We start from the raw sequence: 56,819 nt of genomic DNA on the forward strand, positions 1-56,819 counted from the left end.
GTCTTATCGTAGTCTTCGTCGGTGATGGCGTAGGCGGCCGCCATGCCGTCGAACCCCACCGTTGCGGCGAAAGGCTGTGTGACATACAAGGCCACGATTTCGGCGCCGATTTCACGAGCGAAGCAAACGCCCTTGTTTGCCGCCTGCGCCGACAATGCCGAACCATCGGTTGGAATAAGTATTCTCTTGAACATGATTTGCGCCCTTGAGGGTTATCAGATGAGGAAGCTTAACCGGAATCCCCTGGAAAATATAGGAGGGATTTTCACTGATAATTGACGCATATCAAAGCGATTTGGCGGCACGATAAAGGTGAGTGCAGCGCGTGCCGGTTCTGCAATAGGCCAGCACCGGAGCCGGCAGGGTGTCCAGCAATTGCGCAAAGCGCTCGACGTCGTCGGACGTCATGGCACCGCTGACGACCGGCTGATATTCCACCGCCAGTCCGGCCGCACGCGCCGCGATCATGACATCGGCCGCCACGGGCTGATCCGGCCCGCCTTCCAGGTCGGGACGATTGATGATGACGCTTTTGAAGCCTGCATCGGCCACTGCCTGCATGTCTTCCGGCGCGAGCTGGGGCGCCACGGCAAATGTGTCGGTAAGGGAATTGATGGGTAAGGACATGAATGACTCCTGATGTATATACTGATGTCTCTATCGAGGAAAATAGTATGTCCAGCGTCCCCGCCAAGCAAGTCCCTTCTGCCTCTTCGCTTGCAAGCCGTTTCACCGATGCCGCGCACGCCATCGTACGCGACGCCACTCCAAGCGACATGGAAGCCGTCCAGCGCATCTACGCATACCATGTGCTGCACGGCACCGCCACCTTCGAAGAGCAACCTCCCGACGTGCAGGAAATGCAATCCAGGCTGGCTCAGGTGCGCGAGCTGGGCACGCCATGGCTGGTCGCCGACCTGGACGGCCAAATCGTGGGCTATTGCTATGCGGCGCTGTACCGGCCGCGCGCCGCCTATCGCTACACCCTCGAAGACTCCATCTATCTGGCGGAAGGCCAAACCGGCAAAGGCTTGGGCAAAGCGCTGCTCGCCGCCTTGCTGGAACGCTGCGAACAGGGCCCCTGGCGGCAAATGATCGCCGCCATCGGGGGTACGAACAATGTCGGCTCCATCGCCCTGCATCGCAGTCTGGGTTTCTCGCACGCCGGCACGCAGGCGGCCACCGGCTATAAATTCAAGCAATGGATAGACGTCGTTTTCATGCAGCGCGCGCTGGGCGAAGGCGGCAGCACTCCGCCCAGCGCCTGATGCCGGGGCGGGGTCAGACCCCGTACGGGGTCTGACCCCAAGGTTGCGGATGGGGGTCTGACCCCAAGGTCGTGCGTGCATGGGGTCAGACCCTATCGGGTCTGACCCCTCACAATTCGCGTCAAGGGGTCAGACCCCATTTGGGGTCTGACCCCAAGCTAAGCCGGTTCACCGCCAGCCACTCCGCCATCTCGTCGCTCTTCAGCACATCGAATTCGGCCCGGCGCTGCTTGCCCACCTCGTCGCCCGGAATCGTGCGTGTTGCCGGGTGGCACATCATCAAATCGCCGTCTTCCGCTCCCGCAAGCCAGCTTTGCAGCAGGCCTGCGTAGACTGTCCGCCCCCCCTGAAAATCGTAGACACCTAGAAAACGGCGGTTCATGCGAAACCCCATGCCGCGCGCCCTGCCCGCGAAGGCCCGGGCCCCCAGAAGACCGATGATTCCTGCCTTGACCCGCAAGCCCATTGGCACACCATTCATTTGCCCCGTCCGGGTATAGCGCAGCCAGGGCAGCCTGCCGCCATACCTTTGCGCCAGCGTGCGCAACAACGCGTCCCGAATGACTGGAAACTGATGCACATGCTGATGCCCATCCACGAAATCGGGCGGACCGCCCAACGCGGCCTCGAACGCATCCAGCTGCCTGGCAATTTGCGCGTCGACCTGCGCCGCGGGCAGGCGCCGCAACCAGGCCTTGAGGATCAGCGCGGAAACCGGCATGTGCACCACGGTGCTGCCGATGGATTCGGTAAAGTTCAGGTGCAGGCCCAGTTGCAGGCCTGATGCTCGCAAGGCGGATGCGTGGCCGGAAAAGCCGGGGCCTTCCGCCAGGCAACTGGTGGCATTGAGGCGACCCAGCCCGGCAAGCTGCAGAATGGCTTCGTCCGCAGCCGGGTCGATGCCGAAATCGTCGGCGCAGATAACAATATGCTTGCGGTCGGGGAAAACGCCTTCTTGCGCCGGCCTACTCATTGACGACGTTCATCGTGTCGGAACGCCTGGGCCGCAAAGGGCTGACCAGTGCCGAGGACGCCTGCACGGCGGACTGCCGGCCCACGCCAAGGCCTTCGCGGCGCCGCACCAGATACACGGGCCGGTTCTTGACCTCGCCGAAAATGCGGGCAATGTATTCGCCCAGCAGACCAACGGAGATGAGCTGCACCCCCGCAAAAAAAAGCACCACGGTGATGAGCGTGGTCCAGCCCTGGACGGGATCGCCATACATCAAATGCTTGATGACGATGTACAGCCCATAGGAAAAAGAAAGCAGGGACAGGAAACAGCCGCAGATGCTCAACAGCCGCAAAGGCCAGGTCGTGAATGCGGTGAGGCCGTCGACCGCGAAGCGGAACAGCTTGAAGGGCCGGAACGTGGACTTTCCGTACAGGCGCTCGGGTGGCGAATACATCATGGGCTCGGACTGGAAGCCCACCCAGGCAAACAGCCCTTTCATGAAACGGTTGCGTTCGGGCAGCTGCAGCAAGGCATCGACGACCGCGCGGTCCATGAGGCGGAAGTCCCCGGCGTTCTCGGGTACCTGCATGCCGCCCGGGGTGCGCATCAGCTTGTAGAAAATACGCGTGCCCACCCGCTTGAAGACGGATTCATCGGCACGGGAAGCGCGTACCGCATAGACCATTTCCACGCCGTCGCGCCAGCGCTCCAGCATCTTGGGAATCAATGCCGGCGGATGCTGAAGATCGGCATCCATGCACACCACCACCTGCCCGACGGCGGCCTCCAGCCCTGCGGTGAGCGCGGCTTCCTTGCCGAAATTGCGCGACAATTGCACGTAGACGATCTGGGGATGGCGCTGCGCCCACTCCTGCATGGCGGCCGGCGTGGCGTCGGTACTGCCGTCGTCCACGACGATGATCTCGTATTCCGCAACCAGGGGTTGAAGAACCGCCATCAATGCCGGCAACAACACATTGAGATTCGCGCTTTCATTGAGGCACGGAACGACGCAGCTCAAGGTAAGGGGTTTTGAATGGGAAACAGGCATGGGCGGAAAGCAAAAGGCCGGATGGAAAACCAGGCAGCCACGATATTTTTTCAAAACGTGACAATACTTGATCATAACTTAGACCCGCGCCATTGTGTCGTTTTAGCGGTTTCGCAGCGTCTTTCCGTTGACGCGAAGACACATTTTTTATAAGATTACTTTTAAATTCATCTTTATGCGGCAACGCCGCTTCTTCCTTTTCCCGCTTCCAGGATTCCACACTCCATGAGCCGTTCCGACCTCACCACTGAAGAAGAGATCACCACCCTGGTCCACCGATTCTATGAAAGGGTGCGTGCGGATCCCACGCTGGGCCCGGTGTTCGACGCCCATATCCATGACTGGGACACGCATCTGGCGATCATGGTGCGATTCTGGTCGTCCTTGTTCCTGGGTTCGGGCACATACAGCGGCACACCCATGCCCAAGCACATCGCGCTGCCGGACCTGAATGCAGAGATGTTCCGCCACTGGCTTGCCCTCTTTCATGAAACGACGATCGAGCTTCCCAATCGCGTTTTCGCGGAAGAAGCGGAAAAATTCGCGCATCGCATCGCACGCAGCCTCTGGTACGGATACCAGATCAACAACCACCCGAATCGCCTTCCCACGGAACTCCATCATGGCTGAGCTTCTTTCCATTTCCGAACCCCGCAAGCCACGCCCGGACAAGCCTGATCTCACCGCTTTCCTCAGCCTGGGATTCCGGCCGCTGTATATCGCCGGTTGCGCATGGGCCCTGGTATCCATCGGCATCTGGATCTACGCGCCTCAATGGCTGTCGATGCCATTGGGCGGCGTCGCCTGGCATGCCCATGAAATGCTCTGGGCCTTTATCGGCACCATCGCCGTGGCTTTCCTGCTCACCGCCAGCGCGACCTGGACCGGCTTCAACCCCTTGAAAGGATGGCCGCTTGCCGGCCTGACTGCGCTGTGGCTGATCGCCCGCATCGGCTTTCTCGCCGGCGGGGAAACCGCCTTCCATATCGCCTGCGCCAGCGAGCTCGCCTTCTATCTGATCAGCGCCGCCTGCCTGATGCGGGTCATGATCAAGGGTAAAAGCCGGCGCAACTATGGCGTGCCCTTCATGCTGCTGGCACTGGGCATTGCCGATGCCCTGTTCCTGCGCGCCACGCTCCGGGGCGACTACATTGCGCTCATGCAGCATTTCGACCTGGGCCTGCTCTGCATGGCCATGATCGCCCTGCTCATTGCCCGGCGCGTCATTCCCTTTTTCTCCATGCGCATGGTTCCCGGGCTGGAAATTCCGATGCTGGTGCGCAGCGGCCATGTGCAGCTCGTTCTCAGCGCCGCGGCTATCTTGCTGGGCCTGGCCGGACAAGGCAAAGCCATGGGCGCGGCGCTTTTCGTGGTCGGGCTGGTGAGCCTCTGGCAACTGGCGCGCTGGAAACCGCTCGCGGTGCTGCATAAGCCCATGCTGTGGATTCTTTACCTGGGCTATGGCGCCATGGGCATCGGGCTGATGGTCGCAGCCGTGCAACTTGGCGGCCTGAGTACCGGCGTCTTGGCGCGAAACGCCGCGCATGTGCATCTTATCGGCATGGGCGGCTTCGCCGTCCTGATCATCGGCATGCTCACGCGGACCGCATTGGGACACCTGGGCAGACCCCTGGCGCTGGACGGCAGCATGCTTCTCAGCTATTACCTCATGATCGCCGCGGTGGTGCTGCGCCTGGCCGCCCTGTGGCCGTCGAGTGCGACCTTGCATCTCCTGCATGCCGCCGCGCTGAGCTGGATCGCCTGCATGGGGCTGTATCTGTGGCGCTTCGTACCCATGCTGATACGGCCACGCTATACGGCGCCGGTCCCGCAACCGGCGAAGCCGGCCGGCGCTCCGCTCGCGTCCAACATCCGTTGAACAAGGTTCCATCCCATGCGCCTCACCACCATGACCGACTACGCCATGCGCATGCTGATGTATGTGGCGCAGCACCCCGACCGCCTATGCACGATTGCCGAAATCGCCCGGTACTACGATGTGTCCGAGCCGCACCTCATGAAGGTCACGCATCGGCTCGCCCAGCATGGCTGGCTGGAGACGCTGCGCGGAAAGCATGGCGGCATGCGGCTGGCCCGTCCGCCCGAAGAGATCAACCTGGGCGCCATCCTGCGCGACATGGAAAACGATTTTGCGCTGGTGGAATGCCTGGATGACGGCAGCAGCCGCTGCATACTGTCGGATCGCTGCGGTCTGACCGGCGTGGTACAAGGAGCGCTGCAGCAGTTCCTGCGCCACTTCGAGCAATACACGCTGGCGGACATCATGCCGGGTCCTCCGGCCGCCTCGGCGCCTTTGGCGCAATACGTGAAACTGGCAAAAGACGTATACAGCCCCGCGGATCAGGGCTCGAAATAGCGCAGCAATTTGATCAGCTCGGGACGCACGGCCCGTAGTTCGTTCAAATGGGCGGTAGACAGTATCGCCAGCTTGCGCTCGGCCAGGGTGGTCAGCGCGACCCGCACGCGGCGCCGATCAGCCGGGTCCCGGAAACGTTGGACGAGCTCCATGCGGACCAGACGATTGATGAGCTCGACCGCGCTGTGATGCCGGATGAGCAATTGCGCGGCAATATCGCCCACGTTGGGCGACTTATCGTCGACGCTCATCGCCTTGATGATGAGCAGCGCCTGATGCTGTTGGGGCATCAGGCCGGCCTTCATCGCCGCCTCTTCGCTGAAGGCCGAAAACCGGCGCAGCGCAAGCCGAAAAGTCGCAAGAGCTTGGTAATCGGCCGGCGTGGGATTGCCGTCCGGGCTCCTGGAGGGGTTGTTGTACGACGTCATCTCAGGCCAGGTCGCAACGCACCGTGATGGGATGCGCACGCAGGACCGACATGACGGTGTCGTCCACCGTGCCTTCAACATCGGTGATCACATAGCCGATCTGGCCACGCGTCTGGAGCTGCTGGCTGGCAATGTTGAGCCCATGCTCGGCCATCATGTTGCTCAGGGTGCCCATCGCGCCGGGCAGATTGCGGTGTACGTGCAGTATGCGCGCCGCGCCCGCTACCGGCTGGTAGGGAATTTCAGGGAAATTCACCGCCCCTTTGGTGGTGCCGCTGAGTACGAAGCGGGCAAGCTTTTCGGCCACTTCCCGGCCGATGTTCTCTTGTGATTCCTGGGTGCTGCCGCCGATATGGGGCGTCAGGATAACGTTGCGCTTGCCGATGAGCGGGCTGGCGAGGGGTTCGTCGACGCTTTTGGGCTCGACGGGGAACACGTCGAGCGCGGCGCCCGACAGGTGGCCCGAATCGAGCGCGGCGCACAATGCGTCGATGTCGACCACCGTGCCGCGCGAGGCGTTGATGAGGATGGCTCCGCGCTTCATGCAAGCGATTGCGGCGGCGTCGATGATGTTATGGGTGCTCTTGCCGCCCGGCACATGCAACGTGACCACGTCGGCCTGCGTCAGCAGTTTCTTCAGCGAGGTCATGGCGCGCGCATTGCCCAGCGGCAGCTTGGCTTCGATGTCGTGGAAAATCACCCGCATGCCCGCGGCCTCGGCCAGCGTACCGACCTGGGAGCCGATGTTGCCATAGCCGATGATGCCCAGGGTCTTGCCACGGGCCTCGTAGGCGCCTTCCGCTGTCTTGTCCCAATGGCCGTGATGCACCCGGTCATTCTTTTCGGGTATGCGGCGCAGCAACAAAATAGCCTCGCCCAGCACCAGTTCCGCCACCGAGCGCGTATTGGAGAACGGCGCGTTGAACACCGGCACGCCGTGCATCATGGCGGACTCCAGGTCCACCTGGTTGGTGCCTATGCAGAAGCAGCCGACGGCCCTGAGATCCGGCGCTTCCGCCAGCAAGGCCGCATCGAGGTGCGTGCGGGACCGGATGCCGACGAGATGCGCGCCGCGCAAGGCTTCGCGCAGCGCGTCGGGAGGCAGCGAGGAGGCGTGGGTGACGATGTCCTCGAAGCCTGCCGCGTTGAAGACTTCCCTTGCGCTGGGGTGAATGTTTTCGAACAAAACGATGCGCGTCATTGAATATCCCGACTGACAATAAAGGCTTTATTGTGGACCATTTTAGGACGAAATACTCGTGAACCCATCGCGCAAGCAGGGATTAGTGCAACGCAACATCAACGACCATCCAGCGGAGGCGGGCTCAGACCCCATACGCAGTCTGAGCCCTGGTTTGAGCAATGCGGTCAGAATCCCACGGCCTGCCCGTCCCGCCGCCCGTCGCTGGCCGCCACATAGCCGTGCTCGTTGTCGGTTTCAGACATGCGCCAGATGAACTGGCCTGCGCCGAAGTCCATGTAGGGATCATCCACTGAATGCAGCTGATGGCCCAGGGCGCGCAGGCCTTCGGCCACCGGCCTTGGAATGGTCGACTCCAGGTCCACGGAGAAGTCGCGGTTGACTTTCCACCGCGGCGCGCAGCATGCGGCTTGCGGCTGCTGATCGTAATCGATCATGCGGATCACCGTCTGCATATGGCCTTGCGGCTGCATGTCGCCGCCCATGACGCCGAAACTCATGACCGGGCTGCCGTTGCGGGTCAGGAAACCCGGGATGATGGTATGGAAAGGCCTTTTGCCGCCGTCGACGACGTTCGGCGAAGCCGGGTCCATCGAGAACCCATAGCCCCTGTTCTGCAGGCTGATGCCGGTGCCGGGCACCACCACCCCCGACCCGAATCCCATGTAGTTGGACTGGATGAAGGAAACCATCATGCCTTTCTCGTCGGCGGCGGTCAGGTATATGGTGCCGCCTGCATGCGGACGGCCCGCCTGGAAGTGCGTGGCCTGGTCCAGGCGTATGAGTTTGGCACGGCTGTCCAGGTAGTTGTCATCCAGCATTTGCTCCGGGGTGACGTCCATGCTGCGCGGATCCGACACGTAGCGATACAAGTCGGCGAAGGCCAGTTTCATGGCTTCGATCTGGATGTGCTGCGACTCGACCGAGTCGACAGGGATATTGCGCAAGTCGAAGCGTTCCGCGATGCCCAGCGCGATGAGGGCCGCGATGCCCTGTCCGTTGGGAGGAATTTCGTGCAGCGTGTAGCCGTGATAGTCGCGCGAAATGGGCTCGACCCATTCCGGCTTGTAGCCGCGCAAGTCTTCCAGAGTCATGGCGGCGCCGCACTCTTTGCTGAAGGCGGCGATTTTCTCGGCCAGCACACCTTCGTAGAAGTCCCGGCCATGCGATTGAGCGATGCGGCGCAAGGTATCGGCCGCGTCCTTGAAGCGGAAGTACTCGCCGATGCGCGGCGCCCTTCCCTGCGGCATGAAGGCCTGCGCATAGCCGGGCTGGTCCTTGAGCTCGTCTGCCGCCCGGCTCCATTTTCCTGCCACAATGGGCGGAACGGCGTAGCCGCGCTCGGCGATTTCGATGGCCGGCTCGAACAGATCCTCGAAGGGCAATGTGCCGAACTTGCCGTGCAGCGCGGCCCAGCCTGCAACGACGCCGGGTACCGTGACCGTGTCCCAGCCACGCATGGGCCTCTTTGCCAAGCCGTCGGGGCCGACGCCGTACTTGCGCTTGAAATACTCGACGTTCCAGGCTGCGGGAGCGACTCCGGAGGAGTTGAGGCCGTGCAGCTTCTTGCCATCCCAGAGTATGGCGAAGCAGTCGCCGCCTATGCCGCATGACACGGGCTCCACCAGCGTGATCGTTGCCGCGGCGGCAATGATCGCGTCAACGGCGTTTCCGCCACGCAGCAGCATGCGCAACCCGGCCTGCGCGGCCAAGGGATGGGAAGTGGACACCACATTGCGCGCAAAAAGCGGAATACGAGGCGTGGGATAGGGATTGGACCAGTTGAATTCTTTCATGTGCGGAAAAAACGACGAAGGCAAAACGTCTAAGCTACTATCAAATGCGAATTAGGGCAATTCACGAAGGGTCGAAGGGTCAGACCCCGAACGGGGTCTGACCCTGGAACGGGCTGCCGGACAAAAAGATGCGGGGTCAGACCCGTGGGTCTGACCCCTGGTACACACTGCCGGACAAAAAGATATGGGGTCAGACCCAAGGGTCTGACCCCGGCCCCCTCGAAACCATTGCCGGATGAAGGAAAGGGGTCAGACCCCGTTCGGGGTCTGACCCCCCACTGAATCAAGTGCCAGGAAAGCCCGGGATGTCGACCCCCGGCGGCAGGACGCCGATGATGTCTATGGGACTGGTACCGTAGAGCTCCTCCCACACCAGGTTGATGAGGGCGGTAGGATCTTTCAGGCCCGTGCCGTCCGGATTCAGGTTGGACGGATCCAGCAGGCCCGATTCCAGGATCTTGGTCTGCAGGTTCTGGATCATCCCGGTAATGCCCGGCCCCAGCCACGCCGGCAGCACGAAATCCTGGCCGGCGAGGGCATGGATGGGAATCACTTGCCAGCCGGTTGGTGCAATGAAAGTCGGAAGAAAAGGAATGACGTCACCCAGGCGCTCTACCGCCGCTTGCAGGTTTCCATTGGCAATGGCGGTGGAGAATATCGGGTCCTGCGCGAAATCGGACAGATTCACGCCGTTGCCCAGGTCGCGCGCCTCGGCAACGCCGTGCTGCAGAAAATGTTGCGTCGCCGAAATCTGGCCCTGTTGCACGGCCTCGCGCACATCGGGATTCGCGTCCAAGTAGGCTTGCACGTCGAACAAAGGACTGAAGTCGCGGGTTTCATTCGCGCCGAACGACATGAAATGCTGGACGACGGACGCGGCGCCGGTTGAAACGGCCTGAGCCACGTCCGGATTCATCGCCAAATAGTATTCGGCGTTGAACAACGAAAATGGTGAACGGCCTTCGGCCATGCCGTACTGCTGGAAATGTTCAACCGCCGTGATCCAGCCTTGCTGGACGGCTGCGGCGACGTCGGGGTTGTGCTTCAGGTAAAACTGCGAATCGAATAAGCTCAGTGCAACCATGAAATAATCTCCAATGAGCGCAGCGCGCGGCTTGCGTTCATAAAATGATGAGTCAGGTAAATTCGTTGCAATGGCTGCTGTCAGCCACGAGCGGATTGCTGGTTCTTGTTCTTGCCTCCTGTTTTTATTATTGATTCTGGCGCTTCTTCAGCACGCTGCCCTATGGTGGGCAGCGTGGCCGTTTCAGTCGTCCGGCTATAGAATAACCAAACATTTCAGGACAATACAAGATTTTTTATGAGGCAAACTACTCGAAAGTGAATTGCTCGAGCGTGCAAACGTCGTTGTCCTCGCTGACGACCTCTTCTCCGTCCGAAAACTTGCCCAGAAAATCGAACTTGCAAGCGCCCGTGCCATCGTTGATGTTGATGACGATGGACTGGCCGGACTTGAGCTTCTGTCCGGAAATGATGTTTTCCTCCCAGTCGGTGGTAGAGGCGCGTGACGCATGGAAAGCCACCAGCGTGACGCCGGTCTTGTTGACGATTTCGACGCGGCGGTCGGCTGCGGTTGCGACACCGGTGGTCAGCGTCGTGCCGGCAACGGCTGTGAAGAGCAAGAGCGAGCGGAATTTAGACATAAATACTCATGAATGGGTTGTTACGGAGGCTGTACGGCGCTTACGCCCGCATGGGCCGTCGCGCAGCCCGCAATATTACGGACCATCGCGCGTTTGCCATATCCCTGAAACTGGGTATTTCGGCCTAAAATGCTGCGCCATACCTCGGCGGCCGTTGTTCGCCTGTAGAAAATTGAATGAGCCCCAGGCATGAGCACCGCTACACTTCCCTTCCTTGACATCGCCCTGCCGGCTCCGGTGCTGGTCGTGGAGGACGAACCGCTCCTGCAATTGCGCTTGCGCGGCATTTTGCTGCAATTGGGCTATTCACCCGACGCGCTGGTATTTGCAGCCTCGCAGGCAGATGCCCGCGCATGCCTGGCCCATCAGCCGGTAGCATTGGCGCTGATCGACTTGATGCTGCCCGACGGTAGCGGGCTGGCCCTGATCGAGCAAATTCGCGCCGACAATCCCAGCCTGGGAATATTGGTGATTTCAGCCTGGAGCACCGAAGAATCCATTCTGAGCGCGCTGCGCGCCGGCGCCACGGGCTATGTGCTCAAGGAGCGCGATGATATCGAAGTGTCCATGTCGATCCGCAGTGTGTTGCGCGGCGGAGCGCCTATCGACCCTTTCATCGCGCGGCGCATACTGGAATTGCTGCCGATTCCCGCCAGGCCGCCGGCCATGGCACGAGGCGAAGCGCTCAGCGAGCGCGAAGAACAGATTCTGCGACTGGTCGCGGATGGCCTGACCAATCGTGAAATCGCCGAGCAGCTGTTTCTTTCACGCTACACGGTGGAAAGCCACATCAAGCGCATCTATCGCAAGCTGGCCGTATCCTCGCGCACCATGGCGGTACGCACGGCGCGGGAGCGCGGGGTCATTGAGTGAGGACGCAAATGGCCGGCTGGTGGCTGATCCTTTTGTGGGGGCTGCTGGCAGGCCTTCCCGCCTGGGCCGGGCCAGCCACCGCCGCCGATGCCTGCGCGCCACGGATACTGGCAACGAGTGCAGCCAGGGAAGATCCATCGAGCCGCGGCGCACCGACCAAGGATTGGGTATCGGTGACACTGCCCGACCTATGGGCACGCCGCTGGCCCGGCCACGATGGCGCGGTGTGGTACCGCATCGATTGGACGCGCGACTGCGATAGCACCGGCGGCGTCGCTCAGAAAGCAGGCCTGGGGATCGATGGCATCAGCATGGCCGGCGAGGTCTATATCAATGATGAGCATTTGTGGAGCGACATGTCATTGGTGGAACCGCTATCCATGAGCTGGAACATGCCGCGCTGGTGGATCCTGCCGGAGTCCGCCTTGCGAACCGGCGTGAATACAATCTGGATTCGCACAGTTGGCCGCCCCGACCTGTCACCAGGACTGGGCAGGCTGCGGCTGGGACCCGCTGCACAGGTCCAGGACGCTCATGCACACAGCTTCTGGCGCCAGCGCACGGTCCACTATATTACGCTGGGCTTGTCGAGCGCCCTGGGCGGGGTATTCCTGGTGGTGTGGTGCATGCGCCGCCGCGAACGTGCCTTTGGCTGGTACGCGGCGATGTCCCTGTGCTGGGTGCTGTATCTATCGACGATGCTGGCCGTCACTCCCTGGCCTTTGTCCGATACCTTGTCCTACTCTCGCTTGAACAACATGGCCTTTCTGTTGTACGTGCTGTGCTTCTGCCTGTTCACCTGGCGGTTCAGCGGCCAGCATCTGCCTCGATTGGAACGGTCGCTGTGGATGGCGACCATGGTGGGCTTGCTTGTCTCGCTGCTGGCGCCGCGACCCATCATCGAGCTGTCCTGGGGAGCCTTCGTGCTGATCTTCCTGGCCAATTGCGCGCAGTTCCCGTTCCATGCCTGGCGAACGCGCAATCCACAACATGTGTTGCTGGCGCTCTGCTGGCTGGTGTTTCTGGTCGTGGGAGTGCACGACCTCGCGGTGCTGCTCAGTGGATGGCGCGCGCACGATATGTGGGGAGCGGTCACCAGCTTGGTCACGGCGATATTCATGGCCCTGCTTTTGGGTGGACGGCTCGTCGCGGGCATGCAGCGTATCGAATCATTCAATCATGAGCTGGAAGCGCACGTCGCAGGTGCCCGCGCCGAACTGGCCGACGTCCTGCAACGGGAACATAAACAGGCGCTGACTCATGCCATGCTGCAGGAACGCATGCATATCGTCCACGACTTGCACGACGGCCTGGGCGGCAGCTTGGTGCGCAGCATGGCCTTGGTGGAACAAGCACCGCAGCCTTTGTCCAATGAACGCATGCTGTCTCTGCTGAAGCTGCTGCGCGACGACTTGCGGCAAGTGATCGACCACGGATCCAGCGCCGGTGCAACGGTGCCGGCTACCCCTGTGCAGTGGGCCGCCCCCTTGCGCCATCGTTTTACGCGCTTGTTCGACGAGATGGAAGTAAGGTCGAGCTGGGCAGTCGATGAGCGCTGGCGCCATCCGCCCAACGCGCTGCTATGCCTGGGACTGACGCGGCTGGTGGAAGAAGCACTGTCCAATGTCATCAAACACAGCCGGGCCAACCATGTCAGCGTAACGTGCGCCCAGCCGGAAGCCGGCCGCCTGCACTTGGTGATCGCAGACGATGGCGTGGGTTTCGACGTGGCGGCAGTACGGAGCGCTGGATTGAGCGTAGGCATGCGCAGCATGGCTGCGCGCATGGAGAGGCTAGGGGGCACATTCGAAGTGGAGTCGGGAGCCGAAGGAACGGTGGTGAGCGTAACGGTGGCGTTTGACGCCTGACACCCGAGCACTCACCAGCTTGCCTGACGAGCCAGCACGGACTCCGCGGTTTCACCCGTCAAGGCCCGGTATACGGATGCCGCCGTCGCGCCTTCGGTATTGATCATCAGCACGCTGGAATGCTCATCCAGTCCGGCCTGTCCAGACAGCTCCGCACTCTGGCGCAATACCCGCATGGCGGCAAGCCCGACCACTCCGGACTCCCCGGCGACAATGGGGATGTCGCGCCGGCTCCCCCTGGCCAGCATGCGCATCGCCTCGACAGCCTGATCGTCTTCGATCGTCATGAAATGATCAATGGCTTGTGCCAGGAACTTCCAGGCCAGGGGCGAGGCCTCGCCGCAAGCCAGACCCGCCATGACGGAATCGACCGTGCCCGTGGCTTTGGCTGGTTTCCCCTGGATCGCGCTCTGCAGGAGGCAATCGGCCTGCGCCGGCTCGACCACGATGAAGCGCGGCCGGTGCCCGCCTTGGTATTCCCATAGATAACTGGCGATACCGGCCGCGATGCCACCCACGCCGCCCTGCAGAAAGACGTGCGTGTAGGGTCCTTTATTCCCAGCCCGGATTCCGGCCTGCGTCACGAGCTCGGCGGCGATGGTCCCATAGCCCTGCATCACATCGCAGGGGATTTCTTCATAGCCTTCATAGGATGTATCGGAAACGACTTGCCAGCCATTGGCGTCGGCCAGGCGGGCCGCTTCCTCGACGGAGTCGTCGTAGTTTCCCTGGATGCGCACGATACGCGCGCCGTATCCCGATATGGCATCTTCCCGCTCCTTGCTGACTTGCGCATGCAGCACGATCACGCAGCGACAGCCCGCGTCGCGCGCCGCCGCGGCCAACGCACGGCCATGGTTGCCGTCCGTAGCGCTGATCACGGTATGGCTCTTGAGTTGATCCGCGTAACGCCCCGAGAACACGGCGGCGGGATCCAGGCCCGGAAACTGACGCAGGATCCAGCGCAGCAGCGCGATCGGCGCACCCAAAGCCTTGAAGCTGCCCAGGGGCGAGCGCACGGATTCGTCCTTGACGCTGAACCGCGCCACCTTCAGTTGTGCCGCGATATCGGGCAGATCGTACAAAGGCGTTGCCGACGGCGCAATTTCCTTCCACTGATAAAGCCAGCGGCGGCTCTCTTCGGCGCGCTCGACGTTCATGAGGGATTGCAGGTCCGCAGGATAGGACCCGCGAGCGGCGCGTTTATTGGTGATCAACATGGGTTCCTCGAAATATGCCTTGAAGGGAAACGGGTACCGAAATAATATTCGCCATACCTTCATGAATTTTCTTGAAATCAACGCTTGAAGTTGTACTTTTTACTGATATTCGGGCATTACCCGGCACGGATTTCAAATGACGATAAAGCTCGACGCCTTCGACCGCCTGCTGCTCTCGGCCATACAGCACGACGTCCGCACGGCGCAAAGCGAACTTGGCCAGCGTGCGAACCTCTCGACCGCGGCGGTGAACCGCCGCTTGAAAATCCTTGCAGGCGCAGGCGTCATAGAAGGCTACACCGCTCGCCTCAATCCCAAAGCCCTGGGCTATCCCCTGACCATCATCGTCGAGGTCCAGGTCGAAAACGAGCGCCTGGATCTTCTTCAGGAAATGCAGCGCAGCTTCAAAGCCTGCCCCCAGATCCAGCAGTGCTACTACGTAGCCGGAGAATGCGACTTCGTGCTGGTCTTCCTGGTCCGCGACATGGAACAGTACGTGGCGCTGACCCACACGCTGTTTCACGACAACAACAACGTCAAGTCATTCAAGACCCTCGTTGCGATGGACCGCGTCAAATGCGGGATGGACGTGCCCGTGGAGCTCCAGGGTCAGACCCCGTACGGGGTCTGACCCTAGACGTTGATCGGTAGGCAGCGCGTGCATAGGTCCAGCGTTGCGCTGCTCCTCCAGTCGATCCAGCACTACTAGATTGTGGTCCGAAGGCAATTGTGCAGAAGCCTGTTGCACAATTCGACATCCGGCCAGGCCGCGGCAAAGGCCACCAGCGCTGACTCAATTTCCCGCTCGTTGGCTTCCTGGCCGACATCCAGGAAGTCGAACAGGTAGGGATCCTTGAGGGCTTGCCGAGCCAGATCGGTTCCCGACGCGGGGAGACGGTCGGCGAAGTTGGTGATTGCCTGGCCTTCCCGTTCCAGCAGGCGGGATTCGATATGGATTTCCAGTGTGGCGCGTGACCAGCCGTGTTCCACGGCGCGTTGGGCATAGGCTAGGCGTTGTTCTGGCTGCTTCAGCCTAGCCAGCAATACCAGGTTGTGGCCCCAGGGCAATTGTCCAACAGCCTGTTGGACAATTGCCGCATCCGGGCAAGCGTCGGCGAAGGAGCGCATGTACATCAGGTTGGCACGGGAAAAGCCCTTCATCTCGGGAAAGGCAGTCCTGAGGTCGTGCGCCAGCCGTTCGATGACCTTGGCTCCCCAGCCTTGCTCGGCCTGTCGCTGCAGGATGTCACGGCCAATCTGCCAGTAGAGCTGTACCAGCTCGCGGTTAACGGCCAGCGCGGCCCGCTGCTGGGCCCTGTGGATGCGGTTCTTCAGCTCGCCCAACCAGTTGGCGTAATCTTCCGGCGCTGGAACGAGGGAGACGGGCTTGTCGCTCATTCCGCCTCCCCGCTGGTCTGCTTGAATTCGGTCATGGACTGGATGCGCTGATCCAGCACGATGAGCTTGCAGGTCTGGGCATCGACGCCCGTGGTCATCAGCTTAGAAGTTGTAGCGATGACGGGATACTTGCTTTCCGGGAAGATGAAGTTGTCCAACTCCATCTTGCCTTCTTCGTTGTCGCCGGTGATGCGCACGACATAGCGGTGGTTCTGCGCGACCAGGTCGGCGTTTTCGTTGACCAGCGCCTGGCGCATGCGTTCGGCATGGTCGATGTTGTCGCAGAAGACGATGGTCTTGTCGAAGCGGTTGCTGGCCTTCAGGTATTCACTGATCTTGCGCGCCACCACTTGCGTGCGCTGTTCCAGCACCAGCGTCTTGTCAAAATTACGCTGGTTGTAGATACGGTCTTCGATCTCGTTACCGTGCTTGTCGAGCATGCCGTTGTCGGGACGCCAGCCGGTCAGGTCTTTGTCCAGGTCGATGCGCACTACCTTGTAGGGTGCGAGAAAGCCATCGTCGATGCCCTGGCGTAGCGAGTAGGTGTAGATGGGCTCGCCGAAGTAGTCGATGTTGGAAACGTCCCTGGTTTCCCTGGGCGTAGCGGTCAGGCCGATCTGGGTGGCGGAATGGAAATACGTCAGGATCTCGCGCCAGGCCGAATCTTCGGCGGCGCTGCCTCGGTGGCATTCGTCGATTACGATCAGATCGAAGAATTCCGGACTGAACTGCTTGTAGATGTTCCGTTCTTCTTCGTTACCGGTGACGGCCTGGTAAAGCGACAGGTAGATTTCATAGGACTTGTTGGCCTGCCGCTTCTGGATCTTGGTCATCGCCGCGCCGAACGGCTTGAAGTCATTGGTCATGGTCTGATCGACCAGGATGTTGCGGTCCGCCAGGAACAGGATGCGTTTCTTGGCACGCGACTTCCACAACCGCCAGATGATCTGGAAGGCGGTATAGGTCTTGCCTGTGCCCGTGGCCATCACCAGCAGAATGCGCTTCTGCTCTTTGGCTATCGCCTCGATGGTCTTGTTGATGGCGAGCAATTGATAGTAACGGGGCGTCTTGTTGCTGCCATCGCTGTAGTAGTCTTGGGTTACCAAGGCCTGTTGCTGCGTGCTCAGCCCCTGATGCTCTGCCCACCATTGCCACAGCGTATCGGCATTGGGGAACTCGTCCAGGCTCAGTTCGCGCTCGATCACACCGTCCTTGGCGATCTTGTTGTGGAACAGGAAGCCATCTCCATTGCTGCTGAATACGAAAGGCACTTGCAGCATTTCGGCATAGCCGAGGGCCTGTTGCATGCCCGAGCCGATGGCATGCTTGTTGTCCTTGGCTTCGATGACGGCAATGGGCAGGTTGGGCTTGTGGAACAGCACATAGTCGGCGCGCTTGTGCTGACCACGTGTGTGCAGTTTGCCGCGCACGATGATGCGCCCCTTGGTCAGCAGGAACTCTTCGCGCACCTGGGTCAGAACATCCCATCCGGATTTTTCCAGAGCCGGCGTGATGAACTTGGTGCAGATGTCGCGTTCGCTGAGCGCCTGCTTATTCATAGGATCTAGTTCCTTCCATGCGGCCTTTCCCCATTGTTCCTGCCTGTCGTTCGGTGCTCGACGCGCGATCTTGTAGCTGTGTAGCGACGTCATCCTCTTCGTCCATGCCCCTCAATCCAACACAACCAGAAATTCGGTTGCTAACGCAGTCGGCTGAACATCGCGAACATTGCGTTGCAGTGAAACCAGTCCGTAATCGGCCATCGTCTTCAGAGTGCGAGACAGGTTTGGCACCTTGCGGCCGCTGAGTTCAGCCAGCTCCGTCAAAGACTTAGGCTGCTCGTTATGGATCAGGTGCAGCAGACGGCGGTTGTCATCCGATAGCACGGCGGCCAGCGACGCCAAGGATGGGAACCAGATGCTGGGAACCTCGCCGCCCTGCTGGGGCGGGCGATCCAGTTGCCGAACACCGACAATGCAGCGTTTCATGCGCATAAGTCCAAAGACACGTCGACTTACAATGATATCACCCACTGATAATCATTGCCGAACAACCAGGGAAGCCTTGATACGGCGACACAAAATGGGGTAATCCAATAAAAATTACCTCAATACCCCAAAGTGACTACCCCATTCCCTGCGCTGATCCTTCGGCAAAGGCAAAGGGCAAGGGAACGGCACCCAAGGGGCAACGGCCCTATCCAGAAAAGGAAAAGGTCGCCCCTGTCCATTCGTTTTGCAACACCCGGCGAAGTTGCCCCTATACCGTGCCGCTGCCCTCCGCCGCACTCAGATAGTCCGCCCAGTCCTGCAACAGCGTCCTTCTCTGATCCAGCAGCAGCGCCTTGTTGTACGTCGCCCGCACCTTGTTGCTTTCCACGTGGGCAAGCTGCCGCTCGATTGCATCAGGCCGGTATCCGTTCTCATTGGCCCAGGTTGAAAAGGTCGTCCGCCAGCAATGCGGCGTCGTACCTGATAGAACTTCTGAATCTGCTCTCGCGTCATCGCCGCCTTGCTCTCGCTGAACGGCACTCGCAGCAGCCCACGAAGACTGGGAATAGGATTGGCCTCGACCAGACCCCGCACCACCGCGAACTCGAAGATAGCCGCAAGATCGCCTTTGACGTGAATGGCCGCCCACGCACCGTGTGGCTTGCACTCCTCTAGCAGCGGGCGAATCTGCTTCACGCCAATGTCGCTCATCGGCATCCCATCGAACTTGGGCGACAGGTACTTCCTGATGCGGGATTCTTTCGTGCGATAGAAACTGACCGTTAAGACTGGCTTGATCTCGGCCAGGTACGCCTGCGCCACCTTGGCGAACGAGCTTTCCTTTGCGCGCTTGCGTTCCTCCAGCGCATCGAGGTTGCGCTGCTTGACCTGCTGCCGCTCATGGGCAGGATGGCTTCCAGGGTCAGACCCCGTCCGGGGTCTGACCCTAAGGGAGATCAAACGTTAAACAGGAAGTTCAGCACGTCGCCATCCTTGACCACGTATTCCTTGCCTTCGGCGCGCATCTTGCCGGCTTCCTTGGCGCCCTGCTCGCCTTTGCAGGCGATGAAGTCGTCATAGGCGATGGTCTGTGCGCGGATGAAGCCGCGCTCGAAATCGGTGTGGATGACGCCCGCCGCCTTCGGGGCGGTGTCGCCGATATGGATGGTCCAGGCGCGGACTTCCTTGACGCCGGCCGTGAAATACGTCTGCAGGCCGAGCAGGCTGTACGCGGCTCGGATGACGCGGTTCAGGCCGGGCTCGTCCATGCCCATGTCGGCCAGGAATACCGACTTGTCCTCGTCGTCGAGCTCGGCGATTTCGGCTTCGACGGCGGCGCACACGGCCACGACGGGGGCGTTCTCGCCCTTGGCGTATTCGCGCACGGCAGCCAGATGGGGATTGTTCTCGAATCCGTCTTCACGCACATTGGCGACGTACATGCTGCGCTTGGCGGTGATGAAGCAGAACTGCTTGATCAGGGCCAGGTCGTCTTCGTCCAGGCCGATGGAACGTATGGGCCGCGCCTCGTTGAGCACGGGAATGATTTTTTCCAGGACGGCCACCATCTTGATGGCTTCCTTGTCGCCCGAGCGCGCGGTCTTCTGATGGCGCAGCAAGGCCTTTTCCGCGGACGCCAGGTCGGCCAGGGCGAGCTCGGTGTTGATGACCTCGATATCGGAGATGGGATTCACACGGCCCGCCACGTGGATGACGTTCTCGTCTTCGAAGCAGCGCACCACGTGCACGATGGCGTCGGTTTCCCGGATGTTGGCCAGGAACTGGTTGCCCAGGCCTTCGCCCTTCGAGGCGCCCGCCACCAGGCCGGCGATGTCGACGAATTCCACCACCGCGGGCAGCACGCGTTCGGGACTGACGATTTCAGCCAGGGCGCCCAGGCGGGAATCGGGAACTTCGACCACGCCCACATTGGGCTCGATGGTGCAGAAGGGATAGTTTTCGGCCGCAATGCCAGCCTTGGTCAACGCATTAAAAAGAGTGGACTTACCAACGTTGGGTAAGCCGACAATGCCACATTGCAGAGCCATGAGAATCCTGAAAAATAAAGATAAATGCCAAAGACCGCTATTGTAGGCGCAAACCCGCGGCGGTTAAAAAGGCGCTTACATCGCGAGATCGGGCGCCACCTGGATGACGATCCAGACGATCAGCAGGGGGCCGCCGTTGAACAGGGCGTGCAAGAGCATGGAGGCGCCGATGCCGCGCCGGATGCGCAGCCAGCCCAGCACCAGGCCGGTCAGCCATTGCGGCAGCACAAGCAAGGGCAATAGCCACAGAGGGGTCTGATGCAGGTTGAAGTTGTAGAGATGCACCGCGGCGAACAGCACCGAACTAAGATGAAACACCCAGGGAAACAGGCCGCGATATGCCGTTCGGTACTTCCAGGGCAAAGGCCGGCGCGCGCTGGGCGTGCCGGCCAGGTATGGCAGCCAGCACACGACCAGGATGCCCGTCAGCGCAAGCACGCCGGGCCATTTGGGGCCCATGAACATGGTGGCGACGGCCACGGGCACCATCCACCATGCGTGTCCCAGCCGGCGCAGGCCGTAGCGGAACACCAGCTCTTCGATGATGGGCGCCCAAAGCAGGGCCTGCAGCCAGGGAATGTCGTCCAGGCGCAGACGATGCGTCGCGCCGCCGACGCCGGCGGCCGCCACGGCGATCGGCCCCAGGAATACGAGGTTCACCAGCCACAGGAACAGCGCCCACTTCAGCAGGCGCCCCACCGACAAAACGGGAAACCAATCTTGCCACCAGCCATCGCCTGCGCGGCGGCCAGGCAGGCGCGGCGTGAAACCGGGCCGGCGCAAAAAACGGAAGAAATCTCGCAGCTCGTCGCGAAAGCGCATCGGCTTTCCGTTGCGCCCGCTTTGTCGCTTAGTCACGATTGCCCTCGTGCAACTGGTTGGTTGCCTGGCGGAAATCGCCGCGCAGCAGCGCCGGCATGACGGCCCGGCAGCGGTCTATGACACCCTCGATCTTTTCGAGCTCTTCGCGGCGCGGCGGATTCAGCACGAAGGCAGCCACCTGTTGCGCGAGCCCCAGCGTGCGCGGATGCCCGATGCCCAGGCGCAGGCGCCAGAATGCGGGACTGGAAAATGCCGCCTGGATGTCGCGCAGGCCGTTATGGCCCGCGTGGCCGCCTCCTTGCTTGATCTTGACCTGCCCCGGCAGGAGATCCAGTTCGTCGTGCAGGACCAGGACCTGTTCGGGTACGAGCTTGTAGAAGCGCATGATCGCACCCGCCGCCTGTCCGGACCTGTTCATGAAGGTCATGGGCTTGGCCAGAATCACCGCCTCGCCCTCGAAGCGCGCCTTCGCCACCATCGCTGAAAACCCCTTTTCAAGGGAGAAGCCGGCTTTCAGGTCGTCCGCAAGATGGTCGACCAGCCAGAAACCGGCATTGTGGCGGGTAGTTTCGTACTCGGGTCCGGGATTGCCCAGTCCGATGATCAGGCGTATGGGTAGGGTCATAGCGAAAGTCTACACAAGAAAAACCCCTGCCGGCCTCGCGGCCCGACAGGGGTCTGGAACGGGAGCGGCGCCGGATCGGTGCTCGCCCCGCCGTGCCCGAGCAGTTTACTCGGTGCCTTCCTCGGCACCCTCGGCGGCGTCGTCGGCGCCGGCACCGGGCTTGGCCAGAGCGGCGGCCAGAACCAGGTCGCCTTCAGCGCCATGGACGGTGTGCGTCACACCCTTGGGCAGTTCGATGCTGGACAGGTAGACGTTGCCGCCGGCAGCCAATTGGCTCAGGTCGACTTCGATGGCCTGGGGCAGATCGGCAGGCAGGCAGGTCACTTCGAGCTCGGTCAGCACGTGGCTGATCATCTGGCCATGCGTCTTGACGGCGGGAGAAGCGTCGCCGTTCAGGAAGTGCAGGGGCACCTTGGTGGTGATGGCCTGCTTGGCGTCCACGCGCTGGAAGTCGACGTGCAGGACTTGCGGCTTGTAGGGGTGCCATTGCACGGCGCGCAGCAATACTTGCTGGCCCTTGCCGTCCAGTTGCATGTCCAGGATGGACGCGTGGAACTCTTCCTTGCGCAGGGCATGGAAGATCTCGTTGTGATCCAGCTCGATGCTGAGCGCATCTGCGGTGCCGCCGTAGACGATGGCGGGAACACGGCCGGCACGGCGAAGGCGGCGGCTCGCACTCGTACCTTTATCGCTGCGCGAAGTGGCGTTGAATTTCATGGAAAACTCCAAAAGCTAAAAGGCGGATGGCCTTGTTGTTATACGCGGCCCGGATGGGCCGCGCGTTGCGCCGGCTGCCGCGACCAGCGGCCGGCAATATGCTCAATCGGCAAACAGGGAACTGACCGATTCAGCGTTGGAAATTCGCAGTATGGTTTCGCCCAACAGCGATGCGCAGGAAAGCTGGCGTATCTTTTCACAGGCGCGCGCGCTTTCGGACAACGGTATCGTGTCGGTGACGACGAGCTCGTCGAGCTCGGAATCGGCGATGCGTTCGACCGCGCCGCCGGACAGGACGGGGTGGGTACAGTAGGCGTACACCGAGCCTGCCCCACGCTCCTTGAGCGCCTGGGCAGCCTTGCACAGCGTGCCGGCCGTATCGACCATGTCGTCCATGATGATGCAATTGCGCCCGTCGACCTCGCCAATGATGTTCATGACTTCGGACACATTGGCGCGCGGGCGGCGTTTGTCGATGATGGCCAGGTCGGCTTCGAGCTGCTTGGCCAGCGCCCGGGCGCGGACCACGCCGCCGATATCCGGCGATACGACGACCAGATTGCTGTAGTTGCGCCGCCAGATGTCGCCCAGCAAGATGGGGCCGGCATAGATGTTGTCGACCGGGATGTCGAAAAAGCCCTGGATCTGGTCGGCGTGCAAGTCCATGGTCATGACGCGGTCCACGCCAACGACCTGCAGCATGTTGGCCACGACCTTGGCCGAGATGGACACGCGGGCCGAACGCGGGCGGCGGTCTTGGCGCGCATAGCCGAAGTAAGGTATGGCGGCGGTGATCTTGCCCGCGGACGCCCTGCGCAGGGCATCGACCATGACCATGATTTCCATCAGATTGTCGTTGGTCGGCGCGCAGGTGGGCTGAAGGACGAAGACGTCTTTGCCGCGCACATTTTCATTGATTTCCACCATGACTTCGCCGTCTGAAAAACGGCCTACCGTCATTTTCCCCAACGACATGTCAAGGTGATTTGCAACATCGACCGCTAAGCGAGTGTTAGCCGTGCCGGTAAAAATCATGAATCTGTCGTTTGCCATGGCGAATGGTAGGTTTTCTGTGCGTTAAACAAAAAAACTGTTGACCAGCACCACCGCGGGGCCGACTCAACAGCTTCATTTAACGACAAGCCCGAAGGCTTGAAAGTGGCTGGGGAAGAAGGATTCGAACCTTCGCATGCTGGAATCAAAATCCAGTGCCTTAACCAGCTTGGCGATTCCCCAATTCAACTGCTTATCCAGTACCGTAGCGGATGATCCGGCAATCCGTGGCATACCCACGCATCTTTGGCTACCGCTGCGTCATCGTTTTCACGACTTGCTATTTTACCGATAATTTTGCGATGTTGCATGGCGGCTTGCTCAAACGTTACAAACTCAACGAATAGACAAGCGCCCGAACCGCTCATTCTTGCATTCAACCCCAACCCGGCGAGCCACTCATGCGCGGCCGCTACGCGTGGGTAGCTTGCAAAAACAACTGGCTCAAGATCATTGCGACCAAAATACCCCGTGCAACCGCTGGCTGTACAAGTTGGCGCGTTTTCTTTTTGCCAATCAGTAAAGACCGTAATTCTGACTGATTCAGAATCCCTTGTCAAATTGGGCGATGAAAACACCTCTCCCGTCGGCACCGACTGCGGCGGCTGCACGACAAGATAGGCGCGTTCGGGCAAAGACAAAGGCTGGAAGGTTTCGCCGATGCCCGTGGCAAATGCCGCCTGTCCGTATATGAATACCGGCACGTCGGCGCCCAGCAGCAAGGCCAGCTGCATCAGCTGCCGCCTGTCCAGGCCGGTGTTCCACAAGCGATTGAGCGCAATGAGCGTCGTGGCGGCGTCGCTCGAGCCTCCGCCCAAGCCGCCACCGGAGGGAATGATTTTTTCGTAGCGGATCTGCGCGCCCAGCGAGGTGCCGGTGGCTCGCTGCAGCGCACGCGCCGCACGCACGACCAGGTCGTCTTCCGCCGCCAGGCCCGGCAGGTGTTCGCCTTCCCTCTCTATGGCTCCGTCGCGCCGCAGATCGAAACTGAGCATGTCGCAAAGATCGATGAAACGGAACGCGGTTTCCAGCAAGTGGTAGCCATCGGGACGGCGTCCCGTCACGTGCAGAAAGAGATTGATCTTGGCCGGGGCGGGCACATCGTGCAAAGCCACGCTACTCGGCCCGCCCGTCGTCGACAACCAGGCGCACGCTGATGCGGCGCTGGGCGTCATTGCGCCGCAATTGCAGCAGCTGCGGGCCCAGCGCGTCGTAGCGCGACAGCTGTACCTGCCAGCCATCCTGTGCGAACGACGCCAGCCTGCCTTCGCCGTCCTTCTGCGCGGAACCCATGCCGCCCTGGCCGCCGCGCCCCTGCAGCCATTGGCGCAGCCCGCTGACGGGCATCGGGCTGCCCAGCACTTTCTCCACCAACTCGTCCGGATTCGTGGCCTGTTCGCGTTCGCCGTTGCTGCGCACCAAGGTGGCCAGACCGGGCTCCACGGTGACGCGCGCCAGCGTGCTGCCCAAAGGATTGGCAAGGTCGAGCGTCAAGACGCGGCCGGTATCATGCCAGGCAAAACCGCCCTGCACCGCCTCTTGTCCGCCGCCGGCATGGTTGACGGTCAAGGCGAAACGGCCTGCCCGCTGGAAGGTATCGCCGTCGGCGGCGCCTCCGATTCTCTGGGGTGTGGCACAGGCGCCAAGCAGCGCAAGCAAGCCGGCCCCCAATAGTGTGCGGAACAGGGCAAGAAAGAATCGCTTGCTCATTGAAACTCGACTCCAAAACGCTGCAAGGTCTTGAGCAGGGTCTCGTTGTGCGGGTCCTTGTCGTAGGCCTGCTTCCAGATGCGGCGCGCTTCGTCCTTGCGATCGATGGCCCAGAAGACTTCGCCCAAGTGTGCGGCGACGTCGGCGGCGGGAAGCTGGCGATAAGAGCGTTCCAGGTACTCGATGGCGGCCTGGAAGTCGCCCGTGCGATACAGGTACCAGCCCACACTGTCCAGAATGAAGGGGTTGTCGGGCTCGAGCTCCAGTGCGCGTTCCAGCAGTTCCTCGGCCTCTTCCAGGTTGCGATTCTGGTCCGCATAGGTATAGCCGAGCGAGTTGTAGGCGTTGGCGTTGTCGGGATCGAGCTCGATCACCTGGCGCATCAGGCGCTCGAATGCCTCGATCTTGCCCTGGCGCTCGTACAGCATGGCCAGGTCGTACTTGACCTCGGCGGAATCGGGGATGTCCTGGTCCGCCTTGACGAGAATGTCGACCGCGTCGTCGGTGCGCCCCGATTCGCGAAGAATCGAAGCCAGGGTGAGCGCCGCCACGGAACGCTCGTGGTTGTCCTGGGGCTTGAGGGCCTTGATGGTCGCCGTAGCCTGCGCAAGCCGGCCCTGCCGGCCCTGCAGCACCGCCTTGTGCACTTGTGCCTGGAATCTCAGCGTGCTGTCTTCGATCAGGTCCAGCTGGGCGATGGCCTCATCGTAGTGCTCCTGCTTTTCGGCGATGCGCACCAGCATCAGGCGCGCATCCGAAGCGTCCGAGGCGGCGTTGCTGGCCTTGTCGCTGATGGACTTGCGGCGCTGGGTCTGCACGTTGATGTATTCCTGCAGCAAGGCCTTGGCTTGCTCGTAGCGCTCGGCGTGGACGTTGACTTCGGCCTCGGTGTAGAGCAGGTCGAAATCCTCGGGCGAGCGCTCGCGCATGGACTTCAACTGTGCCAGCGCCTGATCGTATTGCCCCCGATCGGACAATCGCTTGACGAGCAATAGCTGAAGCTTGCGGTCGCCCGGGTTTTTCTTCAGGTATTCCCGGGTCTGGCCGATTGCGTCGTCCGGATCCACCTTGAGTCCGTATTCGAGGACTCTTTGGGCCGCCACTTCGGAATCGGGCTGCAGGGCCAATGCTTTTTCGGCCTCTTGCACGGCGCGCGCGGGGTCGGAAGCCGCCCAGGCCGCATCCGCCAGCGCCAGATGGGCGATCGGAAGGTTGCGCAAAGGCTCGGGGATCGCATTTTCGAGGACTTCAAGCGCCAGCCGCTTGTCGGCCATCTTGTCGATGATGATGGAGGCCTGCGCAATGGCCTGCTCTTTGTTCTGCGCTTTTTCTATGCGTGCGGACAAGGCCGAGGCAAGCCCGGCGGTTTGCCCGTTGGAGGCGGCCAGGGCAAGCGACGAAGCGACGGCCTCGGGGTCGCGCGGCGCGAGCAGCGCCCATTCGCGTGCCGCGCGCAGCGCGCGCGCCATGTCGCGGCCGCTCATGGAAAATTGAAACGCCCTCTTGGCCAAGCGCGGATCGGAAGTCTCGCGGGCGAGGTCGAGCATGGTCTGGCCGGCGATATCGTATTCGCCCTGGGTTGCGGCAATTTCCGATGCCAGTATCCTGTAGAGGATATCGCCCGTCAGCGCGACCGTGGGCAAGTCGCCGGCGCGCAGACGTATGTATTCGGCCCGTTCCATCGCGTCGTCCGCCTCGTTGACCGTGGCGGAAAAAGCGGAGGCGGACCAAGACATCAATATTGGCGCGAGCGCTGAAGACAACAGAAGTATCGAAAATTTCATTCAATCGGGCCAATACCGTTACGCCTCGAACAGGCGCCGGGTGGCAAAATTACAGAGTCGGTTTGAAAGATGTTATCACCCACTTATGCCTGAACTGCCAGAAGTCGAAACCACGCGTCGCGGAATTGCGACGATTATGCCCGGACGGACGCTCCGGCGTTTCCTTGTCCACGAAGCCCGGATGCGCTGGCCGGTTCCCGAGCACCTTGCGCAAACCTTGAACGGACATGTCGTGCAAAGCTGCGAACGCCGGGGCAAGTACCTGCTGATCAACTTCGAGCACGGCACCCAGATCATCCACTTGGGCATGTCGGGATCCTTGCGCAGCGCGCCGCTGGACGCCGACCTGCGCAAGCATGATCATGCCGAATGGTTGTTCGATGATGCGCGCTTCCTTTTGCATGATCCACGGCGCTTCGGCGCCATATTGTGGCATGCCGCCGCCGACGGCCCGGTCAGCGCCCACCCGCTGCTTGCCAAGCTCGGTGTCGAGCCTTTCGATCCCGGCTTCACGGGCGATTACCTGCACAGCCGCCTGAAGGGAAAGACCCTGGCCGTCAAACAAGCGCTGCTGGCCGGGAACATCGTCGTCGGGGCAGGCAACATCTACGCATCGGAAGCCTTATTCCGCGCGGGGATCGATCCCAGAACCAAGGCCGGAACGCTTTCGCGCCCGCGTTGCGAGCGGCTGGCGCGAGCCGTCCGCGATACGCTCAACGACGCGCTGGAATCCGGCGGCAGCACGCTGCGCGACTACGTGAACGCGACGGGCCAGCCGGGCGCCTATTTCGAACTGCATGCCGCTGTCTACGAAAAACACGGCAAGCCTTGCCCAGCATGCTCCACACCCATACGGCGCATAGTCCAGGGGCAGCGCGCGACTTATTTTTGCCCGAGCTGTCAACGCCGTTGAATCGAAATTCGTTTATAACAAATACATTGAACATAAACGAATGCTGCGGTATATTTCATCCACCAACCGGAGGCTATATTTTCATGAGCAAGCAATTTGCATCCCATGCCGACCTCGAAGACAAGGTCGTCTCGTTCGAAAAACTGTCGGACAACGCCTATGCCTACACGGCGGAAGGCGATCCCAACACCGGCATCATCGTCGGCGACGACGCCGTGATGGTGATCGACACCCAGGCCACGCCCATCATGGCCCAGGACGTCATCAAGCGGGTGCGCGAAGTTACCGACAAGCCCATCAAATACATCCTGCTGTCGCACTATCACGCCGTGCGCGTCCTGGGTGCATCCGCCTATAACGCCCAGGAAATCATTGCCAGCCGCGACACCTACGACCTCATCGTCGAGCGCGGCGAACAGGACAAGGCCAGCGAAATCGGTCGCTTTCCACGGCTGTTCCGCAACGTCGAGTCCGTGCCTCCGGGCCTGACCTGGCCCACCATCACCTTCGACGGCGAAATGACGGTCGACCTGGGCAATCTCGAAGTCCATATCATGCAGGTGGGCCGCGGCCACACCAAGGGCGACACCATTGCGTGGCTGCCCGAGCAGCGCATCCTGTTCGCGGGCGACCTGGTCGAATATCAATCCACGCCCTATGCCGGCGACTGCTATTTCCGCGAATGGCCCCTCACCCTGGACACCCTGGCAGAGTTCAAGGCCGAAAAGATGGTGCCGGGCCGCGGGCCGGCGCTGAAGTCCGCCGATGAAGTCCGCAAGGGCCTGGCCGGCACGCGCGCCTTCCTGACCGACCTGTATTCCAGCGTGAACTCGGGCGTGGCCGAAGGCAAGGACCTGAAGACCATCTACCGCGAGACCTACGACTTCATGAAGCCTCGCTATTCGGACTGGGTCATCTTCGATCACTGCATGCCCTTCGACGTCTCGCGCGCCTACGATGAAGCCACCGGCTACGACGATCCCCGCATCTGGACGGCCGAGCGCGACATCGAAATGTGGAAGCAGCTCGAAGGCTGACGCGTCGATGTGGTCGGACCAATGGGGTCGGATGGGGTCGGACCCCGTACGGGGTCCGACCCCTCAAGATACAGAGGAGTAAAAGGTGGAAGAGACGAACTACCAGACTCTGGAGCTCGCCTATGCGCCGCCTCCGGCTCAGCCGGAGGCGCACCGGCCGGTTGTCATCGTCGGCGCCGGTCCCGTCGGCATGACGATGGCGCTCGACCTGGCTCGGCGCGGCATGCCTGTGCTGGTCCTGGATGACGACAACAAATTGTCCGCGGGCTCGCGCGCGATCTGCTTCGCCAAGCGCACGCTGGACATCTGGGACCGCCTGGACGTGGGCGAACGCATGCTGCAGAAAGGCGTCTCCTGGAATGTCGGCCGCGTGTTCTTCAAGGACGAGGAAGTCTGGCGTTTCGATCTTCTTCCCGAACAAGGCCATCGCCGTCCCGCCTTCATCAACCTGCAGCAATATTATTGCGAAGGCTATCTGTATGAAGCGGCGGCCGCCCATCCCCATATCGAGCTGCGCTGGAAGCACAAGGTGGCAAGCGTCGAACAGCGCGTAGCGGGTGTGGCGATCACGGTGGAGACACCCGACGGTGCCTATTCGCTGACGGCGGATTGGCTGATTGCTTGCGATGGCGCGCGTTCGCCCGTACGCAAGATGATGGGGCAGGAAAGCCATGGCCGGATCTTCCGCGATCGCTTCCTGATCGCCGACATCAAGATGGAGGCCGATTACCCGACGGAGCGCTGGTTCTGGTTCGATCCGCCCTTCCATCCCAATCAGTCCGTGCTGCTGCACAGCCAGCCCGACAATGTCTGGCGCATCGATTTCCAGCTTGGCTGGGATGCGGATCCGGCCGAAGAGGTCAAACCCGAAAACGTTGAGCCGCGCATACGCGCGCTGCTTGGGGACGACGTCAAGTTCCAGCTCGAATGGGTAAGCGTCTATACCTTCGCCTGCGAGCGCATGGACGAATTCCGTCACGGACGCGTGGTCTTCGCCGGCGATTCCGCCCACCGCGTATCGCCGTTCGGCGCGCGCGGCGCGAACAGCGGCGTGCAGGACGCCGACAACCTGGGCTGGAAGCTGGCGCTCGTGCATCGCGGCCTGGCGCCGGAAAGCCTCATCGATACTTACCGCGACGAGCGCGAACTGGCGGCCGATGAAAACATCCTGAACTCCTCGCGTTCGACCGACTTCATCACCCCCAAGAGCGAGATCAGCCTGCTGTTCCGGAACATGACGCTCGAATTGGCCAAAGAGCATCCCTTCGCCCGCACACTCGTGAACAGCGGACGGCTGTCCACGCCCACTTTCTATACCCGATCGCGCCTCAACACACCCGACGTCTACGCTTTCGACAAGCATCTGCCGCTGGGCGCCGTGGCGCCCGACGGCCCCGTCACGGCCGACGGCGAGCGCGGCTGGTGGCTGGCCCAACTGGACGGCCGCTTCGTCGTGGCGGTCATGTGCAATACACATCTGCCCACGGCCGCTGCGCTCGAAGAACTGCGCTCGCTGCAGGATCATCCTGTTGGCGTGAAGGTCGTGCTGGTCCTGTCGCCCGCGCTGGCGCAAAGCGCGCCCAAAGGCTTCGCCTGGGTCGAGGACCACGAAATGGTCGTCACCCGCCGCTACGATGCGCTGGACAGCGCCTGCTATCTGATACGCCCCGATCAGCACATCGCCGCGCGCTGGCGTTCGATTTCCCTGCCGGCCATCCTAGACTCACTGAACCGCGCCATAGACGCTGCATCCGGGAGCGCATCATGACCCGCAACCGCCTGAACTCCCAACCGAACTTTCCCGTGCCGGACGATTTCTACGAACGCCTCATCGAAGCGCATCGCGATCTCAGCACGGCGCAAAGCCATGCCATGAATGCGGCACTGGTGCTGCTGCTTTCCAACCACATTGGCGATCTCGACGTCGTCTCCGACGCCCTGGACAAGGCGCGTGCTTCCGTCCAGTCCCTGGCTGACGCCATTCTTCCACAGGAACCACCATGAGCGAACTCAAGTACCAATCCGGTTTCGGCAATCACTGCGCCACGGAAGCGCTGCCCGGCGCCTTGCCCGAGGGCCGGAATTCCCCACAGGTCTGCCCTTACGGTCTCTACGCCGAGCAACTGTCCGGCACGGCGTTCACGGTTGCCCGCGCGGAAAGTCGCCGGTCCTGGCTGTACCGTATCCGGCCGACCGCCCTGCAGGGCGCGTTCGAGCGCTTCGACGGCATCAAGGGCTGGACCAACACCTTCGGCAACGGTCCGGTCACACCCAACCGCCTGCGCTGGAATCCGCTCGACATCCCCACGGCGCCCACGGACTTCCTCGAAGGCATGCACACCTGGGCGGGCAACGGGCATTGCGACGACCAGATCGGCGTCAGCATCAACCTGTACGCTGCCAACCGTTCCATGAAGAATCGCATCTTCTACAACGCCGACGCAGAGATGATGTTCGTGCCGCAGCAAGGGCGCTTGCGCCTGGCCACCGAGCTCGGGCTCATGGACGTCATCCCCATGGAAATCGCCGTCATCCCGCGCGGCGTACGCTTTCGCGTCGAACTCCTGGACGCCGACGCCCGTGGCTATGTGCTGGAAAATTTCGGCGCGCCCATGCGCCTGCCGGAACTCGGCCCGATCGGCTCGAACGGCATGGCCAATGCCCGCGACTTTGAAACTCCGGTCGCCTGGTATGAAGACATCGAAGGCGAGCACGAACTCATCGCCAAGTTCACAGGCGGCTTTTGGCGCACCGTGCTCCAGCATTCGCCGCTGGACGTCGTCGCCTGGCACGGCACCCATGCGCCCTACAAATATGATCTGCGCAAATACAACGCCATCGGATCCATCAGCTTCGATCACCCCGATCCTTGCATCTTCACCGTCCTGACCTCGCCTTCCGACACTCCGGGCGCAGCCAACATGGACTTCGCCATTTTTCCGCCGCGCATCCTGGCCATGGAGAACACGTTCCGGCCACCCTGGTTCCACCGCAATATCGCGGGCGAGTTCATGGGCCTGATCCATGGCGAGTACGACGCGAAGGCCGAAGGCTTCACGCCGGGCGGCGCCAGCCTGCACAACTGCATGACGCCTCACGGCCCGGACGCAGGCACCTTCGAGAAGGCGTCATCCGCGGACCTCAGCCAACCTGCCTACATTCGCGACACCATGGCGTTCATGTTCGAGACGCGGCGCATCATCCGGCCGACCGATGCGGCCATGTCGGCCAGCACGCTGCAAAGCAACTATGATGCGGTATGGTCGGATCTGAAGAAGCACTTCAATCCTAACAAGCCCTAACGTCAGGGGTTCATGGGGTCAGACCCCGTACGGGGTCTGACCCCGCCTCCGGCATCAACAGGACCAGTACATGTCTTATCTGAATGAAACCCATGACCCGGCGCTCCAAAGCTGGGTCGCTTCCGCCAATGTCGCCGACAACGGCTTCCCCATTCAAAACCTGCCGTTCGGCGTATTCCGGCCGACCGGCGCCGCCGAAGGCTTCCGCCCCGGCGTCGCCATCGGTGATTCGGTGCTGGACCTGGATGGGCTGGCAAGGCAGGAGCCATGGTCGGGCAAGGCGGCCGCAGCGTTGGCCGCTTGCAAATCGGACAAGCTGAACAGCCTCATGGCGCTCGATCCCGCGCACTGGTCCGCACTGCGCCTCGAACTATCGCGGGCGCTGCGCGCCGGCTCCGCCCTGCAGGCTCGGATCGAGCCCTTGCTCCACAAGCTGGCCAACGTCGAACTGACGCTGCCCGCGCACATCGGCGACTACACGGACTTCTACATTTCCGTGCATCACGCCACGGCGGTCGGCAAACAGTTCCGTCCCGACAATCCCCTGCTTCCCAACTACAAATGGGTGCCCATCGGCTATCACGGCCGCGCGTCCAGTATCGGCGTTTCGGGCCAGGCATTCCCTCGCCCTGTGGGCCAGACCCGTCCTTCGACGGAAGGCGGCCAGCCCAATTTCGGCCCCTGCCAGCGCCTGGACTACGAGCTCGAACTGGGCATCTTTGTGGGACAAGGCAATACGCAGGGCGACCGCGTGGCCATCGGGCAGGCCGAATCCAATGTCTTCGGGCTCTGCATTCTGAACGACTGGTCGGCGCGCGATCTGCAGGCCTGGGAATATCAGCCCCTGGGGCCCTTCCTGGCCAAGAATTTCGCCAGCACGATCTCGCCCTGGATCGTCACGCTGGAGGCCCTGGCTCCTTTCCGCGTGGCGTTCGAACGCGATGCGGCCGATCCCCAGCCTTTGCCTTATCTCACTTCGCCGGAAAACCAGGCCTCGGGCGCATTCGACGTCCAGCTCCAGGTCCTGCTCAGCACCGAAAAATCCCGCGCGCAAGGGGCGGCTCCCGCTCTCCTGTCCAGCAGCAATTTCAAGGACGCCTACTGGAGCGTCGCGCAGCTGATCACCCATCACACGGTCAACGGCTGCAACCTGCAGCCCGGCGACCTCCTGGGCACCGGTACGCTGTCGGGACCGGAAAAGGGCCAGGAAGGTTCGCTGCTGGAAATCAATGGCGGCGGAAAGCATCCGGTTCAATTGCCGTGGGGCGAAGAACGCAATTTCCTGGAAGACAACGACGAGGTCGTCCTCCGCGCGGCATGCCGCAAGGAAGGCTATCCGACCATCAGCTTCGGGGAAAGCGCGGGCAGGGTGCTGCCCGCGAAGAGTTGAGGGGTCAGACCCGCAGGGGGTCTGACCCCCTGCTGAAGCGACGATGCCCTTCGGGAAAGGGGTCAGACCCCGTACGGGGTCTGACCCCAATGCTTAGTCGACGATGACCTTTGACGGGGGTCAGACCCCGTGCGGGGTCTGACCCCAATGCTTAATCGACGACGGCCTTTGATGGGGGTCAGACCCCATGCGGGGTCTGACCCCTTGCCAGCACCTTGCCCGGATTCATCAGCCCTTGCGGATCCAGCGCGTCCTTGATGCGCCGCATCAGCGCCATTTCGACCGGATCCTTGTAGCGAGGCAGGACATCGCGCTTCAGTTGCCCCACCCCATGCTCCGCGCTGATCGAACCATGGAAGCGATGCACGCTGTCGTGCACGACGTCGTAGACATCGGACTGCCGGGACAGCAGCTCTTCCTCGGTGTAGGCCTCGCCCCGCGCCACGTTGTAGTGCAGGTTGCCGTCGCCCAGATGACCGAAGATCACATTCCGGATGCCGGGGAATTTTTCCTGCAAGGCGGCATTGGTGGATTCGACGAATTCCGCCATGCGCGACACGGGAATCGACACATCGTGCTTGATGCTTTTGCCGAACTCCTTTTCGGACAGCGGGATGCTTTCGCGCAAATGCCATAACGCCCGGCTCTGGGTGATGTTCTCGGCGATCACCGCATCCTTGGCGAGGCCCGCCTCGAGCATCTCGCCCACCACCGCCTCGAAGCGCTCGCGGGCATGATCGGCGCTTTCGCTGTCGGACAGCTCCAGCAGCGCATACCAGGGCAAGACGGCGGCAGCGCCCTCGAAGGGGATGCGCTGCTGCGGATAGCACTTGACGACGCCTTGCAGGCAATCGCCCGCGATGAGCTCGAAGCCGGTCAGCGCCGCCCCGAAGCCATTACGTGCCAGCGACAGCGCCGCCACGGCGTCCTTGACGGATTCCAGCGCGATCAAGGCCGTGCATGACGCGACCGGCAAGGGATACAGCTTGACGGTGGCGGCGGTGATGATGCCCAACGTGCCTTCGCTGCCCACATACAGATTGCGCAAGTCGTAGCCGGTGTTGTCCTTGCGCAGCCCTTTCAGCCCGCGCATCACGTCGCCTTCGGCGGTGACGACTTCCAAGCCAAGCACCAGGTCCCTGGCGTTGCCGTAGCGCAGCACCTGCGTGCCGCCGGCATTGGTGGCCAGGTTGCCGCCTATGGTGCAGCTGCCCTCTGCCGCCAGGCTGAGCGGGAAAAGCCGCCCCGCCTCTCGGGCGGCCTGCTGCACGGCTTGAAGGATACAGCCGGCTTCGACCACCATCGTGTCATTGTCGGTATCGATGCCGCGCACCCGATTCATTCGAACAAGCGAAATGACCACGGCCTTGCCGTCCGCGTCGGGCGTGGCGCCGCCGCACAAGCCCGTGTTCCCGCCTTGCGGCACCATGGATATCTTGTTGGCGACGCACCAGCGCACCACCTGCGCGACCTCATCCGTCGTGCCGGGCCTGACGACCGCCAGCGCGGCGCCGCTGTAGCGGCCGCGCCAGTCGACCGTGTACGGCTCTGCATCCGCCCCCGTCAACACATGCTGCTTGCCCAGGATCCGAACCAGTTCATCTGTTTGACTCATTGCGCGCCTTCCGAAAACCAATGTGGCGGCCATTTTAAAGCACAAGGCCGGCGCCCCATCGGCAGCCTTGCGGGCACTTCAACGCAGAATCCGGGATAATCCTGTTTACAGGATGAATTCTTCAAGGACAGCCCGTGACGACAAGCAACTCCCTGCCTCCCGCCGTGTTCAAGGCCTACGACATTCGCGGCATCGTGCCGGATCAATTGAACCCCGACTTCGCCTATGTGCTGGGGCTTGCCTTGGCCCAGCGGGCCCGAGCCGAAGGCGTCGAAGCCATGGTCGTGGGCTACGATGGCCGCCACAGCAGTCCCGGCCTGTCGGAAGGGCTGCAGAAGGGCTTGCTGGCCGGCGGCATCGACACCATCGATCTGGGCATGGTCCCCACGCCCCTCGTATACTTTGCCGCGCACACGCAGCACACCGGGTCGGGTGTCGCCATCACCGGCAGCCACAACCCCCCCGCCTACAACGGTTTCAAGATGATGCTGGGCGGCAGGACATTGTTCGGCGACGGCATACAGCAGCTGCGCGCCATCATGGAAAACCTCGATCCCATCGACGGGATCGAACCAGGCCAGCGCCGCGAGCTGAATCTGCTGGACACCTACGTACGGCACATCAGCGACACCATCAAGCTGGCGCGCCCCATGAAGATCGCCATCGACTGCGGCAATGGCGTGGGCGGCGTCGTCGCTCAGCGCCTGTACGAATCGATGGGCTGCACGGTCGATCCGCTGTTCTGCGAGGTCGACGGGAACTTCCCCAACCACCATCCCGATCCGGCCGATCCCCACAACCTGCAGGATCTGATCAAGCACGTGCAGGAAAGCGACTGCGAAATCGGCCTGGCCTTCGACGGCGACGCCGACCGCCTGGGCGTGGTCACCAAGTCGGGCGAAATCATCTGGCCGGATCGCCAACTGATCCTGTACGCGCGAGATGTCCTCAAACGCGAGCCCGGGGCCACCATCATCTTCGACGTCAAGTGCAGCCGCCACGTGGCGCGCGCCATCAAGCATGCGTCAGGCAGGCCCGTGATGTGGCAGACGGGGCACTCGATGATCAAAGCCAAGCTCGCCGAAACCGGCGCGCCGCTGGCCGGCGAAATGAGCGGCCACATCTTCTTCAAGGAGCGCTGGTTCGGCTTCGATGACGGTCTTTACACCGGCGCCCGCCTGCTCGAAATCCTGTCCGAGCACGAAAACCCGTCCGAAATCCTGGAAGACCTTCCGCAGGACATCTCCACCCCTGAAATCAAGCTGGAAATGTCAGAAGGCCAGCCGCACGCACTGATCGAGCGCCTGCAAAAGGAAGGCAGTTTCCCGTCGGCCACCAGCATCAGCACCATCGACGGCGTACGCGCCGAATACGCCGACGGTTTCGGCCTGGCGCGGGCATCCAACACCACGCCCGTCGTCGTCCTGCGCTTCGAAGGCGACAGCGCCGAAGACCTGGAGCGCATCAAGGCCGAGTTCCGCTCCGCCCTGACCGCCGTCGCGCCGGACATCACCCTGCCTTTCTAGGTTCAAGGGGTCAGACCCCGGTGCTGTCGAAAGGGGTCAGGCCCCGGATGGGGTCTGACCACATTGCAACGAGACCTGGGGTCTGACCCTGTTGGGTCTGACCCCGCAGCAAGCATCCTAGACAGAGGGGTCAGACCCCGCATGGGGTCTGACCCCAGGCAGCAAACCTGCATAAACGGCCAGATGCGCCTCGACCACCTTGCGGATATCGAATTCGGTTTCCGCAAGCGCGCGGCCCGCCGCGCCCATTTGCTTACGCAACGGCGCGTCGCCGGCCAAGCGCAATACCGCATCGGCCAGTGCGCGGGCATCCCGCGCGGGGACCAGCACGCCGGACACGCCGGGCTCGATCGCATCCCGGCACCCCGGCACGTCCGTGGTCACCACCGCACGCCCGCAGGCGGCCGCCTCGACCAGGGATTTCGGCAGGCCTTCGCGGTACGAGGGCAGGACGGCAATATGCGCGCCGGCGTACAGCTCGGCGATATCCTTGCGTTCGCCCAGGCATTCCACGATGCCTTCCTGCTTCCAGCGTGCGAATTCTTCGTCGCTGATGCTGGCCGGATTGCCGGGGTCCGGAGAACCGACCAGCACCCAGCGCAGTGCCGTGGCATCGCCCGCGGCAAGCTTGGCCGCCTGCACGAACTCCATCACGCCTTTGTCCTTCAACAGGCGCGAGACCATGAGGGCGCGCACCGGGCCTTCCGGCTCGGGTTGCACGGGAAAGACATCCAGGTCCACCCCGGATCCGCGTATCAGCACGGCCTGCCGCGGCTTGACCACGCCGGCCCGCATCAGGACATCGCGGTCGCTCTGGTTCTGAAAGATGACGCGGCTGTTGCGATGCCCCAGCGCCAGCTTGTATAGCAAGGTGGCCGCGGTTCTCAGGAAATCGAATCCACCGGGCTTGCGCATGAAGATGAACCCGAGTCCCGATACCGCCGCCACATAGGCACGCACGCCAGCCAGCCTCGCGGCGATCCCGCCATAGAGCACCGGCTTGATGGTCACCGCATGCACGAGATCGGGCTGCAAGCCGCGAAACAGGCGCCAGAGCGCGAGCAGCGTCTGGAGTTCCTCAATGGGATTTCGCCCGCTGCGCGACATGGGAATCGCGTAGTGCGGAAAGCCTTGTGCGGTGATGGCGGTGACGGCGGCCCCCTCCATCGTGGCCACATGAACGTCATAGCCCGCTTCCCGCGCGCCCAGCGCCACCGGCAAGCGGTGCGACAAAAAGAAGGCGGGGTTGTTCACCACGAACAGCAGCCGCGGCCGTCCGGGCGTCCTGGGCGTGCCGGACGGCCGCCTCCGGCGCGGAAAATCCGCTGCCAATCGTTTCCAGACCATGTGATACGCCCCCACCATGGATTGCAAGCTGTAGCGCGCCGCCACGCTGTCCCGCCCCCGCTGGAGCCGGCCGACATGCCCTGGCGCGGAGAGATCGCGCACCGCCTCGTCGATGGCATGCGCAAGGGCCCGTGGATCACGCGGCGGCGCCATCCAGCCAGCATCGCCGATGATTTCGGCGGCATCGCCGACATCGGTCGCCACGCATGCCACGCCACTGGCCATGGCTTCGGCCACCACGTTCGGAAACCCTTCGGCGCGGCTCGACAATACATGGACGTCCAGGCCGTTCATCAGCGCCGGCACGTCGTCGCGCCGGCCCATCAGTATCGTCTGGCCTCGCACGCCATGGCGCTCCAGCAGTCCGACCAGTTCGGCATTGCTTTCGTCGATGCCGTCCCCGATCAGTATGCAGCGCATCCCCGGATGCGTCTTCAGGCTGAAGGAAAAGGCCTGGATCAGGTTGGCGTGATCCTTCAGGGGATTCCAGCGTGCCACCGACCCGATCACCGGGATGCCGTCCGCCACGCCCCATTGCTCGCGAACCCGTGCCCGAGCTGCAGCGTCCGGCTGCCAGCGCGACAAATCATAGCCGTTGGGAATGACCAGCATGCGATCGGACCGGTAACCCCAGCCGCGATGGCGCTCCGCCGCGTCCCGCGCGCAGCTTACGATGACTTGCGGCACCAGCCCGGACAGCATCGCGCAAATCCTGGACAGCGTCCGGGCGGACCGGCTGCCCTTGTGCAGATCCGCCCCCGAGTTGCGTATGCCCCAGGACACCGCCTTGATCCCAGCCAGCCTGGCGATGACGCCGCCCAGAAGATCGGCGTGATACATCCATGTCTGGACCACATCGGGCCGCAGGTCGCGCAGCAGTCGGAACAGCTTCCAGGCGCCCTTGAAGGCGCCGCCGCCTTTCATGTGCAGGGCATGCACCGGAATGCCCGCGTCGCGCAGGCGCGGACCGAAGACATCGTCATCACCCAGCGATATCACGATATGCTCGTCCACCTGACCAGGCGCCGTGACAAGCCGATGCAGCACTGTCTCGGCGCCGCCCTGACCCAGGCCCGAAATGATGTGGACGACGCGCAGGGCCGCGCGCTGAAGCTGCGCGGCACTCATGCGGACCGTTCCAGGGCGGGCTGGGGCAAGGCGCGAGCGAACACCGCGTCCCATTGATCCAGTATGCCGGGCAGGCCGTAGCGTTCGCGCACGGATGCTGCCGCACGCCGCCCCATGACGTCGCGCAGCGTGGGGTCGCTCATCAATTGCTCCAGGGCCTTGCACAGCGCAGCCTGGTCGCCCAGCGGCGTCAGCAAGGCATACTTGCCGTCCTCGCTGATTTCACGCGGTCCGCTGGGGCAATCCACGCTGACGCATGCCCGTCCTAAAGCCATGGCTTCGAGAAGCACGTTCGGAAAGCCCTCCACTTCGGAAGTCATGGCGAACGCGTCCGCCTTGATGACTTCTTCCCAGGGCTGCTCGGTGCGACCCGGCAAGGAAATGCGGGACGCAAGGCCGGTGGCCTGGATGAGCTGCTCTAGCGCCGTTCTTTCGGGACCTTCCCCCCATATGACGAGATCCCATTCGGGATAGGCCTCTGCCAAGGCTGCAAACGCCTGGATAAGATCCCCAAAACGCTTGCTGGGCACCAGCCGGCCCATGCCCAGCAGCCGATAGCGGCGCGGCCAGGCCACCATCTCGGGCTGCCGTACCTCATCGATATTGGGCGGCAGCGGATTCGGCACGACCGCAACGTCCTTGAGTCCCGGGACCATGCCGCGAAAGACGTCGACACTGTCCCGCGACTGCAGCACGACCGTGGTCGCGCGGGGATACAGTGCGCGGCGCAGCCGCTTCAGCGCATCGCCGGCGCTGCTGCTGAATGCCGGATTCGTGCGCTCGCAGACGATCACCGGGACTTTCATCGCGCGCGTGGCCGACAGTACGACGACATTCACGTTCGTCAGAAACGAAACAATGACATCCGGCTGGACCTCCCGGATCAGTCGCCGGATCGTGAACCATTTGCTCAGGCTGGGCAGCGTCTTGCGCCCCAGCCAGCTCATGCGGTCCGCCAGCCAGACCAGGCGCACAGCGGGGTTCAGATGATAGAAGCAAGTGCCTTTCTTGGTATAAGTGGGCACCAGCGTCACGCTGTCGCCGCGCCGCGCCCATGCGCTGGACAGGGTAGCGGCAACCCTTTCCGCGCCGCCGGCATGCATGGAGCTGACGAAGAACAGTATTTTCATGAGGGCCTCACGTCGGCGGCACGGACGGAATCCAGCCATGCCTGCGTCATCAGGATGCTCCACAAATGGGTGCTCCAGTCTTGCTTGTTCTGTTGGTGTTCGCGCCATTTTCTCAGGATGGGCTCGGCATGGAACAGGCCCTCCTGGTTCAGCCGCGCAGGGTCCAGCAAGGCATTGGCCCACTCGTTCAGCGGTCCGCGCAGCCAGCTCGCCAAAGGGACGGAAAAGCCCTTCTTGGGCCGATCGACGAGAGCCTGCGGCACATGGCGGTACAAGACCTGGCGCAGCAGCCACTTGCCCTGCCCAGATCGTATCCTGTAGGACAGCGGCAGGCGGCGGGAGAACTCCACCACCTGGTGATCCAGCATCGGGACGCGGGTTTCAAGGCCGACAGCCATCGCCGCCCGGTCCACCTTGACCAGGATGTCGTCCGGCAGATAGCTCAGGATATCCAGCAGGGACATGGTCTCGTGCAGGCCGTCGCCGATGCGATCGTCGAAGCAGGTCTCGGGCAGCTCCGCGCCTATCACCGCTTGAGCCGGATCTTTCCAATACGATACGAACTGCCGGTAGAACACGCCTTGGCTGTCTGCCGCCAAGACCTCCGACAGCTTCTCGAAACGATCGCGACGGCGCCCCGCCGGCATCAGGGCCGCAGCCGATCCGGCGGCGGCAGCCAGCACGCCGTGGGTGAATTGCGGCAAGCGCTGCCGCTTATGCCACCAGCCAGCGGCGCGGAAATAGCGCGAATAGCCCGAAAACAGCTCATCGCCGCCGTCGCCCGACAAGGCCACCGTGACATGCCGCCGCGCCATGCGCATGACCAGCGCCGTGGGCACTTGCGATGAGTCGGCAAAAGGTTCGTCGTACATCGTTGGAAGCTGCGGCACGATCGACAGGGCATCCGCCGCGCTGACGTACATTTCGGTGTGCGTCGTCCCGAGATGGCGCGCGACCTCCTTGGCATGCTGGGCTTCGTTGTAGGCCGGGTCGTCGAAGCCGATGGCGAAGGTGCGCACGGGCTGCGATGAACGCTTCTGCATCAGCGCGACGATCGTGGACGAATCGATGCCGCCGGATAGAAACGCCCCCAGCTCGACATCCGAGATCATCTGCCGGCCCACGGCTGTCGACAGGACCTCCTCCAGCGCATCAGCCGCCGCACTGTCGGAGTCGAAGGACAGCATATTGCCGCGCGCCGCCGCGCTGACATCGGCGGCGGACCAATACACGGTTCCCGAAGGCAGCGACCGCGACCGCAAGTCGGCTTCGGTCAACGTCAGCCACTGCCCCGGCGGCAGCTTGCCGATGCTGCGGTAGATGCTGTAGGGGGCGGGAATATAGTTATGGCGCAGCAACAAGGACAAGGCGCGGCGATCGATCCGTCCGTCGAAGCCCGGAATCGCGGTCATGGCCTTGAGCTCGGAACCGAAGACGAAATTCCCGTCCGCATAGCCCATGTACAGGGGCTTTTCTCCCATGCGGTCCCGCATGAGGCTCAGGCAGCGCTCCTGCCGGTCCCACAGCGCGATGGCAAACATGCCGGTCATGCCCGCCAGGGAAGCGGCGATGCCCCAGGCCGCAAAGGCCGCCAGCACGGTTTCCGTGTCTGAATGACCGCGCCACGCGGGCGCCCTGCCCTGCGCTTCCAGCTGGGCCCGGAGCTCCTGATGATTGTAGATTTCACCGTTGAGTATCAGCACGTAGCGCCCGCAGGCGGATATCATGGGCTGATGCCCTGCGGGGCTCAGGTCCAGGATGGCCAGCCGAACGTGCCCAAGCGCGACGCCCGCCTGGGCGTCCTCCCAGTAGCCCTGGCTGTCGGGGCCGCGATGCCGCATGCGCCCGCAGCCTTGCTCGACGATGGGCCGCTTTTCGGGCAGGTTTCCCCAGATTCCTACGATTCCACACATAATAGATTTCCCCACAGCGCCATCACCCGCGCCACCGAAAACCGGTCGCGCACGTCGACGGCGCGCCGTGCATAGGCTTCGCGCTTTTCTGGATGCGCCATCATATCGGACAAGTGCGCCGCCAGCGCCTCCGCATCGCCCGCCGGCTGGACCAGCACGCCGTCGATGCCGTCGCGGATGATTTCGCGCGGCCCCGTCTCGCAGTCGAAGGCCACCGGAGCCAGTCCGCTGGCCATGGATTCAATGAGCGTATTGGACAGCCCCTCGACCCGTGAACTCAGCACATACAGATCGGACTGCAAATACCAGTCGGCCACATTGCCGGCCCGGCCAGGCATGCTCACGCGGGCCGACAGTCCCGCGGCGTCGATCTGCTGCTGCAGCGCCTCCCGGCTTTCGCCCTCTCCCAGGATCACGAGATCCCACAAGGGAAAATGGTCGGCGATCTCCTGAAACGCGGTGACCAGGAGATCGAAGCCCTTGTGCGGATGCAGCCTGCCTACCGCAAGCAGGCGAAAGCGCCCATTGCGCCGTGGCGGCTCCAGGCGCGGCTCCGCACTTTCTATGGGCCAGCGCACCGCATTGGGGATCACGGCAAGCCGGCTGCCCGGCACGTGCTCTTGCAGCCATTGCGCAGTGCCAGCGGTAAGCGCCACCACTGCAGCCGCCTGCGGATAGGCCCAGCGGCGCAAGCGCAGCCAGATTTCAGGCAGCTCCTGAGAAGGCGGGTGCGTATGCTCGGTGGCGATGACACGGCATTTCAACCCGCGCGCGGCGGCGACCGCCAGCACCGAGGCCGTCGTCATCATGCCAAGAACCACCGAAGGACGCAGCCGCTTGATCAGGCGCCGCAGCCGCCAGACGCGACGCAGATTCGCGAGCATCCCGCTCAATCCGCCGCTCGACGCTCCGGCGGTTCCCAGCACGTGACGCTTGACCTGCGGATGCAAGGCGTAGGCGTCCGTGTCGGCGCTCGCCTGCGTCACCACCGTCACTTTCCAGCCCAGGTCGGCCCAGTACGCGCTGATGTCGGCAGTCACGCGTTCGGCCCCTCCGCCGCTCAGGGAATGGATGAAAATCATCAGATGGGCGGGAACGGATGGCTTACTCAAAACAATACCTATATCCATGAAAAGAGAATGCTGGACGCATGCGTCCATGAACCTTATGGCCTGCGCAGCGCGACCAGCACGTAGCAGGCGTACGACAAGGCATACATGATGCTGGTGGCCAGCATGATGCCGGCGGCGCCCATCGACGGCGCCAGGATTGGGTTCAGGGCCGCCTTGAGCGCGAAATTGGCCACGGCGATCGCGGCCATGATGCGGTAGCGATTCTGGCTGGCAAGCAGCTGGACCAGTATCAGCACCCCAAAGTAGAACGGCATTTGCAGCAGCCCCCAGCGCAATACATGCGCCACGGCCTGCGTATCCTGCGCAGAGAACGCCCCGCGCTCGAACAGTAGCGCCACGCCCCAGGGGGCAAGCACCCAGCCCACGAGCGTCACTGCGCCGCCGGCCAGCAGCATCAGCGCCGACCACTTGAGCGCCGTCGTGCGCGCCCTTTCGGCATCGCCGCGCTGCTGGATATCCGCCAGAACCGGCAATGCCGCGCGTCCCACCGACGCCGCTCCGACACCAAGAAGCAGGGAAAGCAGCCGGGCCGCATAGCCCAGCGTCGAGTTGGCGTTCGCGCCGAGGTTGGCCGCCGTGTATTGGTCGATGGGTCCCACGAAACTCATGGCCACCTGACCGATGAGCATGACGCCCGCTGCCTTGACCAGCTCGGGCCAATGATGGGACTTGAATGTCAGGGCGGGCCGGCCTCGCATGCCGTCGGCGCGGGACGCCAGCCAGAACAGCCAGACCGATTGGATCAGGTAGCCCACCAGCGTGCCCCACAACAGGGGACCGACCTCGGTCACGACGCCGGCCAGCATGACCCATACCAGGATCACGACCGCCGGCACGCTGTCCAGCAGGGTGTTGATATGGCGCTCGCGCGCGCGCAAGCGCGCGGCGCTGATCCCCGTCATCAGGGTCAGCAGCGCCGCGGGCGCAAAAGCCAGCATCAGTTCGGCGCTCATGCGCGATGCCGCCGGTGTAAGCCCGGCACCCACCCATTGCAGGATCCAGGGCCACGCCACATACAAGGCCACCGCCAGCACTGTGCCGAAGGCAATCGTCCACCCCTGCAGCTCGCCCATGAAGCGCGCCCTTTCCGGGCGCGTCTCGCTGCGCGCACGCACCAGCACCGGGATCAGCACAACCGACAGCGCGCCCACCACCGTGATGGGCAGCCAGTTGGCCATCGTCATCGTGAACTGATAGGCGTCCACCGCATCGCTGATGCCGTAGCGATACGCCACCGCCATTTCCTTGAATGCGCCGGCAGCCTTGCCCAGCAGCAGGAAAAAAGCCACGCGCATCGCCCCCTGGGCAATGCGCCTGTGGTCGGAATGCAGCGTCGACAACCGCTGTTTTAGGGCTTTCAAATCAACGCAAGAATTGCGTGTACCAGGGCATGGCGACTTCGATCCCCTGCACGATGGTATGCATGGGCTCGTAGCCCAGCAGCTCTTTGGCCTTGCTGATGTCGGCCTGCGAGTGGCGCACGTCGCCCGCCCGGAAATCCCGGTACACGGGTTGCCTGTCGTACACGATACCGTTGTTGCCCAGCGCCTTGGCCAGGTAGTCGAAGAGTTCGTTCAGGCTCGTCCGGGCGTTGACCGCCACGTTGTAGACCTGATTGACGCCTTCGGGCTGAGCCAGCGCCGCCAGGATGTTGGCCTGCACGACATTGTCGATGAAGCAGAAATCGCGGCTGGTTTCGCCATCGCCGTTCACCACGACATCTTCGCCGCGTATCATCGCGGCAATCCAGGTGGGGATGACGGCGGCATAAGCGCCATTGGGATCCTGCCGCTTGCCGAATACATTGAAGTAGCGCAAGCCCACACTGCCGAAGCCGTACGAGCGGGTGAAGACATCGGCGTACAGTTCGTTCACGTACTTGGTGACCGCATAAGGCGACAAAGGCCTGCCGATGCGCTCTTCGACCTTGGGCAGTTCTTCGAGATCGCCGTAGGTGGAACTGGATGCGGCATAGACGAAAGCCTGAACCTTGGCGTCGCGCGCCGCAACCAGCATGTTGAGAAAGCCCCCTACGTTGACCTCGTTGGTCGTGATGGGGTCCTTCAGCGAGCGCGGCACCGAACCCAGCGCGGCCTGATGGAGGACAAAATCCATGCCCTCGGCTGCTTTCCGGCAGGTTTCGAAATCGCGGATATCGCCTTCAATGAATGAAAAATTCGCCCACTGCTCGGGAGTCACGGTTTTCTGGACCTCATCCAGGTTGTGCCGATAGCCCGTTGCGAAATTGTCCAGGCCGCGGACCTTCTGCCCCATCACGAGAAGCGCTTCGAGCAGATTGGAGCCTATGAAGCCGGCGCATCCGGTGATCAGCCACGCTTTGGGCTCTGCCTGCAACTGTGTAGTGACTTCCTGATATCGATTATTCATGACAAGACCTTTCTGACGTTTTATGATGCTGCGCCCTCAAAGGCGAATGTCGGCCTCGTCGGCCGAAAGCACGTACTTCAAGTCGTACAGCACGTGGTCGGGCTTGCCCAGCGCCTTGACGGCGGTGGCGCCCATGCCGACGAACTGATGATGGGCGACGGCGAGAATGATTCCATCGTAGGCGCCCGCGTGGGGATCCGCAACCGGCGTGATGCCGTACTCGCGCACGGCTTCGTCAGCGTCGACCCACGGATCGTAGACATCGACCTCGATGTTGTATTCGCCCAGCTCGCGAACGATGTCGACGACACGCGTATTGCGAAGGTCGGGGCAGTTCTCCTTGAAAGTCAGCCCCATTACCAGCACGCGCGATCCCTGCACCTGGATGGAACGCTTCGTCATCGCCTTGACCAGTTGCGACACCACATAGCTTCCCATGGAGTCGTTCAGGCGCCGCCCGGCAAGAATGATCTCGGGGTGGTAGCCGATGGACTGCGCCTTGTGCGTGAGATAGTACGGATCCACGCCAATGCAGTGCCCGCCCACCAGGCCCGGCCGGAAGGGAAGGAAATTCCATTTCGTGCCCGCCGCCTCCAGAACCGCCTGGGTATCTATGCCCAGCCTGTTGAAGATCAAGGCAAGTTCGTTGATCAATGCGATGTTGACGTCGCGCTGGGTGTTTTCAATGACTTTGGCGGCCTCGGCCACCCGGATGGACGGCGCTTTGTGGGTGCCCGCGACAATGATTTCGCCATAAAGCTCATTGATGAGGTCGGCGACGTCGGGGGTGGATCCGGCGGTCACTTTCTTGATCGTCGATACGCGGTGCGCCTTGTCGCCCGGATTGATGCGCTCGGGACTATAGCCGGCATAAAAGTCTTCGTTGAACCGCAACCCGGATATGCTTTCGAGCACGGGCACGCAGACCTCTTCGGTGGCGCCCGGATAAACGGTGGATTCATAGACGACGATGTCGCCGCGCTTGAGCACCTTTCCGATGGTTTCGCTGGCGCGGATCAGCGGAGTGAGATCGGGCTGCTTGTATTCATCGATGGGCGTGGGCACGGTGACAATGAACACGTTGGCGCGGGCCAGGTGCTCCGCCTCGTGCGTGAATTCCAGATGCTTCGCCTGCGCCAGTTCTTCGGGTTCGACTTCAAGGGTGTGATCCCTGCCTTCCTTGAGTTCGGCCACCCGGCGCAGGTTGATGTCGAAGCCCAATACCGGGCGCTTCTTGCCAAACTCCACCGCCAGAGGCAACCCCACATAACCGAGGCCGACGACCGCAAGTTTCACGTCTTGAATCTGCACTTTGCATCTCCCGCGCTGCGCGCTTTAAAGAAGAAATAAGAAGGTTGCGACGCTATTTGCGCCTGACGTTGCGCCCGATGGACGGCAACAGCAACCAGGAAGGCCGGCGCCAGGACACCAGACGCGCATACAGCCACAGATAGGCCAGGGAGAACGCCGCGATGCTCGCGCACAGCACCCAGGCGTTGTCCCACCAGATGGTGGCAGGCACAAGGCCGATGAGCGCCAGGAACCAAAGGTACGGAGACGTCATGGCATTGCAAAGCGCAGGCACGGCGTGCCGGCGGTCGCGGCTGAACGTGACCCGGACCAGGCGCCGGAAAACGAGCTGGTGCAGATGGAGCGCGTCGGGCTGGTCCACCGGCGTGCCGCGCTTGAAGCGACGGCGCCAGATCGAGAACATGGTTTCAAAAACCGGATAGAAAAGAACGGCCAGCGCATAGAAAGGCGACACGCTGGGATTGCGCACCACCAGTTGCACGGCGAGTTCGGCCAGCATGAATCCCAGGAAATAGGCGCCGCCATCGCCCAGGAACACCCTGCCGAAGGGAAAATTCCAGACCAGGAAGCCCAGGGTGGCGGATGCAAGCGCCGCGGCAATCAGGAAAATGGGGATGTCCTGCACTTGCAGGGCGACCAGCGCCAGCGATGCCGCCATGAGCGTTGCGATCATGCCCGCCAGGCCGTTCATGCCGTCGATGATATTCAGCGCATGCGTACAGCCGCCCACCGCCACCATGGTGAACATCAGCGACACCGGCCAGAATGACAAAAGCCAATCGGCCCAGCTCCAGCCCACCCGCGAAACGCCCCCGAGCAGCCACCATGCGATCGCCGCCGAGGCGAATGCAGCCAGCAGCCGCTTGCCGGACCCTACGTCCTTCGTGATGTCTTCGAGCAGCCCCGCAACGAACACCGGCATGGCCGCCACGAACAAGACGGGCCACAGCCAGGTGAGCGTCATGTTGCTGGGGCCGAGCACCAGCAGCCCGGCCAGGCTGCCGGCGACCACGGCCAGCCCCCCGACGCGCGGCGCGGCGCGCGAGTGCATCGCCTGCGGCTTGTGCATGTCGGAATCGCCTGTAAAGACGCCGTGCCAGCGTTCGGACGCCACGATCAGGCCCCCGACCATGAACGCGACAATACAGATATAAAACCAGGTGAACGATTCCCAGAGCTTGAGAGAAATCACGTAATCCCTATAGACGTTAAGGCATTGACATTATCGACCCTATTTGTAACAGAGCGCGTTCTGGTTGCGTAAAAAATGCAACAAGAAATGTAAGCATAAAAGCGCGTCTGGCGCCATGGGCTTTCGGCCCTAAGCGACTGAAAAAGATAAAAAAAAGCCCGAGATCGTGAGATCTCGGGCTAAATCCACCAAAGGAGGAGGGTGGAGGAGACAACCTTGGCATGCCGGGCTACTAGAGCATTTGCTCGAGACCGCGTGACTGGGGTTTTCCCTTTGCAATCACGTTGCGACATCCGATAACTAAAGTATATAGCGGTTATTTGTGCATTGCAAGAAAAAACCGCTGTAAAGATGTAACTTTTTTAGTTTGTGGCCTTTTTGCAAAAAGTCGCTCACAAAAAAGTTTCACCGTAACTCAGAGTTTACCCTAGTTTCGATACGCTTACAAGTCCGCATGCGCGGCCTAAAGACGATACGCAGTGACCGTCATGACCTTGGACATGAAACGCATGGCCAGCTTGACGGGCGCGGGCAAGACGTCGGCGCCGTGCGTTTCGGCCGTGTTGCGATGTTCGATTTCATCGTCGCGCATCTGGACCACGATGCTGCGCGAACGCTCGTCTGTCTTTGGCAGATCGGTCAGGTGGCCGTCCAGGTGCTGCTCCACCTGCCTTTCGGTTTCCGCCATGAAGCCCAGGTTCTTGCCGGTCCCCGCCCGGCTTGCAGCCATTCCCAATGCGAACGAGCCCGCATACCAGAGAGGATTGAGCAGGCTCGGTCCGCTGCGGAGTTCGTCAAGGCGTTGCCTGCACCATGCCAGATGGTCGACCTCCTCGGCGGCGGCGTCGTAGAGCACATCACGAATTGCTGCATCGCGACAAAACAGTGCCTGGCCTCGATACAAGGCTTGGGCGCATATCTCGCCCACATGGTTTACCCGCATCAGTCCGGCGGCATGGCGCTGCTCTTCGGGGGTCAAGGCGGTTGCGTCGTCGTCCGGCCTGTACTTGCCTGCGGGATTGGGTCGGCTTGCATGCACGGAGCCGTCCAGCACCTGCACCGCCCGCCCGATTTCCGAGAGCAGTTTGTCGATGGGGGTCAGACCCCGTACGGGGTCAGACCCCATGCTGGCGGGGTCAGACCCGTTGACGGTGGGGTCAGACCCCGTACGGGGTCTGACCCCTACACTACTTCCGACCATCTGCATGGGTATTTCCTTTTCCTGTATGGCCATCCGTCCCGGCAAAAAACGAACCCGGACGGCGGCGCTCAATCAAAAACCAGGCCACGGGCAGCAGGACCGCCCAGGCGACCAGCCCCCGGCCCGCCATTTCCTGGTCGCTCAGCAAATAGGCATTGCACAAGCGGACGGGATATTCCTGGTACAGCAGCCCCACGATCGCCGTCATCCATGAAAAGTTGCCCAGAAAAAACACGGCAATGACGGCGTTCGCCCGTCGCAGGGAATCGGTCAACAGCATCCCGGCGGCAATGAGCACGGCATACTTGAACCCTATGGATCCCGCGGACAGCAACGCGTCGTCCAGAGACCGAGGGATCATCCAGTAGGCACCTATGAAGCTGAAGAGCAGCAAGCCCGGCAGGCCATGTTCATTATATTTGCCATACGCGGCAAATGCAGGCCCCGATCTCTTGTCTTTGCTCAAACCCATCGCGAATAAGCCCAGGGCCACCCATGCGCCCACGGCGATCAGCATGGGGATGTGCACAAGCATATGCAAGGTCATGGTTCGGGTCAGGACGCCGTCCAGCGCCCATGCCGTTGCAAGCAGCAGTGCGGCGGCAATGAGGTAAAACCGGCCAACGCGGTTCGGGCCGCTCATGCCGGCCCCCGTCCCGACCGCTGCAGGTAGTCCAGAAGCAGTTCCGTCTCTTCCAGGTCGACAATGCGCTCTAGACGGCCGTCCGCCGAAGCAAGGTGATACGCGGCGTTATGTTCATACTGGCCGTAGGGTGCCGGAATCACCACGATACCGAAGGCACTCAGCAAGGCCCTCAATTGAGCGGCGTCCGGTGCCATCGCAAAGGTCCAGATGTCTGCGTCCGCATGCATGCCGCGCGCGTAGCGATCCAGGCGATCCGGCGTGTCCGCCGGATCAAAGCTGATGCTCAGCAGCCGTACCCGGTCTGCAAGGCCCAGCCGCCGGATGTCTGACTGCAGGCGCTGGTACTCCGTGCCCATGGCCAGGCACAGCGATACACAACGCGTATAAATGAAGTTCACGACGGCAATGCGCCCGTCCTGGCGTAAACGTTCCAATAGCCCCCCGCTTACGCCTCGCTCGTCCAAGAGCACTGCATCCGGCAATGCCCGGGCCGCGTGCGCGATGTCCGCCCGCCGGGCCGCCTCACTGGTCAGCACGGTAAACCCGTCGGTCTTTGCCGAGATTGCTCCCAACCCCAGGCAGCAGGCCAGCAATGCCGCGAGCAAGGTCCTCATGACGGCTCACCGCAAGCCGGCAAGCTCTGCATCGCCATTCCAGGGGGCGCTCCTGTCCAGGCTTGCCTGTCTCGCGGTGGCCACGTCCCTTGCCGCCACTTCGCCGGCGGCATTGCCGAAGCTGCTCCGGATATGCGTCAGCAGCGCGGCGATTTCCTCGTCATTCAGCTTGTCCTTGAATGTCGGCATCTGTCCGTTGTACTGCGTCCCGCCGACCGTCAGGGGGCCCGTCACGCCATGCAGCACGATCTGTATGCCCACGTCCGGCTGCCCCGCCAGCCATTCCGAGCCGGAAAGCGGAGGGAATACACCCGGCAATCCTTTGCCCGTAGCCTGGTGGCATGCCAGGCAATGCGTCGCATACAGCTGTGCGCCATCCGCCAGCGCTGCGCCGCGTTGGCTCTGAAAATCGGCTGCGCTGCGCCAGTCGCCGTACGAGGCGGGGTGCGCCTGATATGTATAGCCGATATAGCCCACGGCCCATAGAAAAACCGCGGCCACGATCAGGACCACGATCAACGGTATCGGCCTGCTGCCCTCATAGGGCTCGGGCATCTCGCGCGACTGGGCCTGAATTTTCCTTTTCAAACGATCCATTATCCTGTTCTCCGACGACCTCGTTCCATCCGGCCGCTCCGCCAACCCGCTATTTGCCCGGCTCGGGCAGCGGCTTGACCGGATAGCTGCGGTCAAGAGCCAGCAGATAGGCGACGAGGTCCAGCGCTTCCGGGCGTGCCACCACCACTTGGCCCAAAGGCGCATACGCGGGCGGCAGATTCACCACCCGGTCACCCGCCTCGGCCCTGTCCTTGGTTTCGAAGAGATAGGGATAAGACGGCATGATGCTGCTCGGGGTGTAGGCGCGGGGCTGATACAGGTGTCCCAGGTTCCAGTCCACGCTCGGCTGGCGCGCGCCAATATTCAGAAGATCGGGACCGGTGCGCATGGTGCCCAGCAGATGCGGCCGGTCGTAGAAATAGTCGCCGGCGACCGGCGCCCTGCCCCAGCCTCTCTGGAAGTCGGGCGCCTGTGCCTTGGCACGGGGCTGCTGCGTATGGCAGTACACGCAGCCATTCTCGATATATTGCCGGCGGCCGCGCAATTCCGCCGAGGTGTAGGGCTTCAGCCCGGGCGACGGCTGGACTTCCGACAGTTGCACATAGGGCACGATCACCAGGGTCGCCGTTGCCAGCGCCAGGGTGACCATCGCGCCCCCCAGCAATTTGTATTCGTTTTCCATGCTCAGCCCCCCACCGCAGCGTCCGCCGCCACGGAAACGCCGGCGGCCGGAAAGGGGTCGGCCTGTTTGCGAAAGAGCGCCGGACCCACGCGCTTGTGCCCATATCGCAGCGCCATGGCGCCGAAATGAAAAGCAAACACCAAGTGACCCAGCGTCATGAGGCCGCCTCCGATGCTGCGCGCCTTCAGGTACGGAATCGTGACGCCGACGGACTCCATGAAGCTTCGGCTCGCATCGAGCATGGCCACGCCCTGCAGCCATCCGCCGATGGACAGGCCGACGAAGTAGACGCCGAAGCCCAGCACCACCAGCCAGAAATGCAAGGCGATGAGACGCGGGTAAGGCCATTCCCATGCCATGACGCGCGGCATGACGAAGTAGATGGCGCCGAACATCACCAAAGAAAAGAATCCATACAGGCCCAGGTGGGCGTGCGCCACCGTGAAATGCGTGAAGTGCGTGATGGTGTTGATGCTGCGCAGCGCCTCGAAGGAGCCCTGTACCGAACTGAGCGTGTACATCATGCCGCCTAGCACGATGAACCGCAGCGTAGGCGAATACAGCAATGTCTTGAAGTGGCCGCGCATCGTCAGGTGCTGGTTGACCGAGAAAGCCAGGACCGGCACGATCATCATCATGCTCTGGACGATGGACAGCGTAATCAGCCAGCCCGGCACCGGCCCGCCCACCAGATGATGGCCCCCGACCTGGCCGTAGAAGAACGCCAGTGCCCAGAAGCCAAGCAACGACAGGTTGTACGACTGTATGGGCCGGCCGATGATCTTGGGCAGGAAGTAATACACCGAGGCCAGCGCGATGGGAGTATAGAAAAGCCCCAGTACGTTGTGGCCGAACCACCAGTTCATGGTGGCCTGCTCCACCCCGAAATGCACGCCCGGCAGGTTGCCCACCAGGAACAGGATGGGGAACCAGAACAGGGCCGCACCCATGTACCAGATGGACACGTACAGATGCTCGGTCTTCCTGTTTTGCAGGGTGAAGACCAGGGGCAGGCCAATGAGCGCCCCGCCGATCACGAACAGGATGTCGATCTGCCAGGGTATCTCCAGCCATTCCAGCCCGTCGCTGAAGCCTGCCGCCACGCTGCCCAGGCCGGCGATCAGGGCGGCGTTCCACAGCATGGCTCCCAGCAGCGCGAATCGGCCGCCGATAAGCTCCGTCTTCAGCAGGCGGGGCAGCGTCCAGTGTGCGATGCCGAACGCCGCCATGGGTGCCCAGCCATAGGCCACCATGTTCAGGTGCAGGGTCCGGATGCGTCCGAAAGTCAGCCAGGCATGCGCGGTGAGGAAGTCGGGCTGATGCAGCTTGATCGAACTGATCAATCCGGCCGCGGACGCCAGGATCAGCCATGCGACGGCGCAGGAAAGAAAGACGAAGGCCACGTAGGCGGTGGAGCGATCCGCCCGGATGCGCTCCGCCAGCTCGCGTGCCTGTGTCGCGGCGTCCACCGGCGCAGGCGCATCATGCGCTTGGACGACGGCGTTCTGCAAGGCCTGGTGCTGGGCCGGCGTTGCAGCGGGCTCTTCGACCTTGCCGATCTCTCCTTCGGAAAATATGACCTTGGCGGCCGCCGGATCGGCATCGAACAAATGCCGGCGCAGGGACCAGATGAAAACAAACAGGCCGGTGACGGACAGAACGAAAGTCAACAGCAATATGGAGATGGTGCTCATGCGGGTGTATCTCTTGGATGCGGATACCGCCTCCCGCTGGAACGTTTCATTCCAGCGCATTTATATCGTAAGGCGATATTCAAGCGGAATGATACCGGAGCGATCGGACGCGAGGCCCCATGACCCTACGCCGGATGCAGGTATGCGGCGAATTGCGCAAAGGCCGCGGATGCGTCAACATTCAGTCTGTACTTTTGTCGATACACATCAGGAACAAGCATGGAATGCACGATAGACTGGGGCGGCCCCGACGGCATGCTTTTCGTTGCCCGTACGGGCAGCGGCCACGTAACCGCCATGGACGGCGCACCCGACGGCGGCGGCCACAATCTTGCGCCGCGCCCCATGGAAATGCTGCTGGCCGGAACGGGCGGCTGTGCCGCCTACGACGTCGTATTGATCCTCAAGCGCGGCCGCCAGGCGGTGACGGACTGCCGGGTAACGCTGACCGCCGAACGGGCCGACACCGATCCCAAGGTGTTCACCAAGATCCACTTCGCCTTCATTGTCAGCGGCAAGGGCTTGTCACCGGCCGCCGTTGAACGAGCCGTAAAGATGTCGCACGATAAATACTGCTCCGCCTCGGCCATGCTGGCCAAAACCGCCGAAATCACGCATTCGATCGAGATCCTGGAAGCCTGATCCAGCGCTTGGGGTTCAGGGGTCAGACCCCGTACGGGGTCTGACCCCATTATCCGCCGAGTCGCGGGGTCAGACCTTGGATAGGGTCTGACCCCATTCCAAGCAAGCCGCGGGGTCAGACTCCATTCGGGGCCTGCCCCCCTTCCTGGCTATACTGAAACCTTGAGTCAAGGCAAAAAGCACAGCATATGAAGCAATATCTCGACTTGGTCCAGAACATTTTCGACAACGGCTCCTGGCAGGACAACCGTACCGGCGTGCGCACGCGCAGCATTCCCGGGGCGATGATGCGGTTCGACCTGCAGGAAGGCTTTCCTGCCGTCACGACCAAGAAGCTCGCCTTCAAGTCCGCCATCGGCGAACTTGTGGGATTTCTACGGGCCTATCGGAATGCAGCCGAGTTCACTGCGCTAGGCTGCAAGGTCTGGAATCAGAACGCCAACGAAAACCGTCAATGGCTGGCCAATCCCTACCGGCTCGAAGAAGGCGACCTGGGCCCCGTATACGGCATCCAATGGCGCGAATGGCCTGCCTACAAGCTCATCGATACCAGGCTTCCCCATAGCGCCGCCCAGATCGATGACGCACTGTCTCGCGGCTATACCCAAATAGGCCTCGTCGACGATGGCGGCGCCACCAGCGCGCTGCTGTACAAAGCCGTCGACCAGTTGCGTGCCTGCCTGGACACCATCATGAAGGACCCTGGCAGCCGGCGCATACTTTTCCATGGCTGGAACTGGGCCCAGCTCGAGGAAATGGCCCTGCCTCCATGCCATCTGCTTTATCAGTTCCTGGTCAACATCGAAAAAAGGGAAATTTCCCTCTGCTTGTACATACGCAGCAACGACGTCGGCCTGGGCACGCCCTTCAACCTGACTGAGGGCGCCGCGCTACTGCACCTCGTCGGGCGCCTCACCGGCTACCGGCCGCGCTGGTTCACGTATTTCATCGGCGATGCGCACATCTACGAAAACCACGTGGACATGCTGCGCGAGCAACTGACACGCGAACCGTTCCCCGCGCCGCGACTGGTGCTGTCCGACCGGATTCCGGACTATGCCGAAACGGGCAAGTACGAGCCCGAATGGCTGGAAAAAATCGAACCCGGCGACTTCTCGCTCGAAGGCTATCAACATCACGCGCCCTTGACCGCCCCCATGGCGGTTTGACCGCCCTGAATCGCCACACGGAACACAACCCCATGCCCGACGCCCGCATCCAACTCGTCGTCGCCTACTCCGCCAACCGCGTGATCGGCCGCGACAATGCACTGCCCTGGCGCCTGCCCTCCGACCTCGCGCACTTCAAGCGCGTCACCATGGGCAAGCCCATCGTCATGGGCCGCAATACCTGGCATTCGCTTGGCCGCCCGCTGCCCGGCCGCCCCAACCTGGTGCTCAGCCGCGACCCCGGCTTCACCGCCGAAGGCGCTACCGTGCACCCCGATTTGGCATCCGCCATCAGGGCCTGCGGCGACGTGGAAGCCATATGCATCATCGGCGGCGAACAGGTTTTCAAGGCGGCGCTCGGCATCGCCGACGAAATCATCGCCACCGAAGTGCACGCCCAAGTGGAAGGAGACACCTTCTTCCCCGATCTGCCGTCAGGGTGGGCGGAAGCGGAACGCTCCGTACAGCCGGAAGAAAACGGACTGACGTTCGACTTCGTGACTTATCGCAGGAACGCGTGAAGGGGTCAGACCCCATGCGGGGTCTGACCCCGATCCCAAACCGATACGCCCATGAAAAGGGGTCAGACCCCGTACGGGGTCTGACCCCAGCCAAACCGATACGCCCGCGAAAAAGGGTCAGACCCCCCCATGGGGTCTGACCCCAGCAAGCACGGCAAGCGTCAGGCCGTTGCGCCGGCCTTGCGCATGAAGGCCCACAGCGCACGGTGCAGGGAATAAGCCACGTTGAAACGGATCCATCCGGTATCGGCTTGCCCAGGGTCGAAGTAGGATCCCGGCGCAAGCCATATACCGTCCTTCAGTGCCAGCTCCGCCAGCTTCGCCGAACCCTGTTCCCGCCACTGCCCCGCGGGGCGGGCCCACAGAAACAGGCCGGCTTGCGGGCGGCTGTAGACTTCGAAGCCATGGCTGTCCATCAACGCGGCCAGCTCTTCGTGCGCCTCGCGCAGCCGCTCCTGCACACGCCTGAGATGAGCCTGATGCCTTCCCTGCCTGAGTACCTCGTAGACGGTGCGCTCCATCATTTCGGGCGTCGTCAGCCCCAGCGTCATCTTCGTCTTGGCGAACTCCTTCAATAGCTCCGCGTTCGCCACGATATAGCCCACCCGCATCGACGGCATGATGCTCTTCGAGAAGCCCGATACATAAATGACTCTTGCCGTGCCGCCCATGGCAACCAGCATGGGGCCGATGCCCGGCAACAGATCGCGGGACACGTCGTCCTCGACCACGGTGTAGCCGTACTGTTCCGCCAATTGCAGGATGCGGAAGGCGTTGTTCATGCTCAGGCTTGCGCCGGTGGGATTCTGCAGCACGGTGTTGACGAACACCGCTTTCACCTTGTGCTTGGCGACCAGTTCCTCCAGCGTGCGGATGCACAGGCCATCCTGACTGCGGGGCACGCTGAGCACCCGCAGG

53 protein-coding genes, 1 tRNA gene and 4 pseudogenes (2 of these 58 cut by a window edge) are annotated in these 56,819 nt (G+C 62.3%); 17 read left to right on the forward strand and 41 right to left on the reverse strand.

What is annotated here, in order from left to right; all coding sequences use genetic code 11:
- Positions 1-194, reverse strand: the start of a protein-coding gene (locus ACSBPU_RS17775) for a universal stress protein (RefSeq protein ID WP_180066665.1). The gene continues 268 nt to the left of window position 1, outside the view; 194 of the gene's 462 nt are visible here — the first part of the coding sequence; its start codon is at positions 192-194; its stop codon lies beyond the left edge, outside the window.
- A gap of 91 nt (positions 195-285) precedes the next feature.
- On the reverse strand, positions 286-627 hold the full coding sequence (locus tag ACSBPU_RS17780) for a TIGR01244 family sulfur transferase (RefSeq protein ID WP_180066667.1): 342 nt from the start codon (positions 625-627) through the stop codon (positions 286-288).
- 47 nt (positions 628-674) lie between these two features.
- Between ACSBPU_RS17780 and ACSBPU_RS17785 the strand changes: the two genes are divergently transcribed.
- A complete protein-coding gene (locus ACSBPU_RS17785) occupies positions 675-1,268 on the forward strand; it encodes a GNAT family N-acetyltransferase (protein WP_180066669.1) in 594 nt (197 codons plus the stop codon).
- Positions 1,269-1,389: 121 nt separating this feature from the next.
- Here the strand turns inward: ACSBPU_RS17785 and ACSBPU_RS17790 are convergent, their stop codons facing one another.
- Genes ACSBPU_RS17790 through ACSBPU_RS17800 form a run of 3 tightly spaced genes read right to left on the reverse strand, consistent with a single transcriptional unit; the run spans position 1,390 to position 3,494 of the window.
- Positions 1,390-2,241 carry a ChbG/HpnK family deacetylase gene (locus ACSBPU_RS17790; protein WP_442593157.1) on the reverse strand — a complete coding sequence of 284 codons (852 nt, stop codon included), beginning with the start codon at positions 2,239-2,241 and terminating at the stop codon, positions 1,390-1,392.
- Positions 2,234-3,274: a glycosyltransferase family 2 protein gene (locus ACSBPU_RS17795; RefSeq protein WP_442598405.1), complete on the reverse strand. Its 1,041-nt coding sequence runs from the start codon at positions 3,272-3,274 to the stop codon at positions 2,234-2,236. Before ACSBPU_RS17795 ends, ACSBPU_RS17790 begins: the two co-directional genes overlap by 8 nt.
- The gene (locus ACSBPU_RS17800) at positions 3,216-3,494 is read right to left on the reverse strand and encodes a hypothetical protein (RefSeq protein WP_442598558.1); all 279 of its coding nucleotides are present in this window, start codon (positions 3,492-3,494) and stop codon (positions 3,216-3,218) included. The genes ACSBPU_RS17795 and ACSBPU_RS17800 overlap by 59 nt, the downstream gene beginning before the upstream one ends.
- A 5-nt stretch (positions 3,495-3,499) precedes the next feature.
- Here ACSBPU_RS17800 and ACSBPU_RS17805 point away from each other — a divergent pair, with 5 nt between their 5' ends.
- The 3 genes from ACSBPU_RS17805 to ACSBPU_RS17815 are packed head-to-tail and all read left to right on the forward strand — an operon-like array spanning position 3,500 to position 5,651.
- Positions 3,500-3,904 (forward strand): group III truncated hemoglobin, encoded by a 405-nt coding sequence (locus ACSBPU_RS17805; protein WP_442593159.1) that lies wholly within the window; start codon positions 3,500-3,502, stop codon positions 3,902-3,904.
- Complete coding sequence (locus ACSBPU_RS17810) at positions 3,897-5,153, forward strand: NnrS family protein (RefSeq protein WP_442593160.1); 1,257 nt, start codon at positions 3,897-3,899, stop codon at positions 5,151-5,153. The genes ACSBPU_RS17805 and ACSBPU_RS17810 overlap by 8 nt, the downstream gene beginning before the upstream one ends.
- Positions 5,154-5,168: 15 nt before the next feature.
- Positions 5,169-5,651: an RrF2 family transcriptional regulator gene (locus ACSBPU_RS17815; RefSeq protein WP_442593161.1), complete on the forward strand. Its 483-nt coding sequence runs from the start codon at positions 5,169-5,171 to the stop codon at positions 5,649-5,651.
- On the opposite strand, the gene ACSBPU_RS17820 is transcribed toward ACSBPU_RS17815, so the two are convergent.
- The 5 genes from ACSBPU_RS17820 to ACSBPU_RS17840 form a co-directional block, all read right to left on the reverse strand.
- Positions 5,636-6,079 (reverse strand): MarR family transcriptional regulator, encoded by a 444-nt coding sequence (locus tag ACSBPU_RS17820; RefSeq protein WP_180066683.1) that lies wholly within the window; start codon positions 6,077-6,079, stop codon positions 5,636-5,638. The two genes, ACSBPU_RS17815 and ACSBPU_RS17820, sit on opposite strands and share 16 nt — an antisense overlap.
- Position 6,080: 1 nt before the next feature.
- Positions 6,081-7,280 (reverse strand): phosphoglycerate dehydrogenase, encoded by a 1,200-nt coding sequence (serA, locus tag ACSBPU_RS17825; protein WP_180066684.1) that lies wholly within the window; start codon positions 7,278-7,280, stop codon positions 6,081-6,083.
- Positions 7,281-7,447: 167 nt separating this feature from the next.
- Positions 7,448-9,076: a gamma-glutamyltransferase family protein gene (locus ACSBPU_RS17830; RefSeq protein WP_442593162.1), complete on the reverse strand. Its 1,629-nt coding sequence runs from the start codon at positions 9,074-9,076 to the stop codon at positions 7,448-7,450.
- A 283-nt stretch (positions 9,077-9,359) separates the two neighbouring features.
- Complete coding sequence (locus ACSBPU_RS17835; protein WP_442593163.1) at positions 9,360-10,160, reverse strand: hypothetical protein; 801 nt, start codon at positions 10,158-10,160, stop codon at positions 9,360-9,362.
- Positions 10,161-10,407: 247 nt separating this feature from the next.
- Entirely contained in the window at positions 10,408-10,740 is a 333-nt protein-coding gene (locus tag ACSBPU_RS17840) for a hypothetical protein (RefSeq protein ID WP_442593164.1), read from the reverse strand.
- 189 nt (positions 10,741-10,929) lie between these two features.
- On the opposite strand from ACSBPU_RS17840, the gene ACSBPU_RS17845 reads away from it, so the two are divergent.
- Positions 10,930-11,613: a LuxR C-terminal-related transcriptional regulator gene (locus ACSBPU_RS17845; protein ID WP_442593165.1), complete on the forward strand. Its 684-nt coding sequence runs from the start codon at positions 10,930-10,932 to the stop codon at positions 11,611-11,613.
- An 8-nt stretch (positions 11,614-11,621) separates the two neighbouring features.
- Positions 11,622-13,481 (forward strand): sensor histidine kinase, encoded by a 1,860-nt coding sequence (locus ACSBPU_RS17850; protein ID WP_442593166.1) that lies wholly within the window; start codon positions 11,622-11,624, stop codon positions 13,479-13,481.
- 11 nt (positions 13,482-13,492) lie between these two features.
- Here the strand turns inward: ACSBPU_RS17850 and ACSBPU_RS17855 are convergent, their stop codons facing one another.
- On the reverse strand, positions 13,493-14,701 hold the full coding sequence (locus tag ACSBPU_RS17855; protein WP_442593167.1) for a diaminopropionate ammonia-lyase: 1,209 nt from the start codon (positions 14,699-14,701) through the stop codon (positions 13,493-13,495).
- Positions 14,702-14,837: 136 nt separating this feature from the next.
- Here ACSBPU_RS17855 and ACSBPU_RS17860 point away from each other — a divergent pair, with 136 nt between their 5' ends.
- Positions 14,838-15,332: an Lrp/AsnC family transcriptional regulator gene (locus tag ACSBPU_RS17860; protein WP_442593168.1), complete on the forward strand. Its 495-nt coding sequence runs from the start codon at positions 14,838-14,840 to the stop codon at positions 15,330-15,332.
- A 149-nt stretch (positions 15,333-15,481) separates the two neighbouring features.
- On the opposite strand, the pseudogene ACSBPU_RS17865 reads toward ACSBPU_RS17860, so the two are convergent.
- The 13 genes and pseudogenes from ACSBPU_RS17865 to ACSBPU_RS17925 all read right to left on the reverse strand — a co-directional run.
- Positions 15,482-16,099, reverse strand: a pseudogene (locus ACSBPU_RS17865) (DUF1016 N-terminal domain-containing protein); the annotation flags it as partial.
- An 8-nt stretch (positions 16,100-16,107) separates the two neighbouring features.
- A pseudogene (gene hsdR / locus ACSBPU_RS17870) lies at positions 16,108-17,658 on the reverse strand (EcoAI/FtnUII family type I restriction enzme subunit R); the annotation flags it as partial.
- A 111-nt stretch (positions 17,659-17,769) separates the two neighbouring features.
- Entirely contained in the window at positions 17,770-18,087 is a 318-nt protein-coding gene (locus tag ACSBPU_RS17875) for an HVO_A0114 family putative DNA-binding protein (RefSeq protein ID WP_442593169.1), read from the reverse strand.
- 612 nt (positions 18,088-18,699) lie between these two features.
- Positions 18,700-18,912, reverse strand: a pseudogene (locus tag ACSBPU_RS17880) (tyrosine-type recombinase/integrase); the annotation flags it as partial.
- Between the two features lie 134 nt (positions 18,913-19,046).
- On the reverse strand, positions 19,047-20,138 hold the full coding sequence (gene ychF, locus ACSBPU_RS17885) for a redox-regulated ATPase YchF (RefSeq protein ID WP_442593170.1): 1,092 nt from the start codon (positions 20,136-20,138) through the stop codon (positions 19,047-19,049).
- A gap of 75 nt (positions 20,139-20,213) precedes the next feature.
- A complete protein-coding gene (locus ACSBPU_RS17890) occupies positions 20,214-20,960 on the reverse strand; it encodes a CPBP family glutamic-type intramembrane protease (protein WP_442598407.1) in 747 nt (248 codons plus the stop codon).
- A gap of 28 nt (positions 20,961-20,988) precedes the next feature.
- Positions 20,989-21,585 (reverse strand): aminoacyl-tRNA hydrolase, encoded by a 597-nt coding sequence (gene pth, locus ACSBPU_RS17895; protein ID WP_442593171.1) that lies wholly within the window; start codon positions 21,583-21,585, stop codon positions 20,989-20,991.
- Between the two features lie 105 nt (positions 21,586-21,690).
- Positions 21,691-22,302, reverse strand: coding sequence for a 50S ribosomal protein L25/general stress protein Ctc (locus tag ACSBPU_RS17900; protein ID WP_442593172.1), 612 nt, complete (start codon positions 22,300-22,302; stop codon positions 21,691-21,693).
- Between the two features lie 102 nt (positions 22,303-22,404).
- Positions 22,405-23,355: a ribose-phosphate diphosphokinase gene (locus ACSBPU_RS17905; protein WP_180066716.1), complete on the reverse strand. Its 951-nt coding sequence runs from the start codon at positions 23,353-23,355 to the stop codon at positions 22,405-22,407.
- Positions 23,356-23,461: 106 nt separating this feature from the next.
- Positions 23,462-23,538, reverse strand: a tRNA-Gln gene (locus tag ACSBPU_RS17910).
- 2 nt (positions 23,539-23,540) lie between these two features.
- Positions 23,541-24,470, reverse strand: coding sequence for a 4-(cytidine 5'-diphospho)-2-C-methyl-D-erythritol kinase (gene ispE / locus ACSBPU_RS17915; protein WP_442593173.1), 930 nt, complete (start codon positions 24,468-24,470; stop codon positions 23,541-23,543).
- Between the two features lies 1 nt (position 24,471).
- Entirely contained in the window at positions 24,472-25,065 is a 594-nt protein-coding gene (gene lolB, locus ACSBPU_RS17920; protein WP_442593174.1) for a lipoprotein insertase outer membrane protein LolB, read from the reverse strand.
- Positions 25,062-26,849, reverse strand: coding sequence for a tetratricopeptide repeat protein (locus ACSBPU_RS17925; RefSeq protein ID WP_442593175.1), 1,788 nt, complete (start codon positions 26,847-26,849; stop codon positions 25,062-25,064). Before ACSBPU_RS17925 ends, lolB begins: the two co-directional genes overlap by 4 nt.
- An 85-nt stretch (positions 26,850-26,934) precedes the next feature.
- On the opposite strand from ACSBPU_RS17925, the gene mutM reads away from it, so the two are divergent.
- The 6 genes from mutM to fahA all read left to right on the forward strand — a co-directional run bounded on the left by mutM (position 26,935) and on the right by fahA (position 33,491).
- Complete coding sequence (mutM, locus tag ACSBPU_RS17930; RefSeq protein ID WP_442593176.1) at positions 26,935-27,762, forward strand: bifunctional DNA-formamidopyrimidine glycosylase/DNA-(apurinic or apyrimidinic site) lyase; 828 nt, start codon at positions 26,935-26,937, stop codon at positions 27,760-27,762.
- Positions 27,763-27,845: 83 nt separating this feature from the next.
- A complete protein-coding gene (locus ACSBPU_RS17935; RefSeq protein WP_442593177.1) occupies positions 27,846-28,799 on the forward strand; it encodes an MBL fold metallo-hydrolase in 954 nt (317 codons plus the stop codon).
- An 85-nt stretch (positions 28,800-28,884) separates the two neighbouring features.
- A complete protein-coding gene (locus ACSBPU_RS17940; protein WP_442593178.1) occupies positions 28,885-30,567 on the forward strand; it encodes an FAD-dependent oxidoreductase in 1,683 nt (560 codons plus the stop codon).
- A complete protein-coding gene (locus ACSBPU_RS17945; RefSeq protein WP_442593179.1) occupies positions 30,564-30,803 on the forward strand; it encodes a DUF2783 domain-containing protein in 240 nt (79 codons plus the stop codon). The genes ACSBPU_RS17940 and ACSBPU_RS17945 overlap by 4 nt, the downstream gene beginning before the upstream one ends.
- Complete coding sequence (gene hmgA / locus ACSBPU_RS17950) at positions 30,800-32,101, forward strand: homogentisate 1,2-dioxygenase (RefSeq protein ID WP_442593180.1); 1,302 nt, start codon at positions 30,800-30,802, stop codon at positions 32,099-32,101. Before ACSBPU_RS17945 ends, hmgA begins: the two co-directional genes overlap by 4 nt.
- Before the next feature lie 70 nt (positions 32,102-32,171).
- Entirely contained in the window at positions 32,172-33,491 is a 1,320-nt protein-coding gene (gene fahA / locus ACSBPU_RS17955) for a fumarylacetoacetase (RefSeq protein WP_442593181.1), read from the forward strand.
- A gap of 178 nt (positions 33,492-33,669) precedes the next feature.
- Here the strand turns inward: fahA and ACSBPU_RS17960 are convergent, their stop codons facing one another.
- Positions 33,670-35,106 carry an FAD-binding oxidoreductase gene (locus tag ACSBPU_RS17960; protein WP_442593182.1) on the reverse strand — a complete coding sequence of 479 codons (1,437 nt, stop codon included), beginning with the start codon at positions 35,104-35,106 and terminating at the stop codon, positions 33,670-33,672.
- A 134-nt stretch (positions 35,107-35,240) separates the two neighbouring features.
- On the opposite strand from ACSBPU_RS17960, the gene ACSBPU_RS17965 reads away from it, so the two are divergent.
- Positions 35,241-36,632 carry a phosphomannomutase/phosphoglucomutase gene (locus ACSBPU_RS17965; protein ID WP_442593183.1) on the forward strand — a complete coding sequence of 464 codons (1,392 nt, stop codon included), beginning with the start codon at positions 35,241-35,243 and terminating at the stop codon, positions 36,630-36,632.
- 117 nt (positions 36,633-36,749) lie between these two features.
- Here ACSBPU_RS17965 and ACSBPU_RS17970 read toward each other — a convergent pair whose 3' ends face one another.
- The 15 genes and pseudogenes from ACSBPU_RS17970 to ACSBPU_RS18040 form a co-directional block, all read right to left on the reverse strand.
- On the reverse strand, positions 36,750-37,898 hold the full coding sequence (locus ACSBPU_RS17970; RefSeq protein ID WP_442598409.1) for a glycosyltransferase family 4 protein: 1,149 nt from the start codon (positions 37,896-37,898) through the stop codon (positions 36,750-36,752).
- Positions 37,899-38,132: 234 nt separating this feature from the next.
- Positions 38,133-39,161, reverse strand: a pseudogene (locus ACSBPU_RS17975) (glycosyltransferase); the annotation flags it as partial.
- Positions 39,104-40,237 (reverse strand): glycosyltransferase family 4 protein, encoded by a 1,134-nt coding sequence (locus ACSBPU_RS17980; RefSeq protein ID WP_442593184.1) that lies wholly within the window; start codon positions 40,235-40,237, stop codon positions 39,104-39,106. The pseudogene ACSBPU_RS17975 and the gene ACSBPU_RS17980, both read right to left, overlap by 58 nt.
- Positions 40,234-42,150 carry an asparagine synthase (glutamine-hydrolyzing) gene (gene asnB, locus ACSBPU_RS17985; protein WP_442593185.1) on the reverse strand — a complete coding sequence of 639 codons (1,917 nt, stop codon included), beginning with the start codon at positions 42,148-42,150 and terminating at the stop codon, positions 40,234-40,236. The genes ACSBPU_RS17980 and asnB overlap by 4 nt, the downstream gene beginning before the upstream one ends.
- On the reverse strand, positions 42,135-43,262 hold the full coding sequence (locus ACSBPU_RS17990) for a glycosyltransferase family 4 protein (protein WP_442593186.1): 1,128 nt from the start codon (positions 43,260-43,262) through the stop codon (positions 42,135-42,137). Before ACSBPU_RS17990 ends, asnB begins: the two co-directional genes overlap by 16 nt.
- A gap of 53 nt (positions 43,263-43,315) precedes the next feature.
- Entirely contained in the window at positions 43,316-44,644 is a 1,329-nt protein-coding gene (murJ, locus tag ACSBPU_RS17995; RefSeq protein ID WP_442593187.1) for a murein biosynthesis integral membrane protein MurJ, read from the reverse strand.
- 1 nt (position 44,645) lies between these two features.
- On the reverse strand, positions 44,646-45,671 hold the full coding sequence (locus tag ACSBPU_RS18000) for an SDR family oxidoreductase (RefSeq protein WP_442593188.1): 1,026 nt from the start codon (positions 45,669-45,671) through the stop codon (positions 44,646-44,648).
- 36 nt (positions 45,672-45,707) lie between these two features.
- Positions 45,708-46,982, reverse strand: a complete 1,275-nt coding sequence (tviB, locus tag ACSBPU_RS18005; RefSeq protein WP_442593189.1) for a Vi polysaccharide biosynthesis UDP-N-acetylglucosamine C-6 dehydrogenase TviB — start codon at positions 46,980-46,982, stop codon at positions 45,708-45,710.
- Between the two features lie 52 nt (positions 46,983-47,034).
- A complete protein-coding gene (locus ACSBPU_RS18010; RefSeq protein ID WP_180066937.1) occupies positions 47,035-48,114 on the reverse strand; it encodes a glycosyl transferase in 1,080 nt (359 codons plus the stop codon).
- A 523-nt stretch (positions 48,115-48,637) separates the two neighbouring features.
- On the reverse strand, positions 48,638-49,300 hold the full coding sequence (gene coq7 / locus ACSBPU_RS18015; protein WP_442598411.1) for a 2-polyprenyl-3-methyl-6-methoxy-1,4-benzoquinone monooxygenase: 663 nt from the start codon (positions 49,298-49,300) through the stop codon (positions 48,638-48,640).
- Between the two features lie 61 nt (positions 49,301-49,361).
- Positions 49,362-50,018: a hypothetical protein gene (locus tag ACSBPU_RS18020; protein WP_442593190.1), complete on the reverse strand. Its 657-nt coding sequence runs from the start codon at positions 50,016-50,018 to the stop codon at positions 49,362-49,364.
- The gene (locus ACSBPU_RS18025) at positions 50,015-50,635 is read right to left on the reverse strand and encodes an SCO family protein (protein WP_442593191.1); all 621 of its coding nucleotides are present in this window, start codon (positions 50,633-50,635) and stop codon (positions 50,015-50,017) included. The genes ACSBPU_RS18020 and ACSBPU_RS18025 overlap by 4 nt, the downstream gene beginning before the upstream one ends.
- 6 nt (positions 50,636-50,641) lie before the next feature.
- Positions 50,642-51,232, reverse strand: coding sequence for a c-type cytochrome (locus ACSBPU_RS18030; RefSeq protein WP_442593192.1), 591 nt, complete (start codon positions 51,230-51,232; stop codon positions 50,642-50,644).
- Between the two features lie 49 nt (positions 51,233-51,281).
- Positions 51,282-51,875: a cbb3-type cytochrome c oxidase subunit II gene (locus ACSBPU_RS18035; RefSeq protein ID WP_442593193.1), complete on the reverse strand. Its 594-nt coding sequence runs from the start codon at positions 51,873-51,875 to the stop codon at positions 51,282-51,284.
- A gap of 2 nt (positions 51,876-51,877) precedes the next feature.
- Entirely contained in the window at positions 51,878-53,569 is a 1,692-nt protein-coding gene (locus ACSBPU_RS18040; RefSeq protein WP_442593194.1) for a cbb3-type cytochrome c oxidase subunit I, read from the reverse strand.
- 219 nt (positions 53,570-53,788) lie between these two features.
- Between ACSBPU_RS18040 and ACSBPU_RS18045 the strand changes: the two genes are divergently transcribed.
- The 3 genes from ACSBPU_RS18045 to ACSBPU_RS18055 all read left to right on the forward strand — a co-directional run bounded on the left by ACSBPU_RS18045 (position 53,789) and on the right by ACSBPU_RS18055 (position 55,901).
- Positions 53,789-54,211 (forward strand): OsmC family protein, encoded by a 423-nt coding sequence (locus ACSBPU_RS18045; protein WP_442593195.1) that lies wholly within the window; start codon positions 53,789-53,791, stop codon positions 54,209-54,211.
- Positions 54,212-54,399: 188 nt separating this feature from the next.
- Complete coding sequence (locus ACSBPU_RS18050; RefSeq protein ID WP_442593196.1) at positions 54,400-55,380, forward strand: thymidylate synthase; 981 nt, start codon at positions 54,400-54,402, stop codon at positions 55,378-55,380.
- 32 nt (positions 55,381-55,412) lie between these two features.
- Positions 55,413-55,901: a dihydrofolate reductase gene (locus ACSBPU_RS18055; protein WP_442593197.1), complete on the forward strand. Its 489-nt coding sequence runs from the start codon at positions 55,413-55,415 to the stop codon at positions 55,899-55,901.
- A gap of 161 nt (positions 55,902-56,062) precedes the next feature.
- Here ACSBPU_RS18055 and ACSBPU_RS18060 read toward each other — a convergent pair whose 3' ends face one another.
- On the reverse strand, positions 56,063-56,819 hold the 3' portion of the coding sequence (locus tag ACSBPU_RS18060) for an aminotransferase-like domain-containing protein (RefSeq protein WP_442593198.1). Its footprint extends 671 nt past the window's final position; the window shows 757 of its 1,428 coding nt (coding positions 672-1,428); its start codon lies beyond the right edge, outside the window — the gene reads right to left on this strand; its stop codon occupies positions 56,063-56,065.

Source organism: Parapusillimonas sp. JC17, assembly GCF_052180245.1.
In the GTDB taxonomy this organism is placed as follows: domain Bacteria; phylum Pseudomonadota; class Gammaproteobacteria; order Burkholderiales; family Burkholderiaceae_B; genus Parapusillimonas.

Coding starts and splice junctions, on each gene's coding strand:
- ACSBPU_RS18020 (WP_442593190.1), bottom strand. CDS start 50,018: ATGAGCGGCCCGAACCGCGTTGGCCGGTTTTACCTCATTGCCGCCGCA.
- ACSBPU_RS17980 (WP_442593184.1), bottom strand. CDS start 40,237: ATGAAAATACTGTTCTTCGTCAGCTCCATGCATGCCGGCGGCGCGGAA.
- ACSBPU_RS18050 (WP_442593196.1), top strand. CDS start 54,400: ATGAAGCAATATCTCGACTTGGTCCAGAACATTTTCGACAACGGCTCC.
- ACSBPU_RS17810 (WP_442593160.1), top strand. CDS start 3,897: ATGGCTGAGCTTCTTTCCATTTCCGAACCCCGCAAGCCACGCCCGGAC.
- ACSBPU_RS17840 (WP_442593164.1), bottom strand. CDS start 10,740: ATGTCTAAATTCCGCTCGCTCTTGCTCTTCACAGCCGTTGCCGGCACG.
- ACSBPU_RS18045 (WP_442593195.1), top strand. CDS start 53,789: ATGGAATGCACGATAGACTGGGGCGGCCCCGACGGCATGCTTTTCGTT.
- ACSBPU_RS17820 (WP_180066683.1), bottom strand. CDS start 6,079: ATGACGTCGTACAACAACCCCTCCAGGAGCCCGGACGGCAATCCCACG.
- ychF (WP_442593170.1), bottom strand. CDS start 20,138: ATGGCTCTGCAATGTGGCATTGTCGGCTTACCCAACGTTGGTAAGTCC.
- ACSBPU_RS17805 (WP_442593159.1), top strand. CDS start 3,500: ATGAGCCGTTCCGACCTCACCACTGAAGAAGAGATCACCACCCTGGTC.
- ACSBPU_RS18040 (WP_442593194.1), bottom strand. CDS start 53,569: ATGAGCACCATCTCCATATTGCTGTTGACTTTCGTTCTGTCCGTCACC.
- ACSBPU_RS17890 (WP_442598407.1), bottom strand. CDS start 20,960: ATGCGCTTTCGCGACGAGCTGCGAGATTTCTTCCGTTTTTTGCGCCGG.
- ACSBPU_RS17815 (WP_442593161.1), top strand. CDS start 5,169: ATGCGCCTCACCACCATGACCGACTACGCCATGCGCATGCTGATGTAT.
- hmgA (WP_442593180.1), top strand. CDS start 30,800: ATGAGCGAACTCAAGTACCAATCCGGTTTCGGCAATCACTGCGCCACG.
- ACSBPU_RS17830 (WP_442593162.1), bottom strand. CDS start 9,076: ATGAAAGAATTCAACTGGTCCAATCCCTATCCCACGCCTCGTATTCCG.
- ACSBPU_RS17900 (WP_442593172.1), bottom strand. CDS start 22,302: ATGAAATTCAACGCCACTTCGCGCAGCGATAAAGGTACGAGTGCGAGC.
- ACSBPU_RS17780 (WP_180066667.1), bottom strand. CDS start 627: ATGTCCTTACCCATCAATTCCCTTACCGACACATTTGCCGTGGCGCCC.
- ACSBPU_RS18025 (WP_442593191.1), bottom strand. CDS start 50,635: ATGAGGACCTTGCTCGCGGCATTGCTGGCCTGCTGCCTGGGGTTGGGA.
- ACSBPU_RS17795 (WP_442598405.1), bottom strand. CDS start 3,274: ATGCCTGTTTCCCATTCAAAACCCCTTACCTTGAGCTGCGTCGTTCCG.
- ACSBPU_RS17785 (WP_180066669.1), top strand. CDS start 675: ATGTCCAGCGTCCCCGCCAAGCAAGTCCCTTCTGCCTCTTCGCTTGCA.
- ACSBPU_RS17905 (WP_180066716.1), bottom strand. CDS start 23,355: ATGGCAAACGACAGATTCATGATTTTTACCGGCACGGCTAACACTCGC.
- ACSBPU_RS17845 (WP_442593165.1), top strand. CDS start 10,930: ATGAGCACCGCTACACTTCCCTTCCTTGACATCGCCCTGCCGGCTCCG.
- lolB (WP_442593174.1), bottom strand. CDS start 25,065: ATGAGCAAGCGATTCTTTCTTGCCCTGTTCCGCACACTATTGGGGGCC.
- ACSBPU_RS17875 (WP_442593169.1), bottom strand. CDS start 18,087: ATGAAACGCTGCATTGTCGGTGTTCGGCAACTGGATCGCCCGCCCCAG.
- coq7 (WP_442598411.1), bottom strand. CDS start 49,300: ATGGGGTCTGACCCCGTACGGGGTCTGACCCCCATCGACAAACTGCTC.
- ACSBPU_RS17935 (WP_442593177.1), top strand. CDS start 27,846: ATGAGCAAGCAATTTGCATCCCATGCCGACCTCGAAGACAAGGTCGTC.
- ACSBPU_RS17790 (WP_442593157.1), bottom strand. CDS start 2,241: ATGAGTAGGCCGGCGCAAGAAGGCGTTTTCCCCGACCGCAAGCATATT.
- ACSBPU_RS17860 (WP_442593168.1), top strand. CDS start 14,838: ATGACGATAAAGCTCGACGCCTTCGACCGCCTGCTGCTCTCGGCCATA.
- ACSBPU_RS18010 (WP_180066937.1), bottom strand. CDS start 48,114: ATGGTCGGGGGCCTGATCGTGGCGTCCGAACGCTGGCACGGCGTCTTT.
- ACSBPU_RS17850 (WP_442593166.1), top strand. CDS start 11,622: ATGGCCGGCTGGTGGCTGATCCTTTTGTGGGGGCTGCTGGCAGGCCTT.
- ACSBPU_RS17945 (WP_442593179.1), top strand. CDS start 30,564: ATGACCCGCAACCGCCTGAACTCCCAACCGAACTTTCCCGTGCCGGAC.
- serA (WP_180066684.1), bottom strand. CDS start 7,280: ATGACGCGCATCGTTTTGTTCGAAAACATTCACCCCAGCGCAAGGGAA.
- pth (WP_442593171.1), bottom strand. CDS start 21,585: ATGACCCTACCCATACGCCTGATCATCGGACTGGGCAATCCCGGACCC.
- ACSBPU_RS18000 (WP_442593188.1), bottom strand. CDS start 45,671: ATGAATAATCGATATCAGGAAGTCACTACACAGTTGCAGGCAGAGCCC.
- fahA (WP_442593181.1), top strand. CDS start 32,172: ATGTCTTATCTGAATGAAACCCATGACCCGGCGCTCCAAAGCTGGGTC.
- ACSBPU_RS18055 (WP_442593197.1), top strand. CDS start 55,413: ATGCCCGACGCCCGCATCCAACTCGTCGTCGCCTACTCCGCCAACCGC.
- ACSBPU_RS18030 (WP_442593192.1), bottom strand. CDS start 51,232: ATGGATCGTTTGAAAAGGAAAATTCAGGCCCAGTCGCGCGAGATGCCC.
- ACSBPU_RS17960 (WP_442593182.1), bottom strand. CDS start 35,106: ATGAGTCAAACAGATGAACTGGTTCGGATCCTGGGCAAGCAGCATGTG.
- ACSBPU_RS17925 (WP_442593175.1), bottom strand. CDS start 26,849: ATGAAATTTTCGATACTTCTGTTGTCTTCAGCGCTCGCGCCAATATTG.
- ACSBPU_RS17855 (WP_442593167.1), bottom strand. CDS start 14,701: ATGTTGATCACCAATAAACGCGCCGCTCGCGGGTCCTATCCTGCGGAC.
- mutM (WP_442593176.1), top strand. CDS start 26,935: ATGCCTGAACTGCCAGAAGTCGAAACCACGCGTCGCGGAATTGCGACG.
- asnB (WP_442593185.1), bottom strand. CDS start 42,150: ATGTGTGGAATCGTAGGAATCTGGGGAAACCTGCCCGAAAAGCGGCCC.
- ACSBPU_RS18035 (WP_442593193.1), bottom strand. CDS start 51,875: ATGGAAAACGAATACAAATTGCTGGGGGGCGCGATGGTCACCCTGGCG.
- ACSBPU_RS17835 (WP_442593163.1), bottom strand. CDS start 10,160: ATGGTTGCACTGAGCTTATTCGATTCGCAGTTTTACCTGAAGCACAAC.